Raw genomic sequence first — 55,555 nt, 5'->3', positions numbered from 1 at the left:
TTCAGGCCAGTATCGACACCAAGCAACAGGCGATGGAAGTCCTTGCACCGCACATCGAGCAAGCCAGCCAGGTCATGGTCAACGCCCTGCTCAACGAAGGAAAAATGCTCTCCTGCGGCAATGGCGGCTCGGCCGGCGATGCCCAGCATTTTTCCTCAGAGCTGCTCAACCGCTTCGAGCGCGAGCGCCCGAGCCTGCCGGCCATCGCCCTGACGACCGACAGCTCGACGATCACCTCGATCGCCAACGACTACAGCTACAACGAAATATTCTCCAAGCAGATCCGTGCACTCGGCCAACCGGGCGACGTGTTGCTGGCTATCTCCACCAGCGGCAACTCGGCCAACATTATTCAAGCGATCCAGGCCGCACATGATCGCGAAATGGTTGTCGTAGCATTGACGGGGCGTGACGGCGGCGGCATGGCGTCGCTACTGTTGCCCGAGGACGTCGAGATTCGCGTACCGGCCAACGTCACCGCTCGTATTCAAGAAGTCCACCTGCTGGCGATCCACTGCCTTTGCGACTTGATCGACAGCCAATTGTTCGGGAGTGAAGAATGACCCCTAATCGCCTTGGCCTACTGGCCTTGACCCTGTGCCTCGGCATCAGCGGCTGCACCTCGGTGGTGACTGCCAGTCGTGAAGCGCCGATTGAAGATGACCGCGGCACTCGCACACTGGGCAGCAAGATTGACGACTCCCTGATCGACACCAAGGTCGGCGTCAACGTCGCCAAGGCCGACCCGGCCCTGGACAAGGATTCGCACATCGTCGTCACCAGCTTCAATGGTGTCGTGCTGCTGGCCGGGCAAACGCCCCGTGAAGACCTCAAGGCCAAGGCCGAACAGGCCGCCGCCGCCGTCCAGCGCGTGAAGCAGGTGCATAACGAGCTGCAAGTCCTGCCACCTTCCAGCTTCCTGGCCCGCCAGAACGACACCTGGCTGACCTCCAAGATCAAGACCCAGATGCTCGCCGATGCGAACATCCCTGGCTCGCGCATCAAGGTCGTCACTGAAAACGGCATCGTCTACATGCTCGGCTTGCTGACCAAACAGGAAGCCGCGCAGGCGACCAATTTGGTGCAAGGCGTTTCCGGCGTACAGAAGATCGTGAAGCTGTTTGAGTACATCGATTGAACCCCATCCTGTAGGAGCGAGCCTGCTCGCGAAAAACGTCCGGTGAATGCGCTCATTCAGACAGCCCGCGTCATCGTTCACGCCCATCGCGAGCAGGCTCGCTCCTACATCGTTTGAAGGTGGTGAAATAAAAAAGGGTGATCCTTGCGGATCACCCTTTTTTTTATTTCACCACCTTCAAACTCGGTCGGCCGCTAGGGCGCGGCGGCTCGCTGCCAGGTGGTGGAAGATCGTCATCCGGTTCGATCTCTTCATCTTCGTCTTCGCCCATCGGCGATTCCAGATCGAACACCATGCCCTGGCCGTTTTCCCGGGCGTAGATGCCCAGGATCGAAGCAATAGGCACGTACAAGGTGTGTGGCACGCCACCAAAGCGTCCCTCGAAGCTGACCGCCTCGTTGTCCATGTGCATGTGACGCACGGCTTGTGGCGACACGTTCAGGACGATCTGCCCGTCACTGGCAAAACCCTGAGGCACCTGCACCGACGGATACTCGGAATTGACCAGCATGTGCGGGGTGCAATCGTTGTCCACAATCCACTCATAGAGCGCGCGGACCAGATAAGGTCGACTGGAGTTCATAGCGGCTCCTTAAGCCTTAGCGCATGTCGCGTTCGACACCAGACAGACTTGCCTGGAAAGCCTCGCGCGCAAACTGACGCTCCATATAATCAAGCAGCGGCTTGGCTGGCCGCGGCAGTTCTATACCCAGAATCGGCAAACGCCAGAGTATTGGTAATAGGCAGCAGTCCACCAGACTTTGTTCCTCACTGAGGAAAAACGGCTTGTCGGCGAACAGCGGCGACACACCGGTCAGGCTTTCGCGCAGCTCTTTACGAGCCACCACACGGGCTGCCTCTTTGGTCCGCGAATCCAGAATCAGGTCCACCAGACCACACCAGTCACGCTGAATGCGGTGCATCAGCAGACGACTGTTGGCACGCGCCACGGGATAAACCGGCAGTAACGGCGGGTGCGGGTAACGCTCATCCAGATATTCCATCACCACGGTCGATTCCCACAACGCCAGGTCGCGATCGACCAGGGTGGGCAAGCTGCCGTAAGGGTTCACCTCAATCAGTTTAGGCGGCTGGCGACCAGCTTCCACGTAAATGATCTCGGCGCTGACACCCTTCTCTGCCAGTACGATGCGCACCCGGTGGGAATAGTGGTCGGCGGGGTCGGAGTAACAGGCCAACCGATTGGTCACGCCCATGGCGATCCTCCTCGCTTGTAGAAATTATCGTAAGCGGAAAAACGAGCGCGCCCAGAGGGCGCCTCCTGTAACGCCTGGATGACCAGATTCGTTACCTATACAGAGGCGCCCTTGGGCGCGCGCGATTAACAGCAATAGCTTGAAGCTTTATCAGTGCACGTCTTTCCAGTATTCGCGCTTGAGCAAGTAAGCGAAGACGAAGAAGAACGCCAGGTACAACAATACGTACGTACCGATGCGCTGATGTTGCAGCTTAACCGGGTTAGCCGAGTAAGCCAGGAAGGTTACCAGATTCTTGACCTTCTCATCGAACTGCTCTTCGGTCAGAGCACCGCTTTTCGGCACGATGGTCAGTTGATCGCACGCTTCATGGGTCAACGGCGTACCGGTCAACGGATCAAATTGCTTCTTGCCGTCCTCGACGATCTGCACCTGCTTGCAACCAACCACCTGGCGACCTTGCAGGCCGGCCAAGACGTTAGGCATACCCACGTTCGGGAAAACCTTGTTATTCACGCCCCATGGGCGCGATGGATCTTCGTAGAACGACTTCAGGTAACCGTAAAGCCAGTCAGTGCCGCGAACACGCGCCACCAGGGTCAGGTCCGGTGGTGCCGCGCCAAACCAGGCCTTGGCGTCCGCCGGCTGCATGCCGATGCTCATGTGGTCGCCGATCTTGGCTCCGGTGAACACCAGTTTCTCCAGCATCAACTCGTGAGCAATCCCCAGGTCGTCGGCCACACGCTCATAGCGTTGGAACTTGGCACTGTGGCAACCCATGCAGTAGTTGGCGAAGGTACGCGCACCGTCCTGCATGGCGGCTTTATCGGAAACGTCGATGTCGACTTTTTCCAGCTCAGGGCCACCGTGTTCAGCTGCGATAGCGAACACTGGCAGCACAGCAAGCATCAAAACAGCGAATAGTTTTTTCATCAGCCAGTCACCCTTTCCGGAACCGGTTTTGTCTTCTCGAGCCTGGTGTAGAACGGCATCAGGAGGAAGTAGGCGAAGTACAGGAAAGTACAGACCTGCGACAACAACGTCCGCTCTGGCGTCGGGGCCAGAACACCCAGCACACCCAGGATCACGAACGAGATGCAGAACACCCAGAGCCAGATCTTGCTCAGCCAGCCCTTGTAGCGCATTGACTTGACCGGGCTACGGTCGAGCCATGGCAGGACAAACAGCATGGCAATCGAAGCGCCCATGGCGATGACACCAAACAGCTTGTCCGGAATCGCACGCAAGATCGCGTAGAACGGTGTGAAGTACCAGACCGGAGCGATGTGCTCTGGGGTCTTGAAGGCGTTCGCTACTTCAAAGTTCGGCTTTTCGAGGAAGTAACCGCCCATTTCCGGGAAGAAGAACACGATCGAGCAGAAGATGAACAGGAACACCACCACGCCGACGATATCTTTCACGGTGTAGTACGGGTGGAAAGCAATGCCGTCCAGCGGGATACCGTTTTCGTCCTTGTGCTTCTTGATGTCCACGCCGTCCGGGTTGTTCGAACCGACCTCGTGCAACGCCAGGATGTGCAGCACCACCAGACCAAGAATAACGATCGGCAGGGCCACCACGTGCAAGGCGAAGAAGCGGTTCAGGGTGATGCCGGATATCAGGTAGTCACCACGAATCCACTGGGTCAGGTCGTTGCCGATGACCGGGATCGCACCGAACAGCGAGATGATCACCTGGGCGCCCCAGTAAGACATCTGGCCCCATGGCAGCAGGTAACCCATGAAGGCTTCGGCCATCAGCGCCAGGTAGATCAGCATGCCGAAGACCCACACCAGCTCACGCGGCTTCTGGTACGAACCGTAGAGCAGGCCACGGAACATGTGCAGATAAACCACGATGAAGAACGCCGAGGCGCCGGTGGAGTGCAGCAGGCGCAGGATCGAGCCGTATTCGACGTCGCGCATGATGTATTCGACGGAAGCGAAGGCCTCTTCTGCCGACGGGGTGTAGCTCATGGTCAGCCAGACACCGGTGACGATCTGGTTGACCAGAACGAGCAGTGCCAAGGAGCCAAAGAAGTAGAAGAAGTTGAAGTTTTTCGGAGCGTAATACTTGCTGAGATGGTCTTCCCACATTTTGGTGGCGGGAAAGCGCGCATCAACCCAATCCATGAACTTGCTCATCACGCTTTCTCCGTATCGACGCCAATGACAATGATGTCGTCGGTCTCATAGGAATGCGGGGGAACTGGCAGGTTCAAAGGCGCAGGTTGCGACTTGTAGACGCGGCCAGCCAGATCGTAGTGGGAACCGTGGCAGGGGCAGAAATAACCGCCTACCCAGTCCTTGCCCAGATCCGCAGGTGCCACTTCGGGACGGAAGGTGGGAGAGCAACCCAGGTGCGTGCAGATACCGATCAGCAGCAGAACTTCTGGCTTGATCGAACGCGTTTCCGGATCAACGTAAGTCGGTTGTGTCGAGTTCTTGGAGGTCGGGTCAGACAACTGGCCCTCGATCTTCTTCAGATTCCCCAGGATTTCCGGAGTACGGCGGACAATGAACACCGGCTGGCCCCGCCATTCAGCAATCATCTGCTGGCCTGGCTCGACTTTACTGACATTCACTTTCACCGGTGCACCTGCGGCTTTCGCCTTGGCACTGGGAAACCATGACCCCACGAACGGGACCGCAGCCCCCACCGCTCCTGCAGCACCCACCACGGATGTGGCTGCTACCAAGAAGCGACGCCGGCCTGCATTCACGCCGTCATTGCTCATTCAGTCCTCTCCCATCAGCTTTGTGGCCTGTTAAATCAGGCATCTACTAAGTAAATCTATGTACTTATAAAAATTTTGCCGAATGGTAATGAAAAGCCCCAATTCTGACAAGGTAATTACCGGAGCCCACCACCCTCAAGCCTTGTAGTATAGGGCGCCTACGGATGTGGCAAGTTGTCACAGCGCAATTCTTTGATAAATCGCAGGCATAAAAAAAACGCCCAGCTCCGTGAGGAAACTGGGCGTTCTTTTTTGAACGTGGAAGCGAATTAACGCTTCGAGTACTGCGGACGCTTACGCGCTTTACGCAGACCAACTTTCTTACGTTCAACTTCACGAGCATCGCGGGTTACGAAGCCGGCTTTACGCAGGGCGCTGCGCAGAGTCTCGTCGTAGTCCATCAGAGCGCGAGTGATACCGTGGCGGATTGCGCCAGCCTGACCACTTACACCACCGCCGATCACGGTGACGTAGATGTCGAACTTCTCGACAGTCTCAGTCAATTCCAGCGGCTGACGAACTACCATGCGGGCAGTTTCGCGGCCGAAGAAATTATCCAGCGAACGGTTGTTGATGGAGATGTTACCAGTACCCGGACGCAGGAAAACGCGTGCGGTTGCGGTCTTGCGACGGCCAGTGCCGTAATTTTGAGTCGCCGACATAATGTACTATTCCGTTAAAACTTCAGTTCTTGGGGCTGCTGAGCAGTATGTGGGTGTGCAGCGCCCGCATAGACTTTCAGCTTACGGTACATGTCGCGACCCAGCGGGTTCTTAGGCAGCATGCCTTTGACCGCGGTCTCGATCACGCGCTCAGGGGCCTTGGCGATCAGCTTTTCAAAGTTGATCGACTTGATGCCGCCCGGGAAACCGGAGTGGGAGTAGTAGATTTTGTCAGTGGTTTTAGCACCGGTAACACGGATCTGCTCAGCATTGATTACGACGATGTAGTCGCCGGTGTCAACGTGAGGAGTGTACTCAGGCTTGTGCTTGCCACGCAGACGGCTCGCGATTTCGGTGGCCAGACGACCCAGGGTCTGACCAGCAGCGTCGACGACAAACCAGTCGCGCTTTACTGTTTCCGGTTTAGCAGTAAAAGTCTTCATTCTTTATAGCCTCAGGGGCCGCCCTGTAAATTAGACGGCGGATCTTACTGAATAGTGCGTACTTTGACAAGTCAAAGGCAGCCGGATACAGACGCTTTCGGGGGCTCGGGTCGGCGCGTCCGTTCAACGGCAAGATTCTTCGGCGGCGGCGCATCACTTCCACTGCAGAAAGAGGTGCGCAATTATGCAGATTGCGAAAAATATTTCAACCTGCTTTTATGATTGTTTTGCCCAAGGAGCACCCGATGGACTATCGCCAGCTAGGCCGAACCAATCTGAACGTCAGTGCCCTCTGCCTCGGAACCATGACCTGGGGCGAGCAAAACAGCGAGGCAGACGCCTTCGCCCAGATTGAACGGGCCAAGAGCGCCGGAATCAACTTCATCGACACCGCCGAGATGTACCCGGTGCCGCCGAAGGCCGAAACCTACGCCACCACCGAACGCTACATCGGCAACTACTTCAAGAGCCGTGGCGACCGCGCCGAATGGATCCTGGCCAGCAAGATCGCCGGCCCCGGCAATACCATCGACTACATCCGCGACAAGCAACTTCGGCACAATCGACAGCACATCACCGAAGCCGTGGACGCCAGTCTCAAGCGCCTGCAGACCGATTACATCGACCTGTACCAGTTGCACTGGCCGGAGCGCAGCACCAATTTCTTTGGTCAGCTGGGCTACAAGCACGTGATCGAAGCGAACCTGACGCCGCTCGAAGACACCCTCGAAGCGCTGGACGAGCAGGTCAAGGCCGGCAAGATCCGCCACATTGGCCTGTCCAACGAAACGCCGTGGGGCACCATGCGTTTTCTCGCCCTGGCCGAAGCCCGTGGCTGGCCGCGTGCCGTGTCGATCCAGAACCCATACAACCTGCTCAACCGCAGCTTTGAAGTCGGCCTGGCGGAAATTGCCATCCGCGAGCAATGCGGCCTGCTCGCCTATTCGCCGCTGGCGTTCGGTTTCCTGTCGGGCAAGTACGAAGGTGGTGCACGTCCGCCGAAAGGTCGCCTGAGCCTCTACAGCCGTTTCAGCCGCTATTTCAACCCGCAGTCGGAGGCCGCCTGCAGCCGCTACGTGGCACTGGCGCGCCAACACGGCCTGGACCCGGCGCAAATGGCCTTGGCGTTTGTCACCCAACAGCCGTTCGTGACCAGCAACATCATTGGCGCGACGACCCTGGAGCAACTGGAAAGCAACATCGCCAGCTTCGACTTGAAGCTGTCGAAGGAAGTGCTGGAAGGGATCGAGGCGATCCACAAGGACCACCCGAACCCTGCGCCGTAACCGCTTTTTTGTAGGAGCTTCGCTTGCCAGCGAAGGCGACCGGCCTGACATACCGCGCAGACCGGTTCGCCAGCAAGCCGGCTCCTACAGTCACCCTTTCAATCAAAGCGAGCGCGCAATGATCTCCTTCATTATTTCGTTGGTGCCGGCGTAAATCCGCTGCACCCGCGCATCCGCCCACGCCCGTGCAATCGGGTATTCCCACATGAACCCGTAGCCGCCGTGCAACTGCACGCACTCGTCGAGCACCTTGCATTGCAGGTCAGTGCCCCAGTACTTGGCCATCGCCGCCGTCGGAACGTCGAGCTTGGCTTGTAGGTGCAACTCCAGGCAGCGGTCGACGAACACCCGGCCGATCTGGATTTCGGTGGCCATCTCCGCGAGCTTGAAGCGGGTGTTCTGGAAATCCGCAATCGACTTGCCGAACGCCTTGCGCTCACGGGTGTAATCCAGCGTCCATTGCAGCGCTACCTCGGCGCAAGCCAGTGCGCCAATGGCCACGGTCAGGCGCTCTTGGGGCAGTTCCTGCATCAGATAGGCAAACCCCATCCCGGCCTGGCCCAGCAGGTTTTCCTTGGGCACCCGCACGTCCTGGAAGAACAGTTCCGAGGTGTCCTGGGCTTTCATGCCGACCTTCTCCAGGCGCTTGCCCTTGTCAAAGCCCGGTGTACCGGCTTCCACCAGAAACAGGCTGGTGCCTTTCGCACCAGCCTTCGGATCGGTCTTGGCGACGACGATCACCAGATCGGCCAGGTAGCCGTTGGTAATGAAGGTCTTGGAGCCGTTGATCACGTATTCATCGCCGTCGAGTACGGCAGTGGTCTTCACCCCTTGCAGGTCGGAACCAGCCCCCGGTTCGGTCATGGCGATCGCGGTGACCAGCTCGCCGGACACCAGTTTCGGCAGGTATTTGTGTTTCAGTGCTTCACTGCCGTAATGCAGGATGTACGGCGCCACGATGTCCGAGTGCAGGGAAAAACCGATGCCCGTCAGGCCCAGCCGCCCTACTTCTTCAATCACCACCGCACTGTAGAGAAAGTCCGCCCCCAGCCCGCCGTATTCCTCCGGCAAGTGCGAGCACAACATGCCCGCCTCCCCCGCCTTGTTCCACAGCTTGCGGTCGATATAGCCTTGTTTTTCCCATTGCCCATGGAATGGCACCGCCTCTTTTTCGAGGAAGGTTCGCACGCTGTCGCGGAAAAGTTCGTGCTCGGAACTGAACAGGGTTCTGGGGATCATGCGACACCTTTTCTTTGTTTTTAGAAGGAGTTGACCTTCAGAGACTATGCCTCGCTTCTGATACAGGACACTGGACACATCCGACAAAAAATAAGACGATCCAGCCGTCTGGTGACCACTTCCCCCTATAAAAATAAAGTTGAATTATGTCTAACCAATCCTCCACGCCGCTGCGGCGCGTCAGTATCCTGGCCATCGACCGGGTTTTCGCTTCCACCCTTCTGCAAGCCAAGGATTTCTTCCACCTCGCCAGCCTGCGCTACGGCAAACAGCTCGGCCAGGGCCTGACACCGGCGTTCGAAACCCGCCTGGTCAGCCCCGATGGCAAACCCGTCAACACCTTCAGCGACGTGATGATTCCGGTGGATGGCGGTCTGGAAAACGCCGACATCATCGTGCTTCCTGCGTTCTGGGACGATTTCGACAGCCTCTGCAAACGTTACCCGCAAGTGCTGCCCTGGTTGCGCCAGCAACATGCGCGTGGTGCCGTGCTGTGTGGCGAGGCGACCGGTGTGTTCTGGCTCGCCGAAGCCGGGCTGCTCAATGGCAAGGAAGCGACCACTTACTGGCGCTTCTTCAACGCCTTCGCCGAGCGTTTCCCGCAGGTTCAACTCAATCAGGACAAGCACCTGACCGATGCCGACAACCTGTACTGCGCCGGTGGCACCACCTCGGCGTGCGACCTGTACATTTACCTGATCGAGCGTTTCTGTGGCGCCAATGTGTCCCAGGCCGTGGCGCGGGACATCCTGTATGAAGTGCAGCGCAGCTATTCACCGGGACGGATTGGATTCGGCGGGCAGAAACTGCACCAGGACGTGATCATCCTGCAGATCCAGCGCTGGCTCGAAGAACACTTCGCCGACAAGTTCCGCTTCGAAGACGTCGCCCGCGAACACGGCATGAGCATCCGCAACTTCATGCGCCGCTTCCAGACCGCCACCGGCGACAAGCCGCTGCATTACCTGCAACGCCTGCGCATCGAAACTGCCAAGGGCTTGCTGTCGGGCAGTCGCAAGAGCATCAAGACCATCAGTTACGAAGTCGGCTACGACGATGCGAGCTTCTTCGCCCGGCTGTTCCGCCAGCACACGGAATTGTCGCCGAACCAGTATCGGCAACAGTTTCAGCAGGCAGCATAAACACCATTCCCTGTAGAAGCGGGCTTGCCCGCGAAGGCGGCGTGTCAGCACATTTGATGTCAACTGACCTGTTATATTCGAAATACAAGCGGCCTGCATTGCAGGCCGTTTTTTGTGGTTTTTTCCTACAAAAAAAGCGGATCCAGGAGCGCCGACGAACCCGATTGGCCCCATGTACGCGAAGTCTCCAACGCTTCAGTCTTTGTCCTTGCATTCACCCTCAATGCTGACAAGGAAGATCAACTGTGACCATCGGTTCAAGCTACGAATTCCCATCCCACATTGCCAAGGACGCCGCGCGAAGCAAACGCTCGACCAAAAACAGATGGGCGGCCCGCTTCCCCAACCCGCCGGATCTGTGTTTCGACTATCGGGCATTGGTTGAGCAACATAACGGCATCGCCCAGTCGACAGACCCTCAACATCGGATCTGCATCATTGGCGCCGGTGTTACCGGACTGACTGCCGCCCGGGAGCTCTACCGTTGCGGCTTCACGCATATCAGCCTCATCGAGCAATCCACGCGGGTCGGCGGCAGGCACCTGACCATTAACAACAGCCACCCAGGCGTAAGCCAAACCCCGTTTGAGATGGGTGCCATGCGCATGCCCTTTTTCAACCTGGCTGACGAGCCACCTACGGAAGGTCGGTCGCTGATGGCCTACTACGCTCAGGAGTTCGACCTGAAGCATTCAGATTTTGCCAACCCCGGAAGCCCTTGGGTCGGTTCGACGGGAATCTATCTGCGAGAAGGTAACATGGACGCAGAATCGCCTTCGCAGATGTTGATCTGGAAAAACGAGGACGGGCGCACGCCCCCGCCAGGCGAGGCGCTACAACGGGTCTATGCCAAGTGGAAGACCTTCGCCGACCGCATGACCCAAGCGGTTGCCAAGGTTTACGCCAGTGAAGAATGGGAAGCCATGTGGGCCGCCATCGTCGAACAGTATGAGGGCGTATCGTTTCGCGATCTGGTTAGCATGCCGGCCCTGAGCCACTGGAATGAACGCTCACAGGGCGACTTCGGTGGAATGGGAATGAGCGCCGAGGAATCAGCGATTTTCTATGCCATTGGCATCGGCGACGGGAGCTGGGGAGCCTTTTACGACGTGTGTTGCCTCTATCCCCTGCGCACAGCTATTTTTGGCTTCAGTAGCCAGTTACAGCTGATCCACGGACGGGTAGATGCGAAGGGTGAACCGTTGGATGCCCCTTACCTCGACAGCGAAGCCGTCTATGACTCGACCGGGCTGAGTTTCGCCAAGCCCCGCTACATTGGTCTCGCCGCGCTGGACGAATGCCTGCTGTTCATGAAAACCGCAGAAACCGGAAAGTCGGTATACGAACACAGCCGTGAACGAAGTAATGGCTTTCTCACTGACGCCTCTGTCACCCGACTCAGCAAACTGCCCAACCAGAAAATACGCGTGTACTTCGACTGGAAACACAGCCAACCCGAACACACCGAGGAACACTTCAATGATTTTGACTCAGTCATTCTGACGCTCCCGTCCTGGCTCATCGAAACCCGAATCCAGCTGAAAAACTTCACCCCGCAGATGCTGCCTTTCACAACGATCAATGCCTATAAGACCGCGCACTGGGAAACCAGCTGCAAGGTCTACGCCCCATTGGAAAAGTCCTTCCTTTCGCAAAACAGCCATATTCCACAAGCCATCGTGACCGACAGCTTTATCCACGATGTTTATACCTACCGCTACAACGAGCACTACAGCGATGACTGCATCCTCCTGAGTTACACATGGGAGGATGACGCCACCAAGCTCGCCTCTTTCAGTGACAAGGAACTGGTGAAACGGTGTGTCAAAGAGCTGGATCGCATCCTGATGAACTCCAGCAATATTCAGGAAAGGATTTCACCCTACATCGACAGTGACCGGGCGGTTGTCCAGCGCTGGGTCACGGATAAAAACGCGCTGGGCTGCGCAAAGCTGTACCGCCCTGGTACCTACTACGACGCTGTCAACCTCATGAAGTACAACCGGGATTTCTCCCACCTCTCCGGCCTGTATTTTTGCGGCGAATCATTTTCCGTCGATGCCGGCTGGACGGAGCCCAGCTTTCGCGGCGCCATCGATGCCGTCATTCATATTTGCAACAAGACTGCCGCGACCTTCAATGGCGGTTTTTCCTTAAGCGACTACCCGCACTACCACCTCAAGGCCTGACCTCGATCGCCAGAGCCCTGCACATCGTGCATCGGCCCTGGCGCTCGCCTGCGCCACGACCACTCGAACACCTCATTTAGCCAAGCAGAGACAAGGACTACAACCTTATCGGAAGCCGCTGACTTACACCCCTATGCGTTTTCAACTCTCATAAACACGCAGTTAAACAGAGTGAATAACAATAAAAAGGGGTCATCTGAAATGAGCGAACCAACAAGTCCAGTGCGTGTAGCCGTCGTGCAATTCGATCCACAAGTCGGCCTGGAAAATTGCGAAGCCAATCTGCATCACAGCCTGGAACTGGCGCTGGAAGCCGTCAACGGCGGGGCGAATCTCATCGTCGTGCCCGAGCTTTCCAATTGCGGGTATTTCTTCCGTAACCGGCAGGATGCCTTCGACCACGCCGAATCGGTGCCCGAAGGGCCCAGCGTGCAGAGTTGGATGGCGTTTGCCGCTCAACATCAGGTTTACCTGGTGGCTGGCCTGAGCGAACGGGACGGCATGCGCCTGTTCAACACCAGCGTCCTGGTCGGGCCGGACGGGTTTATCGGCAAGTACCGCAAAGCCCATTTGTGGAACCTGGAGAAACTGTGGTTCACCCCGGGTGACCTGGGCTTCCCGGTATTTGAAACGCCTATCGGCCGCATCGGCATGCTGATCTGCTGGGACATCTGGTTCCCGGAAGTGCCGCGCATCCTCAGCCAGCAAGGCGCTGACATCATTTGCAGCCTGAACAACTGGGTCTGGACCCCGCCGCCGTTGTTCGACGAGGCCGGCAAGTGCATGGCCTCATACCTGACGATGACGGCCGCCCACGTCAACAATGTGTTTATCGCAGCAGCCAGCCGGATCGGCGAGGAACGAGGCGCCCGCTACCTCGGCTGTTCGCTGATTGCCGGCACCCACGGCTGGCCGATTGGCAGCGTGGCCTCGGCGGACAAACAGGAAATCCTGTTCGCTGATATCGACCTGACCAGTTCGCGCAGCGCCCCCATCTGGAACAGCCTGAACGACCTGCACCGCGACCGTCGAGCCGACCTCTATGGCCAAATGCTCGGGTACAGCCAACACCCGTGTCTCCCACGTTGATCAGGGGAGATCATTCATGAACACCACAACCGACAAAAAAACCATCGCCCAGCGAACGCCGTTCGATACGGCAATCTTGCTGCTGATGATCGGCACCGTCCTGCTGATTGCCTGGCTGTCATTCAGCAACCGTTCGCTTTGGTCCGCGCACTGGCCAGGCTACAGCGACATGGTCTCCAGCCTGCCCGACCCCAGCGCCTGGTTGCGCTGGGTGGTGGGGGACATCAGCGAGGTGGCTTTCTATAAACACGAGTTCGCCTCGATCGGACTGTTGGCAGGGGCGTACCTGGCGTACTGGGCCAGTCGCACCGGCAAAGCCTGGCAAGGCTTCGCCATTTCCTACGGCACCGGGTTATGGCCGTGGCTGGTCACCAGTTCCCTGCTCGGGTTGTTGCTAAGCAACCTGCTGTGGGGCTGGACGGTGACGGCGACGAGCTGGCAGCCGACATTCGCTGCGTTTGTCTCGCTGCCGGCGGCCATGGTGCTGATGTTTGGCGGCGGCTGGAAGGTCACGATCAACGGTGCACTCATGGGGGCCGTGCTGGTGACGCCGATGTGTTTGCTGATCGTCAACTACGTCTGTAATCCCCTGGGTTTACCGGTGGTCATCGGCAATGTCTCTGGCATGGCGGTCGCTAGTGTCTTTGCTTTTCTGCTATGTCGCTATGTGCCTGCTCTGGTGAAGCCTTCCACCCCCGTTAAACCCGCAGCACCTGCGTCTGCACCGGCCAAGACACCCGACTACGGCATCGTCTGGAGCCTGCGCCGGGTCCTGGCGGACTTTTCCGAAGCGCCTTTCTTCGGCAATGAGTTGGCCAGTCTCGGCCTGCTGCTGGGTGCACTGCTGGCGTACAGCCTGAACCCGGCCAGCCCGGTCTATGGTTCAGGCCTGCTGCCACAGCTGATCGGCGCCCAGGCATTGACTTCTGCCATCGGCATCGTGATCTGGCGCCGACAGTGGATATCGCGTGGCTGGTTCCCCACCTACGTACCGCTGGTGTCGGTCGTGCCTGCGGCGCTCTTGACCTACGGCGGCAATTGGCCGGTGATCCTTTGGAGCGCCTCGCTCGGCGCCTTGTGCGCTCCGCCCTTGGCCTGCGCGATTTCCGCCCGGTTGCCAACCGACATGCATGGCTACATCGGCAATGTCCTGTCCATGGCCGTCAGCACGATATTGCTGATCCCGCTGATCGGTTTCCTGATCACGCTTTGACGCACGCCGCCAAAACGGCTGCATCACGGTTTCAAAACCGGATGCAGCCACTTCTCATCGCAACAAGCGAGGTTTGACATGGACCTACCCAAACTGGCCATCGCGGCGCTCGGCGGCACGCTCAGCATGCAAGCCCGGCACGCCGGTGAAGGCGTTATCCCGACGATCAGCGGCGAAACCCTGCTGGCCTCCATTCCAGAACTGACATCGCTGGCCCACGTCACCGCTGAAACCCTCGGCCTGCTGCCCAGCGCGTCCCTGAACTTCGGTTGTCTGCTCAGCGTACTGTCATGGGCGAAATATCAGGTCAGGCAGGGCGCCGCCGGAGTGGTGATCACCCAAGGCACCGACACGCTCGAAGAATCGGCCGCGTTTTTCGATTACCTGTGGGATTGCGATGAACCGCTGGTGCTGACCGGCGCCATGCGCTCGGCGAAACAGGCCGGGGCCGACGGGCCGGCCAATGTGCTGGATGCCTGCCGAGTCGCGCTATCCGAAAGCAGCCGGCGACGCGGGGTCCAGGTGGTCATGAACGGGCAGATTCATCAGGCCCGGCACGTGCGTAAAACCGACTCGCTGGCGTTGCAGGCCTTCTCTTCGCCGGTTTTCGGCCCCACCGGCCTGCTGATGGAAAATCACGTTCACTATTTCCACCCATTGGTGCAGCGCCATGCCCTGCCCTTGCCCCAAAAGACAACGCACAAGGTTGCCCTGCTGGAAGCCTCACTGTCTGCCGACACGCTGTTGCTGGAGAACGTCGTCAACCTGGGTTACGACGGGCTGGTGATCGCCGGTTTTGGTGCCGGGCACGTTTCGGATCGATGGGCGACCGCGATCGAAATCATCGCCGGGAAAATCCCCGTGGTCATTGCCACGCGCACCGGCTCCGGCGCCACCGCGCAAGCGTCCTACGGGTTTGGTGGCAGCGAGATGGACCTGATCCGCAAGGGCGCCTTGATGGCAGGCTTTCTCTGCCCGCGCAAAGCCAGGATCCTACTTTGGTTGCTGATCGGCTGTCAGCGCCAGGATGAACTGGCGAATTACCTCAACCACCCCTGACACAATTCCCTGTAGGAGCTGGCTTGCCAGCGAAAGCGGTGTGGCAGATCCGTAAATATCGACTGACGAGACGCCTTCGCTGGCAAGCCAGCTCCTACAAGGCGCCTTTTTATGTGCACGAATCGTCTTACGGCTTGTGCGCCCGGGACAGGAATTCGTGGGATTGCATTTCCAGCAGTCGGCTCAGGGTGCGCTGGAACTCAAAGTTCAGGCGCCCGCCGGTGTACAGGTCCTTGAGCTCGACTTCGGCAGAAATGATCAGCTTCACGTTGCGGTCGTAGAACTCGTCGACCATGTTGATGAAGCGTCGGGCGATGTCGTCGGTGGTGACACTCATCTGTTCGACACCGCTGAGCAACACGGCGTGGAAGATCTTGCCCAGTTCGATGTAGTCATTCTGGCTGCGCGGGCCGTCGCACAGTTCGCGGAATTCGAACCAGGCCACGTCATCGCAGGTGCGCAGGGCACGGATTTCGCGGTTCTCGATCATCAGCACGTCGTTCTCGATCGCGGCCGTGCATTCTGGCGTCAGCGCGCGGAAGCTCTTGCGCAGACTTTCGTGCGACGCTTCGTCGAGCGGGAAATGGAACAGTTCGGCCTGTTCGAGGTGGCGCAGGCGATAGTCGACGCCGCTGTCGACGTTGACGATCTCGGTGTTCTGCTTGATCAGCGCAATGGCCGGCAGGAAGCGCGCGCGTTGCAGGCCGTCCTTGTACAATCCGTCCGGCACGATGTTCGACGTCGCGACCAGGGTCACGCCGTTCTTGAACAGTTCTTCCATCAAGGTGCCGAGGATCATGGCGTCGGTGATGTCGGAAACGAAGAACTCATCGAAGCAGATGACCCGCGCTTCAGTGGCGAAGCGCTTGGCGATGATGGTCAGCGGGTTTTTCTCGCCGCCCAGGGTCTTCATCTCTTCGTGCACACGCTTCATAAAGCGGTGGAAGTGCGTCCGGGTCTTTTCCTTGAAGGGCAGCGCTTCGAAGAAGGTGTCCACCAGGTAAGTCTTGCCGCGACCGACGCCGCCCCAGAAATACAGGCCCTTGACCGGGGTCTGATCCTTCTTGCCAAACAACTTGCCCAGCAGGCCCGGCTTGTTTTGCTCGGCCGCGACCAGATCATCGTACAGGCGCTGCAAATGACGCACGGCGGTTTCCTGCGCGGCGTCATGGAAGAATTCCGGGCGTTTCAGATCAGCTTGATATCGTTCTAGGGGCGTCATAATTCGTTAGCAAGGCAACAAAAACGGGCCAACACTGTAGCGACGACCCCAAGGAATGGCAATCGGCCCTTGGTCGGGCCGAACCGTTGTTTATTCCTGAACCGGCGTCAGGGCGATCCGCAAAGCCTCGACGGCAGCGTCACGGGCAGCGCTGTCGGCAAAGGCCGGGCTGTCGGCAATGCAATCGCCGTTGAGCCACACGCTGAAGCTCAACGCGTCACCGCGCACGTCCAGAGGCTGGCCCGCTTGCAGTTGCTTGGTCACTTGTCCTGCGGTTTTACCGTCGGCAAAGTTGCGAGAAAGCAGCAGTTGCTCGCCATCGGCCGCCAGCAGTCGGAAGCGGAAACTGCCATCGTCTTCACGGAAGCTGACGAAACGCGCCGCTTTCGCGACTTTCTTCTTGGCGGTCGCCGCCACTTGAGTCTGGGCAATGAAGGAGCGCAAGCCCACCGCTTCACGCAGTTCGTTGAGGAACGGCGTCGCCACCGCACGGGCTTTTTTCGCGCCGTGTTGCAGGATGTCTTCGAGATCCGCCGGACGCTCGATCAACTGGTGATAGCGCTCGCGGGACTCGCCCAACTCGCTGTCCAGAAGCTGGAACAGTCGATTCTTCGCCTCGCCCCAACCCAGGCCCTGCAACAACTCGCTACGAAACTCGTCGGCTTGTGCCGGGGTGGCGAACGCCTGGAACAGGGTGAACAGATGCGAGTTGTCCGGGTCCTTGGCTTCGCCCGGTGCGCGGGAATCGGTAACGATCCGCGAGATCGCGTCCTTCATTTCCTTGGCGCTGCTGAACAGCGGGATGGTGTTGTCGTAGCTCTTCGACATCTTGCGGCCATCCAGGCCCGGCAAGGTGGCAACGCTCTCTTCGATCAACGCCTCGGGCATGGTGAAAAACTCTTTGCCCTGGCCGAACAGGTGGTTAAAGCGCTGGCCGATGTCGCGGGCCATTTCCACGTGCTGGATCTGGTCGCGACCGACCGGCACCTTGTGCGCGTTGAACATCAGGATGTCCGCCGCCATCAGCACCGGGTAGCTGTAGAGGCCCATGGTGATGCCGGCATCCGGGTCTTCGCCGGTCTCGACGTTCTTGTCCACCGACGCTTTGTAGGCGTGGGCGCGGTTGAGCAGGCCCTTGGCGGCGACGCAGGTCAGCAGCCAGGTCAACTCAGGGATTTCCGGGATGTCCGACTGGCGGTAGAAGGTCACGCGGTCGACGTCCAGGCCACCGGCCAGCCAGGTCGCGGCGATTTCCAGACGCGAGCGCTGGATGCGCAGCGGGTCATCGCATTTGATCAGGGCGTGGTAGTCGGCCAGGAAGTAGAACGAGTCGGCATTGCTGTCACGGCTGGCAACGATGGCCGGGCGAATGGCGCCCGCATAGTTGCCCAGGTGCGGCGTGCCGGTGGTGGTGATGCCAGTGAGGATGCGGGTACGAGTCGTCATGGGTAATCGCTTGTCAGACTGCAATCAATTCGAGAGGCGCGGCAGGATCAGATCCTTGAGATCGGTCAACTTGCCATGAAAAAAGTGTCCGCATTCTGCCACTTTCAGCAGCTCATGGGGGCGTTCAAGCTTGTCGGACCATTGGTAAACGACTTGCGGATCGATCACTTCGTCGGTTTCCGGCTGAATCAGGGTCAGTTCGCCGTGTTGCGGCAACTGATCCTGATCGCCCAGGCGCATCACGGCTGGCGCGACCATGAACAGGTGCTTGACCTGCTCGCCTTTGGCTTCAAGGCGCCCGCCGAGACTTGCTGCAACAAAACCGCCGAACGAGAAACCGAACAAGGTCAGCGGCAACTCAGGGTGCTTGTCACGAAACCATTGGGCCACGGCGTGGGCATCATCGACTTCGCCGGTGCCCATGTCATGGGTGCCTTCGCTGGCGCCGACACCGCGGTAATTGAAACGCAAGGTGATCAACCCGGCGTCACGCGCGGTGCGCTGCAGGGTCGAGACCACTTTGTTGAGCATGGTGCCGCCCTGCACCGGGTTCGGATGGCAGATCAGGGCCAGACCGCGCGGCTGCTCGTTATCCAGGTAAAGGGCTTCAAGTTGCCCAACCGGGCCATCAATCACTACAGGGGTTTCACGCATCAGCAAGGAAGGAACTCCGTGACCTCGAATCGGGTCGGCTCGTCTAGCAAATTGTCTGTGGCTGTCCATTGCGAGTGAATCGCGGTATACAGCGCAGGTTCGAGCCGTTAACGTAAAGCAAAGCCGTTTATAGAGGAAGGACTCGTGGAACACTCGCTCTTAGTTTGGTTGTTGCCGACTCTTGCCCTGGTTGTGGGTGTCGCCATTGGATTCCTGATCGCTCGCCTCGCGCCGAATGCCGCGCCGAGCAGCACACAACGTCAGCTGGACGATATTCAGGAACGTTTCGACAGTTATCAGAACGAAGTGGTCACCCACTTCAACAGCACCGCCTCTTTGGTCAAGAAACTGACTCAGAGCTACCAGGAAGTGCAGGACCATCTCGCCGAGGGCGCCAACCGCCTGGCCCTGGACGAACAGACTCGCCAACGCCTGCTGGCGTCGCTGCACGCCGACGCGACGCAGCCTCCCCGTGAACGCCTGACGCCACCGCGTAGCCAGGAGCCGCCTCGCGACTACGCACCCAAAGCCCCGAACGCGCCGGGCATGCTCGATGAGCATTATGGCCTGAAGAAATAATCAGGTTTCGCGCATGACAAAAAGCCCCCGGACATTCATTTGTCCGGGGGCTTTTTTGTTTCTGCCTGTTTTTATTACACCTGGGGTTCAGTCAGATGCTTATGGATACTGTTGAACAGTTCCTGGCTGCTGGGCAGCACCATACTGCTGGCCCGGAATCGCCTTGAGGTTGACCTCGACACGACGGTTTTGCGCGCGGCCGTTGATGTCGGCGTTGCTGGCAACCGGGCTGTCCGGGCCGGCACCACGGGCGCTCAGGTTGGCGCCGCTGACACCTTGCGAAGTCAGGTAGGTCGCCACGCTCTGCGCACGACGCTGGGAAAGGTCCATGTTGTGCTGGCGAGCGCCGGTGCTGTCGGTGTAACCGACGATCTCGATCTGGTTCTGGTTGAATTCCTTCAACGAGCCAGCCAGGTTATTCAGCGGCTGGTAGAAGCTTGGGGCAATGTTCGCCGAATCGGTAGCGAACGTGATGTTGCCCGGCATGATCAGCTTGATCTGGTCGCCTTGGCGCTGCACTTCAACACCGGTGTTGGCCATGCTGGCGCGCAGCTTTTTCTCTTGCTGGTCGGCGTAATAGCCGTAACCGGCGGCGGAAGCGCCCACCACGGCAGCACCGATCAGTGCGCCCTTGCCACGGTTATCGTGGTTGATGGCGGCGCCTGCCAATGCACCGGCCAGCGCACCGAGGCCACCGTATTTCGCAGTATTGCTCATACCTTCGGAGCCGCTGTCCGGCTGGCCCTGAGCCTGGCCTTGGCCGCCGTAGGGGTTAGGCGAGGCGCAACCGGACAAGACGGCCACAGCCGTAGCGACAAGAATCAAACGACGCGTGGTGAACATGTAAAGCTCCTACTTTTTTGCATTCTGTGGTGCAACGGCCCCAGGCAGCAGCCTTTGCGGCCGTTGGATCACGTTAACGGGTAAAAATTCCGGCTGTTACAAATCAGCCACGAACAAACGGGTTCTCGCGCATTTCGTCGCCCAAGCGGGTATCCGGACCGTGCCCGGTCACCACAGTGGCGTCTTCGTCGAGGGTGTACAGCCGCTGCTTGATCGAGCGCACGATGGTCGCCTGGTCACCGCCCCACAAATCCGTGCGCCCGACGCCACGCCGGAACAGCGTATCGCCGGCGATCAGCAGTTTAGCGTCCGAAAACCAGAAGCTCATCGAGCCCGGCGTGTGCCCCGGCGTGTGCAGCGCCACGCCACAACCGCAGGCCAGTTCTTCATCATCGGTTAGCCAGCGGTCCGGGGACGGCACCGGAGTGTAGGGCACGCCGAACATCTGGCACTGCATTTCCAGGTTGTCCCACAGGAACTGGTCTTCCTTGTGCAGGTGCAGGGTCGCGCCGGTTTTCTCCTTGAGTTGACCGGAGGCCAGGAAATGATCGAGGTGCGCGTGGGTGTGAATGATGCTGACCACTTTCAGGCCCAAGGCATCGAGCCGTGCCAGGATCAGCTCATGATTGCCACCCGGATCGACGACGATGGCCTTTTTCGTTATCGGATCGCCGATGATCGTGCAGTTGCACTGCAAAGGGCCTACGGGGAAGGTTTCACGGATGAGGGTGGGTTGCTGGGACATCGGAACCTGCTCGATAAACGGGGACGAGCGATTTTCGCACAATTAAGTATTCAGCTAATGTTCACGATGTGTAACGTGAAAAATCCTTAACCGAGTACGCCCAGTTCCTTGGCTCGCGCGACGGCTTGAGTGCGCCGTTCCACCCCCAGTTTGCTGTTGATGTGGCTGGCGTGGGTCTTGACCGTGTGCAGGGAGATGAACAGCTGTTCGCTGATTTGCTGGTTGGAACAGCCTTGGGCGATCAGGCGCAACACCGCCAGTTCCCGTGTGCTGAGCTGCTCCGTCGTCGCACAGTTCTCGGTTGCCGAACGAGCAACCAGGGGCGGCAGCTTTTCCAGAAGGCTTTGTGAAACGGGCGTCGGTGGGCTGAGCTGAAGTTGTGCGCGCAGCCAGTCCGGGTGTCCGGCCAGCAACACCTCAAACGGTTGCAGCACGCCACCGCCCGCTGCTTCCAGCGCCTGAGCCAAGGCCTTGCGTGCTTCGGGTTCTCGTCCGCCGGCCAGCAACAGCATGACTTTCTGAATCAGCGCCATGGCGCTGAGCATTTGTCGACCGCTTTGCTGGCCCTGTTCGAGCAGCGCATTCAAGCGCCCCTCGGACAGCATCGGTTGACCCTGAATAGACTCCAGCAAGGCTTGTTGCAGTTCGATGTGCAACGACAGTTGCGGGTGAAATTCCGGTGGAGAAGCGGCGTTTTCGCCGTTATAGGTCTGTCCCAGCCGTGCCAGCCAGGCCTCGGCCAGATCGGTGCGTCCCTGCGCCAGCCAGAGTTCACATTTGACCAGGGTGATCATCGCCAGGTAGTAAATCGGCGGCACGTCCCAGATGTGCATCAGCCGCTCAGCTTCGGCCAATTCGGCAAACGCCTTGGCGAATTCGCCGCTGCTGCCTTCGATCCGGGCGATCACGCAGTGACCGATGAGCACGCTGATGTCACGACAGGCGCGCGCTTCGCTCAAGCCGGCCTGCAAGCACGCGCGCGCCGCTTGCGGCTGCAGGCGCAAGGCCAGGAGAAAACCTTCATACAAGGTCAACCGGGCGCGGACCGCATACAGCCGTTGCGCCGACAATCCCTGCAGGCGCTGGATGCCTTGGCGAACTTCGTCCAGCGCCCGGCAGATTTCCCCACGTGCTTGCAGCACCCGGGCACGGTCGTAGTGCGCCAGGGCCTCGAATAAAGGATTACCGACCCGTTGCGCCAACTCCAGCGACTCCCGGTTCAGCCCCCGCGCACGCCACAAATCACCGTCGGCAATGGCCAGGTTGGACAGGGTCGAGAGGCAAATCAGGCGCTGCCCGTAACGTTTGGACGGCAGGCTGTCCAGCGCTTCGCCGCAGTAGCGCAACGTCTGTTCACGATTGCCACGTCCGCGGGCGATGATCCCACTCAAGGCCAGCCATTGAGCCAGCATGGACTTCTGCGCAGTGGCCGACGGTGCAGGCAGGAAGCGGCTCAAATGGTTGGCCAGTTCTTCGGCGGCATCCAGTTGGCAGGCCATGCCCAATGCCCAGCTATACAGCACGATCAACCGCGGCGTGCTGATCAGCAAACTGTCGGGCAAGTCCATTTTCCAGCGCAGCAACATGCCGACATTCTGTTCGGCCAGCAGTTGCTCTTCGGAGAGGTTCTGCACCAGGTTCGCCGCCACGTCCAGGTGACCGGCACGCAACGCCTGTTCCACGGCCTCATCGAGCAGCCCTTGGGCATTGAACCAGCGGCAGGCGCGCAGGTGCAGGCTGGCGGCCGGCACCATCGACTGCTTTACCGGTCGCGTGCGCAACAGATCGGAAAACAGGTGGTGGTAACGATACCAATGGCCATGCTCGTCCAGCGGTACCAGGAATACTTGATGGGCCAGCAGGAAGCGCAAGATCTCCGCACTGTCATGGGCATCGCGAACGGCATCGCACAGTTCACTGCAAAAACGCTCCTGGGGCGCCGTGTCATAGAGGAATGACTGGACCTCGGCCGGCAGGCAATCGATGACTTCTTCGAGCAGGTAATCGCGAATCAGCCCCTCCCCGCCGTGCAACGATTGCGGCAACGCACCATCGGTGCCCGCTTCCGAAGCGGCAAGCAGCCAGAAGCGCAAACCCGCGACCCAGCCTTCGCTGCGCTGGATGAGGTTTTCCAGCGCCTCGCCACGCAAGGAACTGCTGTGACGGTCGAGCAGGCTCAAGGCCTCGTCGTGGGTCAGGCGCAAGTCCTGTTCATGCAGCTCAAGCAATTGTCGCGACAGCCGCAACCGCGCCAGGTGCCAGTCGGGGCGCTGGCGGCTGGTGACCATCACCAGCAGACCGTCAGGAAGATGATTGAGGAAAAATTGCAGGCAGCGGTCCAGCACCGGGCCTTGGGCCAAATGGTAGTCATCCAGCACCAGCAACAAGGGCGTCGCTGTGGACAAATGCACCGCCAGCTCATCGAGCAAGCCGTCCAGCCATTCTTCGAAGGCGAACGGTTGATGGCGCTGGCGCATTTTCAACAAGCCGAGGGATTGCCGGCCCAGGTGCGGGTAATAGTCCTGAAGGCCTTCGAGCAGGCGTTCGAGAAAACGCCCGGGGTCACTGTCTCGCGGACTCAACCCCAGCCAGAGGCTTTGCCAATGCACCGGCAGCGCCTGGCAAAACTCTACCGCCAACGAGCTCTTGCCAAACCCGGCCGGTGCGCTGACCAGCAACAACCTGCCACCGAGCCCCGCACTCAAGCGCTCGCATAATCGAGGACGCAGCACATGACCGTCGGGCAACGGCGGGCGGTAAAAACGCCCGTCGAGTGTCGCGACGGCAACGCTGGCGGAACCTGGGGGTGTGGACAAATCAGTCATAGCCGGCTCTTGTTTGAATTGCGGGTGGCGGCGTTGCAGATGTCCGCAGACTAGCGGTAAACGGATAGGGAATGAAGGTAATTGCTACAAATGGCTACAAAAAGACTACGAACAAAAAACGCCCCGAACCAGTCGGGGCGTTTTTTTAGGGGTTACTACTTCTGACTACTGCTTAGCGGATGCCATCCTGGCCCAGGTTGCCAGGCTGGAACTCGCTCTTGGTGGCCGAGAAACCGAAGTCATAAGCCTGTTTCTCTTCGTTCTTCATGCCCAGGGCCAGGTAGCGACCCGATTGCAGGTCATACAGGACTTCGAGTGCGTACCAAGGCACTTGTTTGTCGTAGTAGTCCTCGGCATGGGCTTCGGCGACACGCCACAGTTGGCCGCGACCGTCGTAGTGGTCGATGACCGCTGCCTGCCAGGTGTCTTCGTCGATGTAGAAGTCACGCTTGGCGTAGATGTGGCGCTGGCCTTCCTTGAGGGTGGCAACCACATGCCAGACGCGGCGCAGCTCGTAACGGGTCAGGTCCTGGTTGATGTGGCCGGCCTTGATGATGTCGGTGTACTTGAGGGTCGGCGAGTCGATCTTGTAGCTGTCGGAGGCGATGTACATCTCCTTCTTGCCTTCAAGTTTCCAGTCGTAGCGATCCGGTGCACCGTTGTACATGTCCAGGTTGTCGGAAGTACGCAGACCGTCTGCCGCGGTACCCGGACCGTCATAGGACACTTGAGGCGCCTGCCGCACACGGCGCTGGCCGGTGGCATAAACCCAGGCCTTGCGTGGTTCCTTCACCTGATCGAGTGTTTCGTGCACCAGCAGCACCGTACCCGCCAGACGAGCCGGCGCAGTCACTTTCTGCTTGAAGTAGAACAGGATGTTGCCCGGGTTCGCCGGATCGTAGTCCTTCATCTTGTCGCGGAACACGAACTGGTCCTGGAAGTACACCAGGCTGAACGAGCCATTCGTTTGCGGCGCCGCCTGCGTCACGAGACGGGTCACACTGCCCCCGCGATAACGGGTGATGTGGTTCCAGATGACTTCGAGGCCATTTTGCGGGATTGGAAACGGTACCGCGGTTTCGAAGTTTTCCAGACCGTTACCACCAGCGACCAGCTTCGTGGTGGTGGCGTTTTTCTTGATGGCGGCAAACACGTCATCCGGCACGGTGGAGCCACGATGGGACGGGTAGACCGGCATTTTGAATGTTTCCGGGTAGCGCTTGAACATCGCGTACTGGCCCGGAGCAAGCTTGTCCTTGTACTGGTCGACGTTTTGCGCAGTGATGGTGAACAGCGGTTTCTCACTGGCAAACGGGTCGGACAGGAAGCCTCGGCTGTCGACGGTACCGGCGTTTTTCGCCAGTGGTTTCCAGGCAGGGATCGAACCGTCGGCGTTACCCGCCATCTCGGCCCCCATCGGCGTCAGGCTTTTGCCCAACTTATCCGCTTCACCCGCAGGCACCGCCGCCATGACGCTGGTCGCCAGCAGCGAAAGCCCCAGAACACCGGCGCTGAACAGACTCTTTGTTATTTTCATGTGTGTGTTCGTCCTGAAAAAAACTGTGCTTAGAAGTTCACGCCAACACTGAGGGCAACGAAGTCGCGATCATCCACTGTGCTGAAGTCGCCACCAAAGAAGTTGGTGTAGTTCAGACTCGCTGTGTAGGTGTTCTGGTATTCAGCATCCAGCCCCAGGCTGATGGCCTTGCGACCTTCCTCGAAGTTGCCGCCAGGGCCTGGCGAGTAACCTTTCACGTCATGCGACCAGGCTACGTTCGGCTTCAGGTTCACACCGGCAAACACGTCGCTGTAATCCCAGATCGCACGACCGCGATAACCCCATGAGGTCGCGGTAGTAAAACCGTCGTTGTTGCAATTGGTGGAAACGTTGCTGGTCGATGCGCCTGGACCCGCACCGTTGATGGTGGAGGTGTTGAGGATTTGCGAGCAGGTGTTCAGGCCCGCAGTGGACGGCAGTTCACCCGGGCCGAAGACCGGATCGCGTCCATAACGCGCATCGTTCTTGCTTTCCAGACCGCCGACATGAGTCACGCCGACTTCACCCACCAGCGTCAGGCGGTTGGCGCCCATGACCTGATCGAAGAAGTGCGTCAGGGTCGTTTGCAGCTGGGTGATTTCCTTGCGGTTGTAACCGTGCAGGTCCTGGCCTGGAACGCCTTCGAGAACCGAGGCGTTAGTCAGCGCACCGCCCAACGGACGCACACCGGCGAACAGGATGTCGGTGGAGTTCAATTGCACCGGCGCATTCGGACGGTAACTGACCTCACCGCTCCACGCGGTACCGGTAGGCAGGGTGGTGGAGAAGCTCAAACCGTACAGGCGGATGTCTTCCGGGTATTCCATGAAGTAGCTCGAATTACCCGCCACCACCAATGGGCCCAGTGCCTGGAAAGGACCAGGGAGCGCCTTGACGCCGTTATAGATCGACTGTGGTGCACCGGTGGCGCTGAAGATCGGCGCACGGCTGTGGTAGTTCATGAAATAGGCACCGAATTCGGTCGCCAGAGGATCAAACATGTATTTGGTGGACAAGCCCCACTGCCCGCTGTCACGCGCATTGCGGTTGGGCGAGCGACGAACCAGAACACCTTCTTCGTTGACGTCCACACCGGCGGCGGCCAATGGGCCGAGCGCGATGGCCGGAATGGTAGAGCGCTTGTTCAGCACTCGCAGGTTGTCGTCACAGCCAGTGGTCACGATGTCAGGCTGGGAGAAGAACGTGCCGCAGTTGTCGGTAACGGTCTTTTGCCAGTCGATCTGATAGAAACCTTCAGCCGACAGGTTTTCGGTAATGCTCTGGGACAGGTAGAACATGTTGACCGGGATCAGGCCTTCCTTGATCTCGGCACCCGGGCGACGGAACGCGGAAACGTCGATCGGGTTGATCGAGTTGATGCCGCCGCCGATGAATGTACTTTCGCCCCAGTTGACCACCTGCTTGCCCAGACGCACCGAACCCGGCTCATCGGCAATGGCGTAGTTGTGGTAAACGAAGGCATCGAGGATCTGCCCGCCCGAAGACCTGGCCGCTACGTCCCGATCTTCGTTATTGACGTTCTTGAATTCCAGATCCTGATTTTGCAGCGCGAAGTCGTACCAGTACTTGCCACGGACGAAGACACCGGTATCGCCGTATTTCAGTTCGAGGTCGTGGATGCCTTTGAAGATCTTCGAGAAGGCTTGCCCGCTCTTGAAGTTCAGGTGGCCGTCGTCGGAAGTCTGGGACAAACCCTTGCCGCCGTTGTTGACGCCAATAAGGTCCTTGTTCGGCTGCTGGGTGGAAACACTCATACCCAGGGAGAGCGAGGAATCGAACTGACCTTCGATTTCACCGACGTTGAAACTGACGCCGAATGCTGGCCCGGCGAGCGTAGAGGCAAGACTGACAGCCAAAGGCAATTTTGCCCGGCGCCAGAACTGTTTAACTGATGTCATCGACGCTACTCCATGTGCACTTTATTGTTATGGCATTAGCACTTCTAAAAACGCTGTGGATAACCGGGAGCCATGGCATCCCAAAGTCATTCCAAAGTTGCATCGCCCCGGTTTGTGCGTGTGCTCCGTTTCTAAAAATCCTTGAGCGGACTATAGCCAGCAGGGTGTTGTGCTTGATCCCTCTAAAGTGTGATTTGCAGCTGCCAGCCACTCTGGAACAGTCCTTTCGCCAGGCCGACACCCGTCGGCACGGCAAGGATGGCTGAAAATTTCGATTTGACAAGCCAAGCGCTTGCTTGGTGGGGCTGGCGTGCCGTTTCGGGCACGCCAGGAGGGGCTTAAAGCGTCGAGAGAAAGGTGCTGTTGGTGGCTTGCCATTCGCTGATGTCGACCCGAATGCGCTTCTTGTCCAGTTTACCGACACTGGTCTTGGGAATTTCCGTAACAAGGGCGATCTGGCTTGGAATCGCCCACTTGCTCAAGTGCCCCAGTTCGACAAACGGCTTGAGGTGTTCCTTGAGTTCACGCGCCCCGACTTCATGACCGTCACGCAGCACCAGCAGGGCAAATGGTCGCTCGCCCCACTGCGGATCGGGAATGCCCACCACTGCTACTTCGCGTACCGCCGCATGACGACTGATCAGGTCTTCGAGGTCCAGGGAGGAGATCCACTCGCCACCGGTCTTGATCACATCCTTGATGCGGTCGCGAATGTCGATCACGCCCATGCTGTCCAGGGTCGCCACGTCACCGGTGTGCAGCCAGCCGCCGGCCCAGAGTTCGGCACCCTTCTGCGGCTCGTTGAAATAACCCTCGGTCAGCCATGGCGCACGCAGCACCAGTTCGCCCTGTGTCTCGCCATCGGCGGGCAGGAAGTTGCCCTCGGTGTCGACGATTGCCGCCTCGACCAATGGCCCCGGCACACCGGCCTTGATCCGGTAGGTGGTGCGTTCGTCTTCGGTGCCGGCCATCAGTTCGTCGTTGAGGTGTGCGCAGGACACCAGCGGCCCGGTTTCCGACATGCCGTAGGCGGCGGTCAACTGGATGCCCTTGGCCTTGGCCGCCTCGTACAGCGTGCGGTTCAGGGCGCTGCCGCCGATGACGATTTTCCAGCCACCGAAGTCGATGTTCTGCGCGCCCTTGGCATTGAGCACCATCTGCAAAATGGTCGGTACGCAATGGGAGAACGTGACCTTCTCCTTGCGCCACAGCTCCACCAGGTATTCCGGGTCATAGCGGCCTGGATACACCTGCTTGAGCCCGAGCATGGTCGCCACATAGGGCAGGCCCCAGGCATGCACATGGAACATCGGCGTAATCGGCATGTACACATCGTTGGTGCCCAGCAGGCGCACGCTATCGATCGCGCCCATGATGGTCGACACACCCATGGTGTGCAGCACCAGTTGCCGGTGGGTGAAATACACGCCCTTGGGGTTGCCAGTGGTGCCGGTGGTGTAGAACGTGGTTGCGACCGAGTTTTCGTCGAAATCCTCGAACTCGTACTGCGGGCTCGCCGCGGCCAGCAGCTGTTCGTATTCGCCGACGAGGTTCGGCAGGTCTGCGGTTTTTTCCGGCAGGTCGGTCAACAACAGGGTCTTGTCGACCGTGGTCAGCTGCCCTTCGATGGCTTTGTAGAGGCCGATGAACTCGCTGTTGACCAGCACAAAGCGGTCTTCGGCGTGGTTCATGGTGTAGAGGATCTGTTCCGGCGACAGGCGTACGTTGATGGTGTGGATCACCGCGCCAATCATCGGGATGGCGAACATGCATTCCAGGTAACGATGGCTGTCCCAGTCCATCACACCCACCGCATCCCCGGGTTTGACGCCGGCCGCGGTCAGCACATTCGCCAGCCGTGCCACCCGCTCGATCAGGGTTGGGTAGGTGTAGCGCAACTTGTCGCGGTAGATGATCTCGCGGGTTTTCTCGTAGCGGGCACCGGACAGCAGCAGCCGCTTGATCAGCAGCGGATACTGATAAGCGCCTTCGGCCGGGGGGATAACGCGAGTCTGCAACATAAGAATCCCTTTTCTGACTGCACGGACGTGACTGAAAGTACACACTGTAGTGCCCTTCTATTTCAGTCAAATCAGCCAAAGGAATGATTTGCAGAGCCCCGCAAATGCTAGCGTTGCGCCAGTATTTACGGGGATTCGTTGCCTGCTGTGTCTACAGAATCAATGCATCTCGGTAAAAGCGAGTTTCACACCAATCGCAATCAGCACCGCGCCCATGGTCCGGTCGAACCAGTGGCCCATGCGGGCGAAACCGGCGCGCACCCGTTGCTGGCTGAACAGCATTGCCACCATGCAGAACCAGGCCGCTGTCGCCACCGCCAGGTAAACCCCGTAACCGGCCTGCACCGACAACGGCGTGTGCGGGTTGATCACCACGGTGAACAGCGAGAGGAAGAACAGCGTGGCTTTCGGGTTGAGCCCGTTGGTGACGAAACCGGCGGTGAAGGCCCCACGGGCCGTGCGTTCGCCGGCCTCCTTGTGCAGATTGTCCGCCACAGGCTTGGCCGGTTGCGCGCGCAACGCCTTGAAGCCGATGTACAGCAGGTAAGCGGCGGCGGCCCATTTCAACGCATTGAACAGCACGATCGACTGGGACACGATCAGGCCGATACCCAACAACGAATACCCGACATGCAGGAATATCGCCGAGCCCACCCCAAGCGCGGTCCAGGTGCCCGCACGGCGGCCGTGGGTAACGCTTTCGCGCACCACCACGGCAAAGTCCGGGCCGGGGCTGGCCACGGCCAACAGGTGAATCAGGGCAACGGTCAAGAACTCTGTCCAGTACATTGGGGCTCCTTGGGAACGATTTTGATCAATTAAAAAAATGAAGCGAATGCGATTGTTGTGGCGAGGGAGCTTGCTCCCTCACCACGGGTCGAGTGTCACCGAGGCTTTGCGTAACTATTTATTTCATCTGGTAGGCTCGGCAGATTACGCCTTCGGTTCAAAGCACAAAAGGTACAGTTGATGACGAACACTCGCCGCGCCGTTTTCCTCGACCACCCGTCCCTGGACCTCGGCGACCTTGACCTCAACCCGCTGCGCAGTTGTTTCAGCGATTTGCAGCTGTTCGCCCAGACCCTGCCCGATCAAGTCATCGAACACCTCAAGGGCGCCACTGTCGCCATCAGCAACAAGATCCTGATCGATGCCGCCGCCATGGCCGCCAGCCCCGATCTCAAGCTGATCCTGATCACCGCGACCGGCACCAACAACGTCGACCTCGCCGCCGCCCGAGCCTATGGAGTCACCGTCTGCAACTGCCAGGGCTATGGCACGCCGTCGGTGGCGCAGCACACGATCATGCTCCTGCTCAACCTGGCCACGCGCCTGGCCGATTATCAAAAAGCCGTCGGCGAAGGTCGCTGGCAGCAGGCCAAACAGTTTTGCCTGCTGGACTACCCGATCGTCGAACTCGAAGGCAAAACCCTTGGCCTGCTGGGCCACGGTGAACTGGGCGGCGCTGTCGCACGACTGGCCGAAGCGTTTGGCATGCGCGTGCTGCTGGGACAAATTCCCGGTCGCCCTGCCCGCCCGGACCGCTTGCCGCTGGCTGAGTTGTTACCGCAGATCGATGCCCTGACCCTGCACTGCCCACTCAACGAACACACTCGCCACTTCATCGGCGCCCGCGAACTGGCTTCGATGAAACCCGGTGCGTTCGTGGTCAACACCGCCCGTGGCGGCTTGATCGATGAGCAGGCACTGGCCGACGCCCTGCGCAACGGGCATCTGGGCGGAGCCGCCACGGACGTGCTCAGTGTCGAGCCGCCGGTCAATGGCAATCCGCTGCTGGCCCATGACATCCCGCGCCTGATCGTGACCCCGCACAACGCCTGGGGCAGCCGCGAAGCGCGCCAGCGAATCGTTGGCCAAGTGACTGAAAACGCACTGGGCTACTTCAGCGGTAAGGCGCTACGGGTCGTCAGTTGATAAACTGCGGCACTTTTTTCAGGGGAGCAGTTATGGATCCGCGCAGTGAAGTACTGCTTCGTCAGGCCGAGTTATTCCAGGGTTCGGTGTTGTTGGCCGGTCTGCCCGCCGACGACTTGCTGGGCCGCCTGCCCGATGCCCATGGCTGGTGCTGGCATGCCGGCGACCAAGCCGCGCTGGACGCGCGCTTTGACGGGCGCAGCCATTTTGGCGTGAATGCACCCGAGCGCGAGTTCGAAACAGCGGTGGTGTTTCTGCCCAAGGCCAAGGACCTGACCGACTACATCCTCAACGCCCTCGCCTCGCGGCTGGCCGGCCGTGAGCTGTATCTGGTCGGCGAGAAGAAAAGCGGCATCGAAGGCGCCGCCAAACAACTCAACCCGTTCGGCAAACCGCGCAAACTCGACAGCGCGCGACATTGCCAGCTGTGGCTGGTCACTGTCGCCAATGCCCCCGAAGCCAAACCGCTGGAAAGCCTGGCCCAGACCTACGAGCTGCCACTGGCCGAGGGCCCGTTGAAGGTCATCAGCCTGCCGGGCGTGTTCAGCCATGGTCGCCTGGATCGCGGCAGCGCGCTGCTGCTGGAACACCTGGACAAATTGCCCAGCGGTCACCTGCTCGATTTCGGTTGCGGCGCGGGGGTTTTGGGCGCGGCGGTGAAGCGTCGCTACCCGCACAATCAGGTCACGATGCTCGATGTGGACGCGTTTGCCGCCGCCAGCAGTCGCCTGACCCTGGCGGCCAATGGGCTGGAAGCCGAGGTGATTACCGGTGACGGCATCGATGCCGCGCCGATGGGGTTGAGTGCAATTTTGAGCAATCCGCCGTTCCATGTCGGGGTGCACACCGATTATTTCGCTACCGAGAACTTGCTGCGAAAAGCGGCCAAACATCTGAAAAACGGTGGCGAATTGCGGCTGGTCGCCAACAGTTTCCTCAAGTACCAACCGCTGATCGAAGAGCACTTGGGCGTGTGCGCAATCAAGGCCGAAGGACAGGGTTTCAGAATCTACCGGGCCAAACGCGGCTGATCGTTTTTTAGAAAAGAAGGCTTGCCGAATGGATTCTGCCTAGGCAGAATCCGCTCCGTCCTAGGGGAGTAGTCTCCCACGAGCGCCACGCTCGTCCGGCATGCGTCAACATACTTGGTCAAAAGACCATGGCGCATGCGACCCAAGCATCCACACCAGATGGATTGCAGGGTTTGACAAGACCTATGACACGAACACCTTACCCGGGGCGGGAAGGCTGTACGTGTCATAGCCGTGTCGACCCGCCCCTTAGGAAACCCCCTGATGCTGGATTCACTTCTCGTACCTACCGCAATCGTTGCCTTGGCCGAAATCGGCGACAAGACGCAACTGCTCGCGCTCATTCTCGCTGCCCGTTTCCGCAAGCCCTGGCCGATCATCGCCGGTATCGTCGCCGCGACCCTGGCCAACCACGCAGCAGCCGGTGCGGTCGGCGCCTGGGTCGGCAGTTTCTTCACGGATACGATGCTGCACTGGATCCTCGCCGCGAGCTTTACCGCTACCGCGCTGTGGACGTTGGTGCCGGACAAAATGGACGACGACGAAGCCAGCACCGCCCGCAAGTTCGGGCCGTTCCTGACCACGCTGATCGCGTTCTTCCTGGCGGAAATCGGCGACAAGACCCAGATCGCCACCGTGATGTTGGCGGCGCAATACCCTGAACTGTGGCTGGTGATTATCGGCACCACCGCGGGCATGTTGATTGCCAACGTACCGGTGGTTCTGGCAGGTAACTTTGCCGCCGACAAACTGCCATTGACCCTGATCCGTCGACTGGCGGCCTCGGCGTTCTTCATCCTGGCGATTGTCGCGGTGTACAAGGCGATGCAGAGCAGCGGGTGGGTTTGACGGGGCTTTGATATCAATCTGTGGTGAGGGGGCTTGCCCCCTCACCACATATGCACTTGCAGGCAGATCAGGACTTCTTGGCCTGCTCATACAGCGGCATGACTTTCGGAATCGCTGCCTGCAACGCCGCAATGCGACTCGACGACGCCGGGTGAGTGCTCATGAACTCCGGTGGCGCACCTTCCGAGGCCTTGCTCATCTTGTTCCACAAGGTGATCGCGGCATTCGGGTTGTAGCCGGCGCGGGCGGCCAGTTCGAGGCCGATCAGGTCCGCCTCGTTTTCATTGGCGCGACTGTTGGGCAAGGTCATGCCGTAGTTGGCCACGGTATCGGCCAGCGCCATGGTGTCCTGCCCCAATCCCAGCAAGGCACCCGCGCCTTGCTTGGCCATTTCAATGCCGTAGGCCTTGGACATCGCTTCACGGCCGTGCTCGCGCAGGGCGTGGGCGATTTCATGGCCCATGACCGCGGCGATTTCATCGTCGGTCAGTTTCAGGCTGTCGATTAGCCCGGTATAGAAGATGATCTTGCCGCCAGGCCCGCAGTTGGCATTGAGTTCATCGCTCTTGATCAGGTTGACTTCCCACTTCCATTGCGCGGCATCCGGACGGAAATTCGGTGCCTGGGCGATCAGCCGGTCGGCAATCGCCTGGACGCGCTTGGCTTCGCTGCTGGTCTTGTCCAGCACGCCTTTACTGGACGCCTCGCCGACGGTCTTCTGGTAGGACTGTGCGTACATCTGGTCGACCTCCTGCGAGGACAACATGCTGAACATGTACTGCTTGCGCTCCACCCCCACGGCACCGCCGCTGGTGGTATTGACCGACTGACAACCGGCGAGCAGCAGCGCCGCGCCCAGAGCACTTGCAACGAAAATCTTGTTCATCAAAAAACTCCCTGAAAACATGCCGCGTATCCTAGGCGGGGAAATGTATCGACGCCAGATACAATGGTCATAAGACGCACATTTCGGATAAAGCTCTCGTCGCCGTAGGAAAAAATTCACAAAGGCCGAAAAACCGCAGCCCATCGCGCCGCCCACTGATTCAATTGCGACATCCACCGCCCGAAATCGGCCATTTCGAGCCCCTTCGCTCATGCCTGCCCGGCCCCCTGCCGATACACCTGGGCAGTCGTCCTATCGCGTGTGGAGCTCCCATGAAATTCAAGTCGATCCAGTTTTCCGTGGCGGCTCTTGCCGGCGCCATTGTCCTTAGTGTCGTGGCCGCACTGGTGGTGTACGCACTGTTCTCCGGCGCGCGGACCCAGGACATGGTCCAGGAGCGGACCCAGGCGCAATTCGAGCAAGTGATCGAGCAGCGCCTGACCTCGCTGGCGCAAACCCAGGTCAGCCAGATCCAGCGTGAACTCGAAGCGCCGCTGCTGATTGCCGGCGCACTGGTGCGGGTCAACGCGCTGATCGGCACGCCGGGGGCCGATGGCAAGCCTTCGCTGAGCCTGAGCCGCGAGCAACTGATCGGCCTGATCAAGGAAAACGTGGTCAAGAACCCGAAGATCCTCGGCACCTACATCGGTTGGGAAAAAGACGCACTGGACCACAACGATGCTGCTTACGTCGGCACCCAGGTGGCCGGTATCGACACGGCCAACGGGCGTTTCCTGCCGTGGTGGTTCCGTAACGACGATGGCACCCTGGGCCTGGACAAACTGGTGGACGTCGACGACCAGAAAATCCTGTCCACCGGCGTTCGCGCCAGCGAGTACTACCTGTGTTCGAAAGAAACCAAAAAATCCTGCGTGATCGATCCGGCACCTTACAAGGTGGGCGACAAGGTAGTCATGCTCGCCTCCTTTATTGAACCGATCATGCTCAACGGTGCTTTCCAGGGCATCGTCGGCGCCGACCTGTCAGTGAACTTCATCCAGGAAATGCTCCTGGGCGCCAACCAGAAACTCTACAGCGGTGCCGGGGAAATGGCCCTGATCGGCGGCAATGGCCGAATCGTTGCCTACACCAAGGACCCGAGCAAATTCGGCGAGAACGTCAGCGACATCCTCGACAGCAAGCAGATTGCCAACATGGCCAATCTCAAGCGTGGCGAAGTGACCTACACCGTCGACCAGGCCCAAGGCCGGATCGAATTGTACCTGCCGTTCGGCATCGGCCAGACCGACGCCCGCTGGACCCTGATGCTGCAATTGCCGCTGAACGCGGTCATGGCCGACCTGCAAAAACTCCAGGGCGACCTGAACGCACAACGCAAATCCGACACCTTCGGCATGGCCATGGTCGGCCTGGTGATCGCCGCTATCGGTTTGCTGGTGATCTGGCTGGTGGGCCATGGCATCGCCCGTCCACTCAAGCAAATGGTGGCCATGCTCGACGACATCGCCCAAGGCGAAGGTGACCTGACGCGGCGCCTGACCAGCGACCGCGCCGACGAACTGGGCTCGATCGCCAAAGGCTTCAACACGTTCCTGGCCAAGTTGCAGGTGATGATTACCCAGGTGGTGACGTCAGTGCAGAGCGTCAGCGATTCGTCGGAACACACCGCCGACATCGCCATCCGTACCAACACCGGCGTGCACAAGCAAATGGCCGAGATCGATCAAGTGGCGACCGCCGTACAGGAAATGACCGCGACCGCCCAGGACGTGGCGCGCAACGCGACCCAGGCTGCGCAAGCCGCCAGCCATGCCGACCAGGCCGCTAGCCAGGGCATGCAGATCGTGCGCGACACCTCGAATTCGATTGGCGCCCTCGCCGTGGAAATCGGCCGGGCGGTCGGCGTGGTGCAAACCCTGGCCAAGGACAGCGAAAATATCAACGCCATCCTCACGGCTATTCGCGGGATCGCCGAGCAGACCAACCTGCTGGCGCTGAACGCCGCCATCGAAGCAGCCCGCGCCGGTGAACAAGGGCGTGGTTTTGCGGTGGTGGCCGACGAGGTGCGCAACCTGGCGCAGAAGACGCAAAAGGCCACCGAAGAGATCCAGTCGATGATCCAGCAACTCCAACAAGGTACGCGGGACGTGGTGCGCGTCATGGAGGACAGCCAAAACCGCACGGACGAAAGCGTGCAGCACGCGGCCAAGGCGGCCGAAGCGTTGGAGACCATTACCCAGGCAGTGTCGGTGATCAACGACATGAACACCCAGATCGCCAGTGCGGCCGAGGAGCAAAGCGCGGTGGCGGACGACATCAACCGCAACGTGATTAACATCGGCCAGGTGGCCAACGAAGTCGCCGGCGGTGCGGATGAGTCGAGCGCGGCGAGTGCGGACTTGACCAAATTGGCCGAGCAGCAGCGGCGATTGATCAATCAGTTCAGGGTTTGATTCAAGGCCCCCTTCGCTGGCAAGCCAGCGCCTACAGGGGGGTGTGTGAACACCGCAGATCCCTTGTAGGCGCTGGCTTGCCAGCGAAGGGGCCGGTTCAGCCGCTAAGGAGCTCAACCCGGCGTCAAACACTCCGGCCCATTGAGCTTCGGATCATTGACCATGTTCGCCAGCACCCGCTCGCGCAACGCGGCAGGTTCGCTGGCCAATAACCCTTGCAACACATGCAATGGCGTCTCTGGATCCAGCCATGCCGCCTGCCCGGCCTCATCCAGGATCAACGGCCGCCGCTGACTGGCCGCCGGTTGCGTGATGACCGCCGTGCTCAGCCACACCTGCTCCTGCACCGGATACGCTTCCCAGATCGCGGCAAAGAACAATGACGAGCCCTCCCCCGGCGTCAGCCAGTACGGGCGCTTGCGCGTCGTGCCGCGCCATTCGTAGAAACCGTTGGCCGGCAACAGGCAGCGGCGCTCGCGCAAGGCCTGGCGAAACATCGGCTGTTCGGCCACGGTTTCGGCGCGAGCATGGGCCGGCGTACGAGACAGGTCGGTCAGCCACGGCGGCGTCAGCCCCCAGCGCGCACGAGCCAGCGAGCGCTGGCCATCGGGCTCGGCGCGCAGCATCAATACGGAGTCGTTGGGAGAAATGTTCCACTGCGCCTGCTGGTCGGTGGGAAAACCGGGCAGTGCCGCAAAGGCGGGATTCCAGCGAAACAGGGCATAACGTCCACACATGGGGCAACACGGCTCTTGATCAAACGAACGCCAGCCTAACAGACCAGCGTGCCGGGAAAGCTGTCCGGTTCATCGCCGGCCAGCGGCAGCGCGGCATTGTACGCGGTGATCAGCTCGCGGGCGTAGGCTGCCTGGTCGTTCTCGACCGACAGCCCGAGCAGGCCATAGATCGGCAACTCACCGCTGCCCCCGAGCAAATCACGGCCCACCAGATGCGCCTCGATACCTTCACTGGCGAGCATGCCTTGCAGCAACTCGCCTTCCATCAGGTTTTCCGGATCGTAGATTCGCTGCATGGGCGCCCCTCACTCATTTTCGCTGAAGACTTCCAGAAACCAATCCTTGTCGTGAACCTGCAATACAAACGTGATCGGTCGACAACACACCTGACAGTCCTCGATGTAGGTTTGATCACCACCGGACAGGTCCACTGTCGTCTCCACTTCCTCACCACAATACGGACATTCGTACAGTGCGCTTTCCAGCATCGCGGTCTCCCAGGTGACTTGTGCGTATAATCGCCGGTCTATTGGCAGGGCTATTTTTGTCTGGCTACTTTTTCAGACCGTGCCCCGCGGGTTTTCGATCAAAACCTTTACTTACCCTAGCCGTTTCTAACAAGAGAGCATGATGGGCGAATTCGATGCCATCCGACCTTACGACGACAGCGAAGTCCCAGCGGTGCTGGACCGGCTGCTCGGCGACAAGGCGTTTCTAGATATCCTCACCCACTTCCGCTTCCCGCGTTTCGCCGGCGCTTTAGGCTGGGCGCTCAAACCTCTTATAGCCCATCGGCTGCGCCGTGAGTTTGCCAGCGTGACGTCCGTGGCCACGCTGCAGGACAAAGTCGAGGTCTACGTCGACCACACCATCGAGCGCGCCACCGACGGCGTGACCTATACCGGCGTGGAGCAATTCAAGTCCGGCAGTGCCTATCTGTTCATCGCCAACCACCGCGACATCGTGATGGACCCGGCCTTCGTCAACTACGCCGTGTACCACGCCGGCCTGCCGACCCCGCGCATCGCCATTGGCGACAACCTGCTGCAAAAGCCTTTCGTCAGCGACCTGATGCGCCTGAACAAGAGCTTCATCGTGCACCGTTCGATCAGCGGTCGCCGGGAAAAAATGGCCGCCTATCAATTGCTGTCGGCGTACATCAACCATTCGATCCGCAACGATTGCGCCTCTATCTGGATCGCCCAGGCCGAAGGCCGCGCCAAGGACGGTGACGATCGCACTGAATCGGCGATCCTCAAGATGTTCCACATGAGCCGCAAGGACGAGCCGTTCGGCGAGGTCATCCAGTCATTGAACCTGACCCCGGTGTCGATCAGCTACGAGTACGACCCGTGCGACCAGGCCAAGGCCCGCGAGCTTTACATCCGCGCCACCACCGGCAGCTACACCAAGGTGCCGGGCGAGGATGACGTGAGCATTGCCAAGGGCATCACCGGCTACAAGGGTCGCGTGCATGTGAACTTCGCGGCGCCGATCAGCGAACTGTTCGAAGACACCAAGCAATTGGCTGTCGAGATGGACCGGCAGATCCTCAGCGGCTACCGCCTGTTCCCGGTGCACTACCTGGCGTACGCGCAGTGGAAGGACGCCGACCCGGCCTTGCAGGTGCCGAAAGCCGCCGAGGTGTTCCCGGCCGATGAACTGGCCAAGGCCCAGGAAGAATGGCAACGCCGCCTGGACGCCTGCCCTGAAGAGCATCGTCCATTTCTGGTGCGGCAATATGCGACGCCGGTGCGTAATCAGTATCGGGTGAAGGCTGGGTTGGCGCTGTAAGCGGTTTTATCTGGAAGGCGCGTTTGTGGCGAGGGGACTTGCCCCCCGTTCGACTGCGTAGCAGGCGCCGACTTCTTGGGTTCGCTTCGCAACCCAACGGGGGCAAGCCCCCTCGTCACAAGAGTTGTGTCAGGTTTTAGACCTGCGTGCTGATCCACGACACCAGCAGCGCCATGCCCATGCAGGCAAAGCCGAAGATGTAGAAAAAGCGGTTCATGCGCAGGGACGCCCAGTCCAGGATCGGCTCGACGTTGGGGCTGCTCTGGCGCTGTGCCTGGAGACTGGCCATCGCGCGCATTTCACGGCGACGCGTCGCATGCAGCAACCAGCCGCCCGGGAAGGCAAACAGCAAGGCCAGCAGGTTGATCAACTTGGCGGGATGGGCAGTAAACAGCGTCATCAAGTGCAGCGACATCACAAACCTCAAGCAAAATCGGCGTGACAGGCGCCGGCCGGCGACTGCGGCGCGGATTCTACCGAAAGCCTGCGCACCCGCCCGCAACTTTGCGACAAAAAATCAGGCAATTGACCAATGGCGGTCCTTAGCGCTTCGCAACCGAACACGGACTCCGTCATGCTGAACGCCGAAAACCAGGCCTGAACCAAGCCCCTGTAGGAGCTGGCTTGCCAGCGAAAGCGGTGTGTCAGTTGACGTTTATGTTAAAGGCTTGGACGCCTTCGCTGGCAAGCCAGCTCCTACAAGGGCCGTAGGGTTTTCGATGTGCATGAAAAAGCCCGGGGCCATCGCTGGCACCCGGGCTTTTTCACATCAGGCAACATTACTCGCCAAGGACCTGGCCCACGGTCGGGTCCTTGAACAGGCGGGTCAATGCATCGCTCAACACATCGCTGACCAGCTTGGTGTTGGTTTCCTGGTTCGGCGCCATGCCGAAACGCTGGTCCAGGGAGGCGCCATAGCGGCCACTGTAGCGGCGATTGGCGTTCTGCACATCCGAGCGGAACGTCGCGCCGATGGTAGCCTCGGTCACGTACAGGCCTTCCTTGGGCGACTGGTATTTCAGTTCGGCCAGGGTCACGGTCAATTGCGGGGCGTTCATCGCGTTGTTGGTCGGGGTAAAGCCCAACAGGCGCACGGCGGCTTCAGCCTGGGCCTGCAGCTTCGGCAGGATCTGCGCGCCCTGCACGGTGATCGCGCTGGTTTCCGGGTACAGGCCACCACGAGTGCCCAAAGTCGGCGACGGACGACCGTCCACTACACGCACCACGACGGGTTGACCATGGCCGACCGGGGCCAATTGCGTGGTCAGCTTGGGTTCCGGGCTCAGTTGTTGCGGGCTGTGGGCGCAGCCAACCAGGGTCAAACTGGTCACAGTGATCAAACCGAACAACAGGCGTTGCAACATGCTCTTCTCTCCAGAATCAGGCACAAACAGGCCGGCAGTATAGCGGTGCGCCACTGCGGGGAACCAGCGCCGCACAGTGTTTGATGAAATCTCTGACAAACCCTTGAGAAAGCGGTTCCTGTCACACAGATGTCACCGCTCATACACTTGCACGTAACGGCTTGCATTTATGGTCATCATCAGAAACCAACAAGGTACGTCACCATGCGCTATCTGATCTCTCTGTTCGCGCCACGCCCGCTGCACCGCTGCTTCGCCCTGCTTGACCACAACGGCCACTGCCAGGCCTTCAAACAATGCAGCCTGCAACCCATGGGCGATGGCTGGGTGGAAATCGAAGAAATTCGCCTGAACTGGCTGAATCAGCCGCTGCCGGCCAGTGCCCGTGTCGTTTCGCAGGCTCATCAGCCACGCTCGCGCACACAGCAACTGCTGACGACCTGACCAAACACCTAATAAAAGTCATTAAACACGACCATTTCCCTGCGTTTCTTAGATACAATCTCCCCCCGATTATAAGGACGTCTCCTGATCGGGCCTCGCAGCATCGTCAATGCGCTTGTGTTGACACCCCGCACCGCCCACAGAGAGCCGCCCACACAGATCGAGTGAAGCTGGCGCGCTTGCTGTTTCGTTGAGCAAAACCTCCACTTTTCGCGAATCTGCAGAGCTGTCATACGCTCGGTCACTGAGCTGTTTGCCCGTTTGCCTGCCGTGTACTCATGGCAGCAATTTATCGGGGCACGGTGCCAGGCTGGGACAGCCCTTTTTTGAGGTTCACGTCTTCAAAAGAGCGTGAAAAAAACGGGTTTTCACAACTTCACAAGAGTGTGGCGAGCAAATGAATAGTTTTGCGTCTGAACATGCACCATTGGCGTCTACAACAGCCCAACGACACAGGACCGAGTATTCCTCGAACACCGGAGCCTGAAGCCTGTCCGCTACGGATTTGGTTGCACAAACGGATGTATCGACCATAAGTCGAATTGCCTGACGTGTGCTGAAATGAGTTCATATGACTCATAGGCCCGGCAGGTAGCGTCCGTCGAAGTTGCAAAAAATTGCGAAGATTCGGACATGGCGATCCTGCCATGGGAACCTGGGGCCACACTGACACGCCCCTGAACGCCTGGCAGCCATGCCGTCAATTTGGTGCTGCAGATTTTGGAGACGCGTTAAATGGCGCATAACGAAGCAGTCGACGTAGTACTGGTTGGGGCCGGCATCATGAGTGCCACCCTTGCAGTCCTGCTCAAAGAGCTCGACCCCGCGATGAAGCTGGAAGTCGTCGAGCTGATGGATTCCGGTGCCGCGGAGAGTTCCAACCCGTGGAACAACGCCGGTACCGGTCACGCCGGGCTGTGTGAGCTCAACTACACGCCGCAGGCAGCCGATGGCGCCGTCGACATCAAGAAGGCCGTGCACATCAACACCCAGTTCGAGGTGTCGAAGCAGTTCTGGTCGTACCTGACCAGGAAAGGCACGTTCGGCTCGTGCAAATCGTTCATCAGCCCGGTGCCACACCTGAGTTTCGTGCAGGGCGACAGCGGCGTGTCCTTCCTCAAGGAACGCTTCAAGGTGCTGAGCAAGCACCACGCCTTCAGTGACATGGAATACACCGAAGACAAGGCAACAATGGCAGAGTGGATGCCATTGATGATGCCTGGCCGCGACCCTGGCGAAACCCTGGCCGCCACCCGTGTGATCAACGGCACCGACGTCAATTTCGGCGCCCTGACCAACCAGTTGCTCAAGCACCTGACCAGCGCACCCGATGCCCAGGTCAAGTACTGCAAGCGCGTGACGGGTCTCAAGCGCAACAAAGCCGGCTGGACCGTCAGCATCAAGGACGTCAACAGCGGCAACACCCGTGAAGTCGATGCCAAATTCGTCTTCCTCGGCGCGGGCGGTGCGGCACTGCCGTTGTTGCAAGCCTCGGGTATCGAGGAAAGCAAAGGCTTCGGCGGCTTCCCGATCAGCGGCCAGTGGCTGCGTTGCGACAACCCTGATGTGGTCAAGCACCACCAGGCCAAGGTCTACAGCCAGGCAGCCGTGGGTTCGCCGCCGATGTCCGTGCCGCACCTGGACACCCGTGTGGTCGAAGGCAAGAAGTCCCTGCTGTTCGGACCTTACGCCGGCTTCACCACCAAGTTCCTCAAGCACGGCTCCTTCATGGACCTGCCGCTGTCGGTTCGCGCAGGCAACATCGGCCCGATGCTGGCCGTGGCGAAAAACAACATGGACCTGACCAAGTACCTGGTCAGCGAAGTGATGCAATCGATGGAGCAGCGCCTGGAATCCCTGCGTCGCTTCTACCCTGAGGCGAAAGCTGAAGACTGGCGCCTGGAAGTGGCCGGCCAACGGGTGCAAATCATCAAGAAAGACCCGAAAAAAGGCGGCATCCTGCAATTCGGTACCGAACTGGTCGCGGCCAAGGACGGTTCCCTGGCAGCACTGCTCGGCGCTTCGCCGGGTGCCTCGGTGACCGTTTCGATCATGCTCGAGCTGATCGAAAAATGCTTCCCGAGCCAGGCCAAGGGCGAATGGGCTGCCAAACTGGCAGAGATTTTCCCGGCCCGTGAAAAGGTCCTGGAAACCGACGCTGCGCTGTATCGCAAGATCAACACGCAGAACAACGTTGCCCTGGAACTGGTTGAAGCCAGTAGCGAGACCGAAAGCTACGCTTGATTCGGCCTTACAAAAAACGCCCCGTTCTCACTGAGAGCGGGGCGTTTTTTTATGTCCTGTAGGAGCTGGCTTGCCAGCGAAGGGGCCAGCACGGTGTGCCAGAGAAACCGCCTTCGCCAGCAAGCTGGCTCCTACAGGGTATGTGGCGTATCGAGAATCTGTAGGAGCTGGCTTGCCAGCGAAGAGGCCAGCGCCTACAAGGTGTGTGGCGACGTGGATCAGCCGCGGGCTTTTGCGATCAGCTCGATGTAGTCCGGTGCGTTGCGCTGATCCTGGATCAGGTCAACGAAGGTCTTGCCGTGTTCATCCTTGCCATCCACGTCGTAGCCGGCTTCGACGAAGAACGTCAGGAAACGCTCGAAGTCGTCGATGCGCAGGCCACGGTAGGCCTTGACCAGTTTGTGCAGGGACGGAGAAGTCGCGTCGACCGGCTCGAAATCGAGGAACAACTTGATCTGCTCATCGCCGATCTCGTCACCAATCACTTGTTTTTTATCTTTACGCATTGCCGACTCCAGCTCGCAGACATTTCACGGGGCGGGCAGTTTACCCCTGCGCGGGCCCGGCGCTCAACGCGCACGCGTGTTGGCGGTGTGCAAATCGGCCCAGACATGGCCGTTGGCGTAGCTGAGGAACTGGCAATACACCGTGTCGTTACGCAACAGGTCGATGACCACACGGTATTGCGCCAACGGGTAATACAGGGTCAGTGTCTTGCTGGGCACGTCAAAAACCGGCTTCTTCAGGCTTTTGCTCTCGCCGTCGAAGTTGACCAGCACCTGGTTGATCGTCGCGCCTTTGTTCAGGGATTTGCCCTTGAGGCGAATCATCAATGGCGACGTGACCGGAATCGGTTGTTGATTGGATTGACGCTGGCTGCCAACCACCACCGAATACTCGGTGACTTGCAGCAATTGCTGCTGCTCGGGCTCGCTGTCACGCAGGGTCAAATCATCGGGTGGCAGGTATTGCGCATGCATCGGTGCCGGCGCGGCAGCCAAAGGCAGGCTGAGGGTCAGCAACAGGGCGGCGCAGCAGCGGATAAAAGGGCTCATGACAGGTTCCGGATCGGGTGTAGGAGCGGGCTTGCCCGCGAAGAGGGAGTGTCAGCCAACATCAATGCAACTGACACACCGCTTTCGCGGGCAAGCCCGCTCCGACAGAAGTAATCAATCAATCGAACTGCGCGAGCATCCAGGCTTGATATTCGGCCACACCCGGCTCGCCTTCGCGCGGTGCCCAGTGCGCCAGTTCACCTTCACCGACCGGACGGTAAGGGCCGGCCTTGCACTCAAACATCAGGCTGTCAGCTTCGAGCACCACCAACCCATGGAACACACCCGTTGGCAGGTCCACGCCCACACAGTCGCCACCCGCCTGCAGCACAGTCTTGCTCAGCACCGTACCGTTCTCATCAAAGATCAACACACCCAGCCGTCCCTTGAGGACCAGCAAGGTTTCCGCCTTGTTGTCGCCCAGATGCCGGTGCGGCGGAATGTACGTGGACGGCTGCAACCCCACCGCCATGCGATGGCAAGCGTCTTCCATCTGGTGGAAGTTGTGATGCTGGCGCCCACGCGGATTGGCCGCGGCTTTCCCGGCCAGCTCGGCGAACAAGGTCTGATCCAGAAAGCGCGGTGTGTCCATGTCTTACATTCCTTTAACGGCGAAAATTCCGTTGGCGTTACGCCAGTAGCCCTTGTAGTCCATGCCGTAGCCGAAGATGTAACGATCGATACACGGCAGACCGACGAAATCGGCTTTCAGGTCCGGACGGGCCTTGCGGTCGTGGTCTTTGTCGATCAACACGGCGGTGTGCACTTTACGGGCGCCAGCGTGCTTGCAGAAGTCGATGATCGCACCCAGGGTGTGACCTTCGTCGAGGATATCGTCGATGATCAGCACATCACGGTCGATGAAGGACACTTCCGGCTTGGCTTTCCAGAACAGATCGCCGCCGCTGGTTTCGTTGCGATAGCGGGTGGCGTGCAGGTAGGACGCTTCCAGCGGGAAATGCAGATGCGTCAACAGCTTGCCGGAGAAGATCAGCCCGCCGTTCATCACGCAGAACACCACCGGGTTGCTGTCGGCCATTTGTTCGTTGATTTGTGCACCGACGCGGGCGATGGCCGCCTCGACTTCAGCTTCGGTGTACAGGCAGTCAGCCTCTCGCATGACTTGACGGATATGCTCGAGATCAGCGGACATGGCGCTCTCCTGGGGGGTGGTAACGGGGGGACTAAGTGAGGAAAAGCGGGCAAAGGTACGCATCAAGCGAGGCCAGATCAAGCCTTTGTGGACTAACGTACTGTATGTCTATAGGACAACACCCTCGGATAGATTAATCTAGGCCGGTTTTTTTGCCCGCTGCCGGAGCCATCCCCCATGCCCATCCATGAGATCCGCCACCCGCTGATCCGTCATAAACTTGGCCTTATGCGCCGTGCAGACATTAGCACCAAGAATTTCCGCGAGCTCGCTCAGGAAGTCGGTGCCCTGTTGACCTATGAAGCCACCAAAGACCTGCCGCTGGAAGCCTACGATATCGAAGGCTGGTGCGGCACGGTGTCGGTCGAGAAAATCGCCGGCAAGAAAATCACCGTGGTGCCAATCCTGCGCGCTGGCATCGGCATGCTCGAAGGCGTGCTCAGCCTGATTCCGGGCGCCAAGGTCAGCGCCGTGGGCGTGGCCCGTAACGAGGAAACCCTCGAAGCCCACACCTACCTCGAGAAATTGGTGCCGGAAATCGACGAACGGCTGGCCATGATCATCGACCCGATGCTCGCCACTGGCGGCTCGATGGTTGCCACCATCGATCTGCTGAAAAAAGCCGGCTGCAAGGACATCCGCGCGATGGTGCTGGTTGCTGCCCCCGAGGGCATCGCCGCCGTAGAGAAAGCTCACCCGGACGTGATCATCTACACCGCTTCCATTGATCAGAAACTGAACGAACACGGTTACATCATCCCAGGGCTGGGCGATGCCGGTGACAAGATCTTCGGCACCAAGCAGAAGGACGCGTGACCATGCAGGATGAGTTCAACGATCCGCTCTGGCGCACGGTGCTGTCGGGTGCACAGATGCTGTTCGTGGCCTTCGGCGCCCTGGTGTTGATGCCGCTGATTACCGGTCTCGACCCGAACGTGGCGCTGTTCACGGCCGGCCTGGGGACGATCCTGTTCCAGATCGTCACCGGGCGTCAGGTGCCGGTGTTCCTGGCATCGAGTTTTGCGTTCATTACCCCGATCATTCTCGCCAAGGGTCAGTTTGGCCTTGCCGCGACCATGGGCGGCGTGATGGCGGCCGGTTTCGTCTATACCTTCCTCGGCCTCGCGGTGAAGATCAAAGGCACCGGATTTATCGACCGCCTGCTGCCGCCCGTGGTGATCGGGCCGGTGATCATTTCGATCGGCCTGGCCATGGCGCCGATTGCCGCCAACATGGCAATGGGCAAGGCTGGCGATGGCAGCGAGCTGATTCATTACCAGACGGCGATGATGATCTCGATGCCGGCGCTGCTGACCACCCTGATCGTTGCGGTGTTCGGCAAGGGCATTTTCCGCCTGGTGCCGATCATTTCCGGCGTGTTGGTCGGTTTCGGCATGGCGTTCTACTTCGGCGTGGTCGATACCGCGAAGATTGCGGCGGCCCCGTGGTTCGCGATCCCACACTTCACCGCACCGGAGTTCAACTGGCAGGCGATCCTGTTCATCGTCCCGGTGGCTTTGGCGCCTGCCATTGAACACATCGGCGGCGTGATTGCCGTGGGTAGCGTGACTGGTCGCGATTACCTGAAGAAGCCCGGCCTGCACCGCACCTTGCTCGGCGACGGCATTGCCACCACGGCGGCCGGTCTGTTCGGCGGTCCACCCAACACCACCTACGCTGAAGTGACGGGCGCGGTGATGCTGACCAAGAACTACAACCCGAAAATCATGACCTGGGCGGCGATATTTGCCATCAGCCTGGCGTTCATCGGCAAGTTCGGCGCCCTTCTGCAAAGCATTCCGGTACCGGTGATGGGCGGGATCCTGTGCCTGTTGTTCGGTTCGATTGCGGCGGTGGGGATGAACACGCTGATCCGCCACAGGATCGATCTGGGCGAGGCGCGCAATCTGGTGATCGTCTCGGTGACCCTGGTGTTCGGCATCGGCGGCGTGCTGATCGGCACCGGCACCGGACCGGATGATTTCGGCCTCAAGGGCATCGCGCTGTGCGCGGTGGTGGCGATTGGCTTGAACCTGATCCTGCCGGGCAATGACAGCTGGAAGCACAAGAAGGCGGATGAACCGCTGATCTAGGTTCTGGATCTTTTTCGCGGCTGAAGACGCCTTCGCCGGCAAGCCGGCTCCTACAGCTGGATGCAAAACCTGTAGGAGCCGGCTTGCCGGCGAAGCTTTAAAGCGCCAACGGCGCCCTTTCGCACAACGCACTCAACGCCTGCGCCCAATGCGGGTCATCGTTGAGGCACGGCACCAGCACCAACTCCTCGCCCCCCGCCTCGCGGAACTGTTCCTTGCCGCGATCGCCGATTTCTTCCAGGGTCTCGATGCAATCGGCGACAAACGCCGGGCACATCACCAGCACCTTTTTCACACCGCTTTTGGCCAACTCATCGAGGCGTGCTTCGGTGTAGGGTTCGATCCATTTGGCGCGCCCCAGACGTGACTGGAAGGACACCGACCATTTATCGTCCGGCAAGCCCATGCGTTTAGCGAACTGCGCTGCCGTTCGCAGGCACTGGCCGCGATAGCAGGTGGCGACCACTTCCGGCGGTGCCCCGGCGCAGCAATCGCCGCCGCCTTCGAAACAGTGCCCTGGGTTGAGCTTCTTCAGATGCCGTTCCGGCAATCCGTGAAAGCTCATCAGCAAGTGATCGAAGTCCTGCTGCAAATGCGGCCGGGTCGTGGCCACCAGCGCATCGAGGTATTCCGGTTGGTCGTAGAACGGCTGCAGGACCGACAGTTGCACGTCGAGCTTTTTCTCGCGCTTCACGCGCTTGGCTTCTTCAATGACCGTGGTCGTGGTGCTGTCGGCAAACTGTGGATACAGCGGCGCCAACGTAATCCGCTTGTGCCCTGCTGCGACCATGCGCACCAGTGTCGCCTCGATCGACGGCTCGCCGTAGCGCATCGCCAGTTCGACCGGGCCGTGTTGCCATTGACGGGTCATCGCTTGTTGCAGGCGACGGCTGAGCACCACCAGCGGCGAGCCCTCGTCCCACCAGATCGAGGCATAGGCGTGGGCCGACTGCTCGGGACGCTTGATCAGGATCAGCGACACCAGCAAGCGCCGCACCGGCCACGGCAGGTCGATCACGTATGGGTCCATCAGAAATTGATTGAGGTAGCTGCGCACATCCGCCACCGAGGTGGAGGCAGGTGAGCCCAGATTGACCAGAAGCAACGCGTGATCGGTCATGCAACGTCCTATTTCAAAGGCGGCCGGACAGTTCGTCCAGGGCCGCACGCAAATCCGTGAACTTAAAAAAGAAACCCGCCTGCACCAGGCGCACCGGCGTCGCTTTTTGGCCGCCGAGTAACAGCAAGGACAGTTCGCCCAGCCCCACCCTCAGTGCAAAGGCCGGCATCGGCATGAACGTCGGGCGATGCAGCACGCTGCCCAGCGTCTTGGCAAACTCGCGGTTGCGCACTGGCTTGGGCGCGCAGGCATTATAGGGACCGCTGGCTTCATTGCGATGCAGAAGAAAATCAATCAGGGCGATTTGATCGTCGATATGAATCCACGGCATCCACTGCCGGCCATTGCCGATCGGACCTCCCAGCCCCAGTTTGAAGGGCAGTAACAGCCGCGACAAAAAGCCGCCTTCGGCGGACAGCACCAACCCGGTTCGAATGAGCACGACGCGAATGCCCAGCGCCTGTGCCCGTTGCGCGGTCTCCTCCCAGGCGATGCATAACTGGCTGGCAAAGTCTTCGCTGACCGGCCCCGAGTCCTCGGTCAGCTCACGCTCGCCACCGTCGCCGTACCAGCCGACAGCCGAGCCGGAAATCAGGACCTGGGGTTTCTGTTCACGAGACTCGAGCCACGCCAGCAAGGTTTCGGTCAGCGTGATTCGGCTGCTCCATAACAATGCTTTGCGTTTGTGCGTCCAGGGTCGGTCGGCAATTGGCGCGCCGGCCAGATTGATGATTGCCTCGACCGGTTCCTGCCCGAGGTCCTCCAGCCGGGCAATTCCACGCACTGGGGCACCACATATTTTCGCGACCTTTTCTGGCCGACGACTCCAGACGGTCAGGCGATGTCCCTGCCCCGACCAGTGCCGACAGAGCTGACGTCCTATCAAACCAGTACCGCCGGTCAGCAATATGTGCATGAGGTGTTCCTCGCGTGGCGTTTTACCCTGTCCACTAGTCTATTTTTATAAGCAGGGATCTTTGGTATCGAGCGGGCTCTAAGGTTAACAATAGGCCAAGCTGTCAGAACGAGAACGCTAAAAGTTATACCAAAAAACAATATTGTACAGGTTTAAACCCCAGCGTAGTCTGTACAGAAAGGTAAACGAGGCCCCTATGACTGTACCTATCGCAATCATTGGCACCGGCATTGCCGGACTCTCCGCCGCCCAGGCCCTGACCGACCTCGGGCACGTGGTTCAACTTTTCGATAAAAGCCGTGGCAGCGGCGGACGCATGTCGAGCAAGCGCAGCGATGCGGGGGCGCTGGACATGGGTGCGCAATACTTCACGGCACGCGACCGCCGCTTTGTGACGCAGGTCCAGCGCTGGCAAGCCAACGGCTGGGTCGCCGAATGGACGCCGCAGCTGTACACCTACCATGGCGGCCAGCTCAACCTGTCGCCGGACGAGCAGACCCGCTGGGTCGGCACGCCCCGCATGAGCGCCATCACCCGCGCCCTGCTCGGTGACCTCGAAGTGCATTTCGCCTGCCGGATCACCGAGGTCTATCGCGGTGAACAACACTGGCACCTGCAAGACGCCGAAGGCTTCACGCACGGCCCGTTCAGCCACGTCATCATCGCCACCCCGGCCCCGCAGGCCACAGCGCTGCTGGCCTCCGCGCCGAAACTCGCCAGTGCCGCCGCCGGGGTGAAAATGGACCCGACCTGGGCCATTGCGCTGGCCTTCGAAACGCCGCTGGAAACGCCCATGGAAGGCTGCTTCGTGCAGGACAGCCCACTCGACTGGCTGGCCCGCAACCGCAGCAAACCCGGACGCGACAACACCCTCGATACCTGGGTGCTGCACGCCACCAGCGCCTGGAGCCGGCAACACATCGACCTGCCCAAGGAAGCCGTGATTGAACAGCTGCATGGCGCCTTTGCCGAGCTGCTGCACGATTTCATGCCGGCACCGAGTTTCAGCCTCGCCCACCGCTGGCTCTACGCCCGCCCCTCCAGCAGTCACGAATGGGGCACCCTGGCCGATGCCGACCTGGGGTTGTACGCGTGCGGCGACTGGTGCCTGTCCGGACGCGTCGAAGGCGCCTGGCTCAGCGGCCAGGAAGCCGCCCGCCGCTTGCATGAACACCTGCAATAACGGGAAACGCACTCAGTCAATCGCTGCTGTCGCAAGGACAGCAGCCCCCAAGAAACTTATACATAATAATTGACTTGTACAACTTTGAATCTATGATGAAAGTACCTTATACAGACGCACACGTTTGTACAGGTTCAGATTCGAGGTGCTCCAATGTCCCACGCCCCCACCAAACCGAAAATCGCCATCAGCGCCTGCCTGCTGGGCCATGACGTGCGCTACGACGGCGGGCACAAGGAATCGCGGCTGTGCAGCCGCACCCTCGCGGACTACTTCGATTTCGTCCCGGTCTGCCCGGAAGTGGCCATCGGCCTCGGCATTCCCCGGCAGCCGATCCGCCTGGTCGGCAATGCGGAAAAACCGCAGGCGCTCGGCACCCGCGATCTAACCCTGGATGTTACCCAGCCGCTTGCTGCGTACGGACAAAAGATGGCCGCCGAGCTGGGCGATATCTGCGGCTATATCTTCATGCACAAATCCCCGTCCTGTGGCCTGGAGCGGGTCAAGGTCTATCACGCCAACGGCGCGCCGATAGACGCGGGTGGCCGCGGAATCTATGCACAGGCGTTCTGCCTGCAACAACCGGACTTGCCGGTAGAAGAAGACGGACGGCTCAATGATCCGGTGCTGCGCGAGAACTTCCTCACCCGTGTATTTGCCTACAGTGCCTGGCAACAATTACGACACACCGGCCTGACCCGCCGCAGCCTCACCGACTTTCACTCGCGCTACAAATACCTGCTGATGGCGCACAACCCCGTGCAATACAAAACCCTGGGCCATTTGCTGGGCAACATGGCCCATACCGACCCGCAGGAGATTGGCCCGCGCTATTTCAGCGAGCTGATGGCCACCCTGAAAAAATGCGCCACCCGCCGCACCCATAGCAACGTGCTGCAACACCTCTGCGGCTACCTGAAGCAGGCCATCAGTCACGAAGACAAACAGGAAGTGCAACAAGTGATCAGTCAGTATCGCTTGGGCATTGTGCCGTTGGTGGTACCGCTGACACTGCTCAAGCACCACTTCCGCCAGCACCCTGACCCCTACATTGCGCAGCAGGTCTACCTGCAACCGCACCCGGAAAACCTCAGTTTGCGAAACGCCCTCTGATGAAACAAACCCTCGACACCAGCGCCCGTGAAGACCTCGGCGACGACTTTGAAAAGGCCTTGGACGATGGCTGGCTGCCGATCCGCGAAGTGGCGCGGCAGACCGGCGTCAATGCCGTGACCTTGCGCGCCTGGGAGCGACGCTACGGCCTGATCGTGCCGCACCGCACGCCCAAGGGGCATCGGCTGTTCTCGACCGATCATGTCCAACGCATCCAGGCCATCCTCACCTGGCTCAACCGCGGCGTCGCGGTCAGCCAGGTCAAGCAATTGCTCGACACGCCGCAAACCTTCAGCGAGTCCGTTGACAACGATTGGCACACCTTGCTGCAAACCTTGTTGAACGCCGTCAGCGGATTGCAGGAGCGAGCCCTGGACGATGGTGTCAACCAGGCCATGGCGTTGTATCCGCCGCGAACCCTGTGCGAGCAATTGCTGATGCCCTTGCTGGCAGCCCTGGAGCAACGCTGGCAAGGCCAGTTCGGGGCGCAGATGGAGCGAAGCTTTTTTTGTGCCTGGCTGCGCAGCAAGTTCGGTGCGCGCATCTACCATAACAATCGTCAGTTGCGCACTGCGCCGCTGCTGCTGGTCAACCATTCGGACCTGCCCATGGAACCGCACCTGTGGCTTACAGCCTGGTTGATCAGCAGCAGCGATTGCCCGGTGGAGGTGTTCGACGGGCCGTTGCCTGTCGGCGAACTGGCCTTGGCGGTCGATCTGCTGAAACCCCGTGGCGTCCTTCTGTATTCCAGCAAGGCCATGCACATCACACAGCTGCCGAAACTATTGAAAAACGTCAGTTGCCCAAAAATAATCGCCGGACCAACGGTATGCATCCACCACGCCGAATTGTCCGTAAGTACTACCGAGATCGCTGATTTGTACCTGGCCGAAGATCCGTTGTCGGCACATCAGGCACTCGTTCAGCGAGGGCTGATTTAAATGAATCGCGTGGATACCTCAATGCAACCACTGCAATTGGTCTGGCTGCGCAGCGACTTGCGCGTGCATGACAACACCGCCCTCTCGGCAGCTGCCGCTCGCGGCCCCTGCGTGGCGGTGTATTTGCTGAGCCCACGACAATGGCTGGAACACGACGATGCACCCTGCAAGGTCGACTTCTGGCTGCGCAACTTGCGTGAGTTGAGCCGCGAACTGGCTCAACTGAACATTCCCCTGCTGATCCGCCAGGCACCGCGCTGGGACGATGCGCCAGCCGTATTGCTGAATCTGTGCCGGGAATGGCAGGTCGACGCGCTGTACCTCAACGAAGAGTACGGCGTCCATGAAGTACGCCGCGATGCCGCCGTCGCCCGGACGCTGAGGGCCGAAGGCATCGAAGTGCGCCGCTACCTCGATCAGTTGCTGTTCAAGCCCGGCAGCGTGCTGACCCAGTCCGGCACTTACTTTCAGGTCTTCAGCCAGTTCCGCAAAGTCTGCTACGAGCGCCTGCATCACGCCCTGCCCGGCCTGGTCCGTGCGCCACTCAAACAAGCACCGCTGAACATATCCAGCGATCCGGTCCCGTCGGCTGTCAACGGTTTCGCCACGCCCGCTGACAGCCTGCGCAACCTGTGGGCTGCGGGCGAAGTCGAAGCCCGGCGTCGCCTCGACAGCTTTGCCGATGCGCAGATCGAGCATTATCAAAACGAACGCGACTTCCCGGCGAAACCCGGCACCAGTCAGCTTTCGGCCTATCTCGCCGCCGGTGTTATCTCCCCCCGCCAATGCCTGCTCGCGGCCTTGCACAGCAATCAGGGTGAATTCGAAAGCGGCAAGCCCGGCGCCGTTACCTGGATCAACGAACTGCTGTGGCGCGAATTCTACAAACACATCCTGGTGGGCTACCCACGGGTTTCCCGACACCACGCGTTTCGTCCGGAAACCGAAGCGTTGGCCTGGCGCAACGCCCCCGACGAACTGGCCGCCTGGCAACAGGGGCGCACGGGTTTGCCGATCATCGACGCCGCCATGCGCCAGCTGCTGGCCACGGGCTGGATGCACAACCGCCTGCGCATGGTGGTGGCGATGTTCCTGACCAAAAACCTGCTGATCGATTGGCGCGAAGGCGAGCGCTTTTTCATGCGCCACCTCATCGACGGCGACCTGGCGGCGAACAATGGTGGCTGGCAGTGGAGCGCCTCCACCGGTACCGATTCGGCACCGTACTTCCGGATTTTCAACCCGTTGAGCCAGTCGGAAAAATTCGACCCCGAAGGCCTGTTCATCAAACACTGGCTGCCGGAACTCGCCGGGCTGAATAAAAAAGAAGTGCACAACCCGGCCAACCTTGGTGGTTTGTTCGGTGCCGTGGATTACCCCTCACCCATCGTCGACCTGAGTGCTTCGCGTACACGCGCCTTGAGCGCGTTCAAGAACCTGCCATCGCGGCTACTCTTCGCCGAGTTGACCGGGGGTGCCCATGAGTAGTTTCCTGCGGCAGTTTGTCGAGCAGTTCACGGCGCTCGACAAAGACAATCTGCACCATTTGGCAGACCTCTATACCCACGACGTGCACTTCACCGATCCCTTGCACGACGTGCGCGGAATTGAGCATTTACACGGCTACTTCGCCGGGCTCTACGCCAACGTCAGCGAACTGCACTTCGACGTCCACGGGTTCGACCAAATCAGCGAGGGCGAAGGTTATCTGCGCTGGGACATGCGTTATCGCCATCCGCGCCTGGCCGGCGGACAACCGATCCAGGTCGCCGGTTGCTCACACCTGCTTTGGCGCGACAAGGTTTACCGCCACCGGGATTACTTCGATGCCGCAGCCCTGCTTTATGAACATTTACCCGTATTGGGCCGGACCATTGCCTGGCTGAAAAGGAGATTGGGATGAGTCGTACACTCTCACGACGATACTGGTTGACCGGCGCCAGCAGCGGCATCGGTGCGGCCCTGGCCGAAGAAATCCTGAAAACCGGTGCTCACCTGGCCGTCAGTTCACGCTCGGTGGCGCCACTGAAAGTCTTCTCGCAACGCTATCCGGGGCAAGTGCTGGTGGTGCCCGGTGACCTGACCAATAGCCAGACCGTGCGCGAGATTGGTGAGCACATCGCCGAGGAGTGGGGCTCGCTGGACACGGTGATCCTCAATGCCGGCACTTGCGAATACGTGGATTCCAAGCAGTTCGATGCCTCGATCATCGAGCACGTCGTGCGCACCAACCTGCTGGCCAGCAGCTATTGCATCGAAGCAGCCTTGCCCTTGCTGCGAGCCGGCACCGCGCCGCATCTGGTGGGCATGGCCAGCGCAGTAACGTACCTGCCGCTGCCCCGGGCAGAAGCCTACGGTGCCTCGAAGGCCGGGCTGCGTTATCTGTTCGAATCCCTGCGCATCGACCTGGCCCCTGAAGGCATAGAAGTCACGGTGATCAGCCCCGGGTTTGTCAACACTCCGCTGACGGAGAAAAACGATTTCCCCATGCCCCTCAGCTGGCCGGTGGAGAAGGCTGCGCGGCACATTTTCGCCAAGTTCAGGGACCGGCCACTGGAGATCGCCTTTCCGGCCGCCTTCATGTCGATTCTCTGGCCGCTGTCCAGGTTGCCGGCGCGGGTGCAGCTGGAGATTGGCAAGCGCATGGTGCGTAGCCAGCCGCCGATCAAGGATCAACCGTGAAAATCGCCATCATCGGCAGTGGTATCTCGGGGCTGACCTGCGCTTATCTACTCAATCGCAGCCACGAGATCACCCTGTTCGAGGCCAGTGACTGGATCGGCGGTCACACCCATACGGTGGATGTGACCATCGCCGGTCAGCAGCATGGGCTGGACACCGGTTTCATTGTGTTCAACGACTGGACCTACCCGAACTTCATAAAGTTACTGGGGCGGTTAGGCGTGGGTTTCAAGGCCACCGAAATGAGCTTCTCGGTGAGCGATCCGGACTCGGGTCTCGAGTACAACGGCAATAACCTCAACAGCCTTTTCGCCCAGCGCCGCAACCTGTTGTCGCCAGGTTTCTGGGGCATGCTTCGAGACATCTTGCGTTTCAATGAAAACGCGCAACGCGACT

The 55,555-nt window shown here is 59.8% G+C and carries 55 protein-coding genes, 1 pseudogene and 1 riboswitch (2 of these 57 only partly in view); of the genes and pseudogenes, 26 read left to right on the top strand and 30 right to left on the bottom strand.

The window, feature by feature from the left end:
- Both J1D76_RS11465 and J1D76_RS11460 read left to right on the top strand, forming a co-directional pair.
- On the top strand, nucleotides 1–563 hold the 3' portion of the coding sequence (locus J1D76_RS11465) for a phosphoheptose isomerase (RefSeq protein ID WP_201120583.1). 31 nt of this gene lie to the left of the window's left edge; 563 of the gene's 594 nt are visible here — the last part of the coding sequence; its start codon lies beyond the left edge, outside the window; its stop codon occupies nucleotides 561–563.
- Entirely contained in the window at nucleotides 560–1,138 is a 579-nt protein-coding gene (locus J1D76_RS11460) for a BON domain-containing protein (RefSeq protein ID WP_421138430.1), read from the top strand. The genes J1D76_RS11465 and J1D76_RS11460 overlap by 4 nt, the downstream gene beginning before the upstream one ends.
- A gap of 163 nt (nucleotides 1,139–1,301) precedes the next feature.
- Here J1D76_RS11460 and J1D76_RS11455 read toward each other — a convergent pair whose 3' ends face one another.
- From J1D76_RS11455 to rplM, 7 genes are all read right to left on the bottom strand, one after another.
- Nucleotides 1,302–1,721, bottom strand: coding sequence for a ClpXP protease specificity-enhancing factor (locus J1D76_RS11455; protein WP_421138429.1), 420 nt, complete (start codon nucleotides 1,719–1,721; stop codon nucleotides 1,302–1,304).
- A 16-nt stretch (nucleotides 1,722–1,737) separates the two neighbouring features.
- A complete protein-coding gene (locus tag J1D76_RS11450; protein ID WP_056853210.1) occupies nucleotides 1,738–2,355 on the bottom strand; it encodes a glutathione S-transferase N-terminal domain-containing protein in 618 nt (205 codons plus the stop codon).
- A gap of 150 nt (nucleotides 2,356–2,505) precedes the next feature.
- Nucleotides 2,506–3,288, bottom strand: a complete 783-nt coding sequence (locus tag J1D76_RS11445) for a cytochrome c1 (RefSeq protein WP_421138428.1) — start codon at nucleotides 3,286–3,288, stop codon at nucleotides 2,506–2,508.
- Entirely contained in the window at nucleotides 3,288–4,499 is a 1,212-nt protein-coding gene (locus J1D76_RS11440; protein ID WP_421138427.1) for a cytochrome b, read from the bottom strand. Before J1D76_RS11440 ends, J1D76_RS11445 begins: the two co-directional genes overlap by 1 nt.
- The gene (gene petA / locus J1D76_RS11435) at nucleotides 4,499–5,092 is read right to left on the bottom strand and encodes a ubiquinol-cytochrome c reductase iron-sulfur subunit (protein WP_421138426.1); all 594 of its coding nucleotides are present in this window, start codon (nucleotides 5,090–5,092) and stop codon (nucleotides 4,499–4,501) included. Before petA ends, J1D76_RS11440 begins: the two co-directional genes overlap by 1 nt.
- Nucleotides 5,093–5,361: 269 nt before the next feature.
- Nucleotides 5,362–5,754, bottom strand: a complete 393-nt coding sequence (rpsI, locus tag J1D76_RS11430) for a 30S ribosomal protein S9 (protein WP_003228056.1) — start codon at nucleotides 5,752–5,754, stop codon at nucleotides 5,362–5,364.
- 14 nt (nucleotides 5,755–5,768) lie between these two features.
- Nucleotides 5,769–6,197, bottom strand: a complete 429-nt coding sequence (rplM, locus tag J1D76_RS11425) for a 50S ribosomal protein L13 (protein WP_019693576.1) — start codon at nucleotides 6,195–6,197, stop codon at nucleotides 5,769–5,771.
- Nucleotides 6,198–6,442: 245 nt separating this feature from the next.
- On the opposite strand from rplM, the gene J1D76_RS11420 reads away from it, so the two are divergent.
- Nucleotides 6,443–7,483, top strand: a complete 1,041-nt coding sequence (locus tag J1D76_RS11420) for an NADP(H)-dependent aldo-keto reductase (RefSeq protein WP_421138425.1) — start codon at nucleotides 6,443–6,445, stop codon at nucleotides 7,481–7,483.
- 102 nt (nucleotides 7,484–7,585) lie between these two features.
- Here the strand turns inward: J1D76_RS11420 and J1D76_RS11415 are convergent, their stop codons facing one another.
- Entirely contained in the window at nucleotides 7,586–8,722 is a 1,137-nt protein-coding gene (locus tag J1D76_RS11415; RefSeq protein ID WP_421138424.1) for an acyl-CoA dehydrogenase family protein, read from the bottom strand.
- 146 nt (nucleotides 8,723–8,868) lie between these two features.
- Here J1D76_RS11415 and J1D76_RS11410 point away from each other — a divergent pair, with 146 nt between their 5' ends.
- The 5 genes from J1D76_RS11410 to J1D76_RS11390 all read left to right on the top strand — a co-directional run bounded on the left by J1D76_RS11410 (nucleotide 8,869) and on the right by J1D76_RS11390 (nucleotide 15,414).
- Nucleotides 8,869–9,864 carry a GlxA family transcriptional regulator gene (locus tag J1D76_RS11410; protein WP_421138423.1) on the top strand — a complete coding sequence of 332 codons (996 nt, stop codon included), beginning with the start codon at nucleotides 8,869–8,871 and terminating at the stop codon, nucleotides 9,862–9,864.
- Nucleotides 9,865–10,109: 245 nt separating this feature from the next.
- A complete protein-coding gene (locus tag J1D76_RS11405; RefSeq protein WP_421138422.1) occupies nucleotides 10,110–12,053 on the top strand; it encodes a flavin monoamine oxidase family protein in 1,944 nt (647 codons plus the stop codon).
- A 201-nt stretch (nucleotides 12,054–12,254) separates the two neighbouring features.
- Nucleotides 12,255–13,142 carry a nitrilase family protein gene (locus J1D76_RS11400; RefSeq protein ID WP_421138421.1) on the top strand — a complete coding sequence of 296 codons (888 nt, stop codon included), beginning with the start codon at nucleotides 12,255–12,257 and terminating at the stop codon, nucleotides 13,140–13,142.
- Between the two features lie 16 nt (nucleotides 13,143–13,158).
- On the top strand, nucleotides 13,159–14,355 hold the full coding sequence (locus J1D76_RS11395) for a hypothetical protein (protein WP_421138420.1): 1,197 nt from the start codon (nucleotides 13,159–13,161) through the stop codon (nucleotides 14,353–14,355).
- A gap of 78 nt (nucleotides 14,356–14,433) precedes the next feature.
- Nucleotides 14,434–15,414: an asparaginase gene (locus J1D76_RS11390; protein ID WP_421138419.1), complete on the top strand. Its 981-nt coding sequence runs from the start codon at nucleotides 14,434–14,436 to the stop codon at nucleotides 15,412–15,414.
- 127 nt (nucleotides 15,415–15,541) lie between these two features.
- Here the strand turns inward: J1D76_RS11390 and zapE are convergent, their stop codons facing one another.
- The 3 genes from zapE to J1D76_RS11375 form a co-directional block, all read right to left on the bottom strand.
- Nucleotides 15,542–16,636, bottom strand: a complete 1,095-nt coding sequence (gene zapE / locus J1D76_RS11385) for a cell division protein ZapE (RefSeq protein WP_421138418.1) — start codon at nucleotides 16,634–16,636, stop codon at nucleotides 15,542–15,544.
- Between the two features lie 90 nt (nucleotides 16,637–16,726).
- The gene (locus J1D76_RS11380) at nucleotides 16,727–18,082 is read right to left on the bottom strand and encodes a tryptophan--tRNA ligase (RefSeq protein ID WP_421138417.1); all 1,356 of its coding nucleotides are present in this window, start codon (nucleotides 18,080–18,082) and stop codon (nucleotides 16,727–16,729) included.
- 24 nt (nucleotides 18,083–18,106) lie between these two features.
- The gene (locus J1D76_RS11375) at nucleotides 18,107–18,736 is read right to left on the bottom strand and encodes an alpha/beta hydrolase (RefSeq protein WP_421138510.1); all 630 of its coding nucleotides are present in this window, start codon (nucleotides 18,734–18,736) and stop codon (nucleotides 18,107–18,109) included.
- Nucleotides 18,737–18,880: 144 nt separating this feature from the next.
- Here J1D76_RS11375 and J1D76_RS11370 point away from each other — a divergent pair, with 144 nt between their 5' ends.
- Nucleotides 18,881–19,315: a YhcB family protein gene (locus J1D76_RS11370; protein WP_421138416.1), complete on the top strand. Its 435-nt coding sequence runs from the start codon at nucleotides 18,881–18,883 to the stop codon at nucleotides 19,313–19,315.
- 99 nt (nucleotides 19,316–19,414) lie between these two features.
- Here J1D76_RS11370 and J1D76_RS11365 read toward each other — a convergent pair whose 3' ends face one another.
- The 7 genes from J1D76_RS11365 to J1D76_RS11335 all read right to left on the bottom strand — a co-directional run bounded on the left by J1D76_RS11365 (nucleotide 19,415) and on the right by J1D76_RS11335 (nucleotide 29,994).
- Nucleotides 19,415–20,158 carry an OmpA family protein gene (locus J1D76_RS11365; RefSeq protein WP_421138415.1) on the bottom strand — a complete coding sequence of 248 codons (744 nt, stop codon included), beginning with the start codon at nucleotides 20,156–20,158 and terminating at the stop codon, nucleotides 19,415–19,417.
- 103 nt (nucleotides 20,159–20,261) lie between these two features.
- A complete protein-coding gene (locus J1D76_RS11360; RefSeq protein WP_421138414.1) occupies nucleotides 20,262–20,903 on the bottom strand; it encodes an MBL fold metallo-hydrolase in 642 nt (213 codons plus the stop codon).
- A gap of 86 nt (nucleotides 20,904–20,989) precedes the next feature.
- Nucleotides 20,990–23,728, bottom strand: coding sequence for a LuxR C-terminal-related transcriptional regulator (locus J1D76_RS11355; RefSeq protein ID WP_421138413.1), 2,739 nt, complete (start codon nucleotides 23,726–23,728; stop codon nucleotides 20,990–20,992).
- Between the two features lie 172 nt (nucleotides 23,729–23,900).
- Nucleotides 23,901–25,265 carry a DUF1329 domain-containing protein gene (locus J1D76_RS11350; RefSeq protein ID WP_421138412.1) on the bottom strand — a complete coding sequence of 455 codons (1,365 nt, stop codon included), beginning with the start codon at nucleotides 25,263–25,265 and terminating at the stop codon, nucleotides 23,901–23,903.
- Nucleotides 25,266–25,294: 29 nt separating this feature from the next.
- Nucleotides 25,295–27,184 carry a DUF1302 domain-containing protein gene (locus J1D76_RS11345; protein WP_421138411.1) on the bottom strand — a complete coding sequence of 630 codons (1,890 nt, stop codon included), beginning with the start codon at nucleotides 27,182–27,184 and terminating at the stop codon, nucleotides 25,295–25,297.
- Between the two features lie 338 nt (nucleotides 27,185–27,522).
- On the bottom strand, nucleotides 27,523–29,205 hold the full coding sequence (locus tag J1D76_RS11340; RefSeq protein ID WP_421138410.1) for a fatty acid--CoA ligase: 1,683 nt from the start codon (nucleotides 29,203–29,205) through the stop codon (nucleotides 27,523–27,525).
- A 159-nt stretch (nucleotides 29,206–29,364) separates the two neighbouring features.
- Nucleotides 29,365–29,994 carry a LysE family translocator gene (locus J1D76_RS11335; RefSeq protein WP_421138409.1) on the bottom strand — a complete coding sequence of 210 codons (630 nt, stop codon included), beginning with the start codon at nucleotides 29,992–29,994 and terminating at the stop codon, nucleotides 29,365–29,367.
- Nucleotides 29,995–30,174: 180 nt separating this feature from the next.
- On the opposite strand from J1D76_RS11335, the gene J1D76_RS11330 reads away from it, so the two are divergent.
- From J1D76_RS11330 to J1D76_RS11320, 3 genes are all read left to right on the top strand, one after another.
- Entirely contained in the window at nucleotides 30,175–31,140 is a 966-nt protein-coding gene (locus J1D76_RS11330) for a 2-hydroxyacid dehydrogenase (protein WP_421138408.1), read from the top strand.
- A gap of 32 nt (nucleotides 31,141–31,172) precedes the next feature.
- Entirely contained in the window at nucleotides 31,173–32,171 is a 999-nt protein-coding gene (locus J1D76_RS11325; RefSeq protein ID WP_421138407.1) for a methyltransferase, read from the top strand.
- Nucleotides 32,172–32,222: 51 nt separating this feature from the next.
- Nucleotides 32,223–32,345, top strand: a riboswitch (yybP-ykoY riboswitch).
- A 90-nt stretch (nucleotides 32,346–32,435) separates the two neighbouring features.
- Nucleotides 32,436–33,020 carry a TMEM165/GDT1 family protein gene (locus J1D76_RS11320; RefSeq protein ID WP_421138406.1) on the top strand — a complete coding sequence of 195 codons (585 nt, stop codon included), beginning with the start codon at nucleotides 32,436–32,438 and terminating at the stop codon, nucleotides 33,018–33,020.
- Between the two features lie 67 nt (nucleotides 33,021–33,087).
- Here J1D76_RS11320 and J1D76_RS11315 read toward each other — a convergent pair whose 3' ends face one another.
- Nucleotides 33,088–33,906, bottom strand: coding sequence for a M48 family metallopeptidase (locus J1D76_RS11315; protein ID WP_421138405.1), 819 nt, complete (start codon nucleotides 33,904–33,906; stop codon nucleotides 33,088–33,090).
- 272 nt (nucleotides 33,907–34,178) lie between these two features.
- On the opposite strand from J1D76_RS11315, the pseudogene J1D76_RS11310 reads away from it, so the two are divergent.
- Both J1D76_RS11310 and J1D76_RS11305 read left to right on the top strand, forming a co-directional pair.
- Nucleotides 34,179–35,462 (top strand): annotated as a pseudogene (locus tag J1D76_RS11310) (HAMP domain-containing protein); the annotation flags it as partial.
- Between the two features lie 15 nt (nucleotides 35,463–35,477).
- Complete coding sequence (locus J1D76_RS11305) at nucleotides 35,478–36,320, top strand: methyl-accepting chemotaxis protein (RefSeq protein ID WP_421138509.1); 843 nt, start codon at nucleotides 35,478–35,480, stop codon at nucleotides 36,318–36,320.
- Nucleotides 36,321–36,433: 113 nt separating this feature from the next.
- Here the strand turns inward: J1D76_RS11305 and J1D76_RS11300 are convergent, their stop codons facing one another.
- The 3 genes from J1D76_RS11300 to J1D76_RS11290 are packed head-to-tail and all read right to left on the bottom strand — an operon-like array spanning nucleotide 36,434 to nucleotide 37,545.
- On the bottom strand, nucleotides 36,434–37,057 hold the full coding sequence (locus J1D76_RS11300; RefSeq protein WP_421138404.1) for an SOS response-associated peptidase: 624 nt from the start codon (nucleotides 37,055–37,057) through the stop codon (nucleotides 36,434–36,436).
- Nucleotides 37,058–37,092: 35 nt separating this feature from the next.
- Nucleotides 37,093–37,353, bottom strand: coding sequence for a putative signal transducing protein (locus J1D76_RS11295; RefSeq protein WP_421138403.1), 261 nt, complete (start codon nucleotides 37,351–37,353; stop codon nucleotides 37,093–37,095).
- A 9-nt stretch (nucleotides 37,354–37,362) separates the two neighbouring features.
- Complete coding sequence (locus J1D76_RS11290) at nucleotides 37,363–37,545, bottom strand: CPXCG motif-containing cysteine-rich protein (RefSeq protein WP_421138402.1); 183 nt, start codon at nucleotides 37,543–37,545, stop codon at nucleotides 37,363–37,365.
- A gap of 142 nt (nucleotides 37,546–37,687) precedes the next feature.
- Between J1D76_RS11290 and J1D76_RS11285 the strand changes: the two genes are divergently transcribed.
- Nucleotides 37,688–38,851, top strand: coding sequence for a 1-acyl-sn-glycerol-3-phosphate acyltransferase (locus J1D76_RS11285; RefSeq protein ID WP_421138401.1), 1,164 nt, complete (start codon nucleotides 37,688–37,690; stop codon nucleotides 38,849–38,851).
- 136 nt (nucleotides 38,852–38,987) lie between these two features.
- On the opposite strand, the gene J1D76_RS11280 is transcribed toward J1D76_RS11285, so the two are convergent.
- Together J1D76_RS11280 and J1D76_RS11275 are read right to left on the bottom strand one after the other, a co-directional pair.
- Entirely contained in the window at nucleotides 38,988–39,266 is a 279-nt protein-coding gene (locus tag J1D76_RS11280) for a hypothetical protein (protein WP_421138400.1), read from the bottom strand.
- 364 nt (nucleotides 39,267–39,630) lie between these two features.
- On the bottom strand, nucleotides 39,631–40,215 hold the full coding sequence (locus J1D76_RS11275) for a YajG family lipoprotein (protein WP_421138399.1): 585 nt from the start codon (nucleotides 40,213–40,215) through the stop codon (nucleotides 39,631–39,633).
- 204 nt (nucleotides 40,216–40,419) lie between these two features.
- On the opposite strand from J1D76_RS11275, the gene J1D76_RS11270 reads away from it, so the two are divergent.
- Together J1D76_RS11270 and mqo are read left to right on the top strand one after the other, a co-directional pair.
- Nucleotides 40,420–40,659, top strand: a complete 240-nt coding sequence (locus J1D76_RS11270) for a hypothetical protein (protein ID WP_421138398.1) — start codon at nucleotides 40,420–40,422, stop codon at nucleotides 40,657–40,659.
- A 735-nt stretch (nucleotides 40,660–41,394) separates the two neighbouring features.
- On the top strand, nucleotides 41,395–42,903 hold the full coding sequence (gene mqo, locus J1D76_RS11265) for a malate dehydrogenase (quinone) (RefSeq protein ID WP_421138397.1): 1,509 nt from the start codon (nucleotides 41,395–41,397) through the stop codon (nucleotides 42,901–42,903).
- Between the two features lie 218 nt (nucleotides 42,904–43,121).
- Here mqo and J1D76_RS11260 read toward each other — a convergent pair whose 3' ends face one another.
- The 4 genes from J1D76_RS11260 to J1D76_RS11245 all read right to left on the bottom strand — a co-directional run bounded on the left by J1D76_RS11260 (nucleotide 43,122) and on the right by J1D76_RS11245 (nucleotide 45,111).
- A complete protein-coding gene (locus tag J1D76_RS11260; protein WP_421138396.1) occupies nucleotides 43,122–43,409 on the bottom strand; it encodes a PA4642 family protein in 288 nt (95 codons plus the stop codon).
- A gap of 63 nt (nucleotides 43,410–43,472) precedes the next feature.
- A complete protein-coding gene (locus J1D76_RS11255; protein ID WP_421138395.1) occupies nucleotides 43,473–43,958 on the bottom strand; it encodes a hypothetical protein in 486 nt (161 codons plus the stop codon).
- Between the two features lie 118 nt (nucleotides 43,959–44,076).
- A complete protein-coding gene (locus tag J1D76_RS11250; protein WP_421138394.1) occupies nucleotides 44,077–44,550 on the bottom strand; it encodes a WbuC family cupin fold metalloprotein in 474 nt (157 codons plus the stop codon).
- A 3-nt stretch (nucleotides 44,551–44,553) separates the two neighbouring features.
- On the bottom strand, nucleotides 44,554–45,111 hold the full coding sequence (locus tag J1D76_RS11245; protein WP_421138393.1) for a hypoxanthine-guanine phosphoribosyltransferase: 558 nt from the start codon (nucleotides 45,109–45,111) through the stop codon (nucleotides 44,554–44,556).
- A gap of 177 nt (nucleotides 45,112–45,288) precedes the next feature.
- Between J1D76_RS11245 and upp the strand changes: the two genes are divergently transcribed.
- Together upp and J1D76_RS11235 are read left to right on the top strand one after the other, a co-directional pair.
- Nucleotides 45,289–45,927, top strand: a complete 639-nt coding sequence (gene upp / locus J1D76_RS11240; RefSeq protein WP_007997094.1) for a uracil phosphoribosyltransferase — start codon at nucleotides 45,289–45,291, stop codon at nucleotides 45,925–45,927.
- 2 nt (nucleotides 45,928–45,929) lie between these two features.
- Nucleotides 45,930–47,204 (top strand): uracil-xanthine permease family protein, encoded by a 1,275-nt coding sequence (locus tag J1D76_RS11235; protein ID WP_421138392.1) that lies wholly within the window; start codon nucleotides 45,930–45,932, stop codon nucleotides 47,202–47,204.
- Nucleotides 47,205–47,301: 97 nt separating this feature from the next.
- Here the strand turns inward: J1D76_RS11235 and hemH are convergent, their stop codons facing one another.
- A complete protein-coding gene (gene hemH, locus J1D76_RS11230; protein WP_421138391.1) occupies nucleotides 47,302–48,324 on the bottom strand; it encodes a ferrochelatase in 1,023 nt (340 codons plus the stop codon).
- 13 nt (nucleotides 48,325–48,337) lie between these two features.
- Nucleotides 48,338–49,240 (bottom strand): TIGR01777 family oxidoreductase, encoded by a 903-nt coding sequence (locus J1D76_RS11225; protein WP_421138390.1) that lies wholly within the window; start codon nucleotides 49,238–49,240, stop codon nucleotides 48,338–48,340.
- A gap of 196 nt (nucleotides 49,241–49,436) precedes the next feature.
- On the opposite strand from J1D76_RS11225, the gene J1D76_RS11220 reads away from it, so the two are divergent.
- From J1D76_RS11220 to J1D76_RS11190, 7 genes are all read left to right on the top strand, one after another.
- Nucleotides 49,437–50,423 carry an NAD(P)/FAD-dependent oxidoreductase gene (locus J1D76_RS11220; RefSeq protein WP_421138389.1) on the top strand — a complete coding sequence of 329 codons (987 nt, stop codon included), beginning with the start codon at nucleotides 49,437–49,439 and terminating at the stop codon, nucleotides 50,421–50,423.
- Between the two features lie 153 nt (nucleotides 50,424–50,576).
- Nucleotides 50,577–51,536, top strand: a complete 960-nt coding sequence (locus tag J1D76_RS11215; RefSeq protein ID WP_421138388.1) for a YbgA family protein — start codon at nucleotides 50,577–50,579, stop codon at nucleotides 51,534–51,536.
- Complete coding sequence (locus tag J1D76_RS11210) at nucleotides 51,536–52,477, top strand: MerR family transcriptional regulator (RefSeq protein ID WP_421138387.1); 942 nt, start codon at nucleotides 51,536–51,538, stop codon at nucleotides 52,475–52,477. Before J1D76_RS11215 ends, J1D76_RS11210 begins: the two co-directional genes overlap by 1 nt.
- 30 nt (nucleotides 52,478–52,507) lie before the next feature.
- Nucleotides 52,508–53,965 (top strand): deoxyribodipyrimidine photo-lyase, encoded by a 1,458-nt coding sequence (gene phrB, locus J1D76_RS11205; protein ID WP_421138508.1) that lies wholly within the window; start codon nucleotides 52,508–52,510, stop codon nucleotides 53,963–53,965.
- Nucleotides 53,958–54,380 (top strand): nuclear transport factor 2 family protein, encoded by a 423-nt coding sequence (locus J1D76_RS11200; protein WP_421138386.1) that lies wholly within the window; start codon nucleotides 53,958–53,960, stop codon nucleotides 54,378–54,380. Before phrB ends, J1D76_RS11200 begins: the two co-directional genes overlap by 8 nt.
- Entirely contained in the window at nucleotides 54,377–55,159 is a 783-nt protein-coding gene (locus J1D76_RS11195; RefSeq protein WP_421138385.1) for an SDR family NAD(P)-dependent oxidoreductase, read from the top strand. Before J1D76_RS11200 ends, J1D76_RS11195 begins: the two co-directional genes overlap by 4 nt.
- Nucleotides 55,156–55,555, top strand: partial view of an NAD(P)/FAD-dependent oxidoreductase gene (locus J1D76_RS11190; protein WP_421138384.1) — the 5' portion only. The gene runs 848 nt beyond the window's last position; 400 of the gene's 1,248 nt are visible here — the first part of the coding sequence; it begins with the start codon at nucleotides 55,156–55,158; its stop codon lies beyond the right edge, outside the window. Before J1D76_RS11195 ends, J1D76_RS11190 begins: the two co-directional genes overlap by 4 nt.

The sequence above is a fragment of the Pseudomonas sp. NFX15 genome (assembly GCF_049132105.1).
Taxonomy (GTDB): Bacteria; Pseudomonadota; Gammaproteobacteria; order Pseudomonadales; family Pseudomonadaceae; genus Aquipseudomonas.
The sequence above is the reverse complement of the archived record's forward strand: the minus strand, read 5'-3'. Positions and strand labels throughout refer to the sequence as shown.

Excerpts from the sequence above, each read along its gene's own strand:
- J1D76_RS11365 (WP_421138415.1), bottom strand. The coding sequence starts at position 20,158 with ATGTTCACCACGCGTCGTTTGATTCTTGTCGCTACGGCTGTGGCCGTC.
- J1D76_RS11300 (WP_421138404.1), bottom strand. The coding sequence starts at position 37,057 with ATGTGTGGACGTTATGCCCTGTTTCGCTGGAATCCCGCCTTTGCGGCA.
- upp (WP_007997094.1), top strand. The coding sequence starts at position 45,289 with ATGCCCATCCATGAGATCCGCCACCCGCTGATCCGTCATAAACTTGGC.
- J1D76_RS11390 (WP_421138419.1), top strand. The coding sequence starts at position 14,434 with ATGGACCTACCCAAACTGGCCATCGCGGCGCTCGGCGGCACGCTCAGC.
- J1D76_RS11245 (WP_421138393.1), bottom strand. The coding sequence starts at position 45,111 with ATGTCCGCTGATCTCGAGCATATCCGTCAAGTCATGCGAGAGGCTGAC.
- J1D76_RS11375 (WP_421138510.1), bottom strand. The coding sequence starts at position 18,736 with ATGCGTGAAACCCCTGTAGTGATTGATGGCCCGGTTGGGCAACTTGAA.
- J1D76_RS11320 (WP_421138406.1), top strand. The coding sequence starts at position 32,436 with ATGCTGGATTCACTTCTCGTACCTACCGCAATCGTTGCCTTGGCCGAA.
- J1D76_RS11295 (WP_421138403.1), bottom strand. The coding sequence starts at position 37,353 with ATGCAGCGAATCTACGATCCGGAAAACCTGATGGAAGGCGAGTTGCTG.
- J1D76_RS11235 (WP_421138392.1), top strand. The coding sequence starts at position 45,930 with ATGCAGGATGAGTTCAACGATCCGCTCTGGCGCACGGTGCTGTCGGGT.
- J1D76_RS11255 (WP_421138395.1), bottom strand. The coding sequence starts at position 43,958 with ATGAGCCCTTTTATCCGCTGCTGCGCCGCCCTGTTGCTGACCCTCAGC.
- J1D76_RS11345 (WP_421138411.1), bottom strand. The coding sequence starts at position 27,184 with ATGACATCAGTTAAACAGTTCTGGCGCCGGGCAAAATTGCCTTTGGCT.
- J1D76_RS11290 (WP_421138402.1), bottom strand. The coding sequence starts at position 37,545 with ATGCTGGAAAGCGCACTGTACGAATGTCCGTATTGTGGTGAGGAAGTG.
- J1D76_RS11440 (WP_421138427.1), bottom strand. The coding sequence starts at position 4,499 with ATGAGCAAGTTCATGGATTGGGTTGATGCGCGCTTTCCCGCCACCAAA.
- zapE (WP_421138418.1), bottom strand. The coding sequence starts at position 16,636 with ATGACGCCCCTAGAACGATATCAAGCTGATCTGAAACGCCCGGAATTC.
- J1D76_RS11285 (WP_421138401.1), top strand. The coding sequence starts at position 37,688 with ATGGGCGAATTCGATGCCATCCGACCTTACGACGACAGCGAAGTCCCA.
- mqo (WP_421138397.1), top strand. The coding sequence starts at position 41,395 with ATGGCGCATAACGAAGCAGTCGACGTAGTACTGGTTGGGGCCGGCATC.
- J1D76_RS11380 (WP_421138417.1), bottom strand. The coding sequence starts at position 18,082 with ATGACGACTCGTACCCGCATCCTCACTGGCATCACCACCACCGGCACG.
- J1D76_RS11225 (WP_421138390.1), bottom strand. The coding sequence starts at position 49,240 with ATGCACATATTGCTGACCGGCGGTACTGGTTTGATAGGACGTCAGCTC.
- J1D76_RS11250 (WP_421138394.1), bottom strand. The coding sequence starts at position 44,550 with ATGGACACACCGCGCTTTCTGGATCAGACCTTGTTCGCCGAGCTGGCC.
- J1D76_RS11200 (WP_421138386.1), top strand. The coding sequence starts at position 53,958 with ATGAGTAGTTTCCTGCGGCAGTTTGTCGAGCAGTTCACGGCGCTCGAC.
- J1D76_RS11460 (WP_421138430.1), top strand. The coding sequence starts at position 560 with ATGACCCCTAATCGCCTTGGCCTACTGGCCTTGACCCTGTGCCTCGGC.
- J1D76_RS11340 (WP_421138410.1), bottom strand. The coding sequence starts at position 29,205 with ATGTTGCAGACTCGCGTTATCCCCCCGGCCGAAGGCGCTTATCAGTAT.
- J1D76_RS11415 (WP_421138424.1), bottom strand. The coding sequence starts at position 8,722 with ATGATCCCCAGAACCCTGTTCAGTTCCGAGCACGAACTTTTCCGCGAC.
- J1D76_RS11305 (WP_421138509.1), top strand. The coding sequence starts at position 35,478 with ATGATTACCCAGGTGGTGACGTCAGTGCAGAGCGTCAGCGATTCGTCG.
- J1D76_RS11325 (WP_421138407.1), top strand. The coding sequence starts at position 31,173 with ATGGATCCGCGCAGTGAAGTACTGCTTCGTCAGGCCGAGTTATTCCAG.
- J1D76_RS11400 (WP_421138421.1), top strand. The coding sequence starts at position 12,255 with ATGAGCGAACCAACAAGTCCAGTGCGTGTAGCCGTCGTGCAATTCGAT.
- J1D76_RS11215 (WP_421138388.1), top strand. The coding sequence starts at position 50,577 with ATGTCCCACGCCCCCACCAAACCGAAAATCGCCATCAGCGCCTGCCTG.
- J1D76_RS11220 (WP_421138389.1), top strand. The coding sequence starts at position 49,437 with ATGACTGTACCTATCGCAATCATTGGCACCGGCATTGCCGGACTCTCC.
- J1D76_RS11445 (WP_421138428.1), bottom strand. The coding sequence starts at position 3,288 with ATGAAAAAACTATTCGCTGTTTTGATGCTTGCTGTGCTGCCAGTGTTC.
- J1D76_RS11330 (WP_421138408.1), top strand. The coding sequence starts at position 30,175 with ATGACGAACACTCGCCGCGCCGTTTTCCTCGACCACCCGTCCCTGGAC.
- rplM (WP_019693576.1), bottom strand. The coding sequence starts at position 6,197 with ATGAAGACTTTTACTGCTAAACCGGAAACAGTAAAGCGCGACTGGTTT.
- J1D76_RS11355 (WP_421138413.1), bottom strand. The coding sequence starts at position 23,728 with ATGACTGATTTGTCCACACCCCCAGGTTCCGCCAGCGTTGCCGTCGCG.
- J1D76_RS11450 (WP_056853210.1), bottom strand. The coding sequence starts at position 2,355 with ATGGGCGTGACCAATCGGTTGGCCTGTTACTCCGACCCCGCCGACCAC.
- rpsI (WP_003228056.1), bottom strand. The coding sequence starts at position 5,754 with ATGTCGGCGACTCAAAATTACGGCACTGGCCGTCGCAAGACCGCAACC.
- J1D76_RS11280 (WP_421138400.1), bottom strand. The coding sequence starts at position 39,266 with ATGTCGCTGCACTTGATGACGCTGTTTACTGCCCATCCCGCCAAGTTG.
- J1D76_RS11360 (WP_421138414.1), bottom strand. The coding sequence starts at position 20,903 with ATGTCCCAGCAACCCACCCTCATCCGTGAAACCTTCCCCGTAGGCCCT.
- J1D76_RS11195 (WP_421138385.1), top strand. The coding sequence starts at position 54,377 with ATGAGTCGTACACTCTCACGACGATACTGGTTGACCGGCGCCAGCAGC.
- J1D76_RS11210 (WP_421138387.1), top strand. The coding sequence starts at position 51,536 with ATGAAACAAACCCTCGACACCAGCGCCCGTGAAGACCTCGGCGACGAC.
- J1D76_RS11335 (WP_421138409.1), bottom strand. The coding sequence starts at position 29,994 with ATGTACTGGACAGAGTTCTTGACCGTTGCCCTGATTCACCTGTTGGCC.
- J1D76_RS11350 (WP_421138412.1), bottom strand. The coding sequence starts at position 25,265 with ATGAAAATAACAAAGAGTCTGTTCAGCGCCGGTGTTCTGGGGCTTTCG.
- J1D76_RS11410 (WP_421138423.1), top strand. The coding sequence starts at position 8,869 with ATGTCTAACCAATCCTCCACGCCGCTGCGGCGCGTCAGTATCCTGGCC.
- J1D76_RS11455 (WP_421138429.1), bottom strand. The coding sequence starts at position 1,721 with ATGAACTCCAGTCGACCTTATCTGGTCCGCGCGCTCTATGAGTGGATT.
- J1D76_RS11420 (WP_421138425.1), top strand. The coding sequence starts at position 6,443 with ATGGACTATCGCCAGCTAGGCCGAACCAATCTGAACGTCAGTGCCCTC.
- J1D76_RS11275 (WP_421138399.1), bottom strand. The coding sequence starts at position 40,215 with ATGTTGCAACGCCTGTTGTTCGGTTTGATCACTGTGACCAGTTTGACC.
- petA (WP_421138426.1), bottom strand. The coding sequence starts at position 5,092 with ATGAGCAATGACGGCGTGAATGCAGGCCGGCGTCGCTTCTTGGTAGCA.
- J1D76_RS11260 (WP_421138396.1), bottom strand. The coding sequence starts at position 43,409 with ATGCGTAAAGATAAAAAACAAGTGATTGGTGACGAGATCGGCGATGAG.
- J1D76_RS11395 (WP_421138420.1), top strand. The coding sequence starts at position 13,159 with ATGAACACCACAACCGACAAAAAAACCATCGCCCAGCGAACGCCGTTC.
- hemH (WP_421138391.1), bottom strand. The coding sequence starts at position 48,324 with ATGACCGATCACGCGTTGCTTCTGGTCAATCTGGGCTCACCTGCCTCC.
- J1D76_RS11270 (WP_421138398.1), top strand. The coding sequence starts at position 40,420 with ATGCGCTATCTGATCTCTCTGTTCGCGCCACGCCCGCTGCACCGCTGC.
- J1D76_RS11315 (WP_421138405.1), bottom strand. The coding sequence starts at position 33,906 with ATGAACAAGATTTTCGTTGCAAGTGCTCTGGGCGCGGCGCTGCTGCTC.